Origin of the sequence: Streptomyces sp. NPDC048718, assembly GCF_043198875.1 — a bacterium.
Taxonomy (GTDB): domain Bacteria; phylum Actinomycetota; class Actinomycetes; order Streptomycetales; family Streptomycetaceae; genus Streptomyces.
In genome coordinates this window covers 55,487-113,157 of the sequence record NZ_JBICVG010000019.1, presented here as the reverse complement: position 1 = coordinate 113,157, position 57,671 = coordinate 55,487, and the positions used below count along the sequence as shown (strand labels likewise).

General features: G+C 69.1%; 43 protein-coding genes, 4 pseudogenes and 2 CRISPR repeat arrays (2 of these 49 running past the window's edge). Of the genes and pseudogenes, 22 read left to right on the top strand and 25 right to left on the bottom strand.

The genetic code is table 11. The features are described 5' to 3' along the window. The 3 genes in view from ACGFRB_RS29425 to ACGFRB_RS29415 are tightly spaced (at most 32 nt apart) and all read left to right on the top strand, a layout consistent with a single transcriptional unit that may run on beyond the window. Positions 1 to 1,998, top strand: the 3' portion of a protein-coding gene (locus ACGFRB_RS29425) for a hypothetical protein (RefSeq protein WP_393247339.1). Its footprint begins 156 nt before the window's first position; 1,998 of the gene's 2,154 nt are visible here — the last part of the coding sequence; its start codon lies beyond the left edge, outside the window; it ends in the stop codon at positions 1,996 to 1,998. Between the two features lie 32 nt (positions 1,999 to 2,030). Further along, positions 2,031 to 5,492, top strand: coding sequence for a hypothetical protein (locus tag ACGFRB_RS29420; protein ID WP_393247337.1), 3,462 nt, complete (start codon positions 2,031 to 2,033; stop codon positions 5,490 to 5,492). After that, a complete protein-coding gene (locus ACGFRB_RS29415) occupies positions 5,492 to 6,955 on the top strand; it encodes a hypothetical protein (protein ID WP_393247335.1) in 1,464 nt (487 codons plus the stop codon). The genes ACGFRB_RS29420 and ACGFRB_RS29415 overlap by 1 nt, the downstream gene beginning before the upstream one ends. 1,137 nt (positions 6,956 to 8,092) lie before the next feature. Here ACGFRB_RS29415 and ACGFRB_RS29410 read toward each other — a convergent pair. Genes ACGFRB_RS29410 through ACGFRB_RS29395 form a run of 4 tightly spaced genes read right to left on the bottom strand, consistent with a single transcriptional unit; the run spans position 8,093 to position 14,440 of the window. Beyond that, the gene (locus ACGFRB_RS29410; protein ID WP_363004698.1) at positions 8,093 to 8,578 is read right to left on the bottom strand and encodes a hypothetical protein; all 486 of its coding nucleotides are present in this window, start codon (positions 8,576 to 8,578) and stop codon (positions 8,093 to 8,095) included. Further along, entirely contained in the window at positions 8,566 to 13,362 is a 4,797-nt protein-coding gene (locus tag ACGFRB_RS29405) for a putative T7SS-secreted protein (RefSeq protein WP_393247333.1), read from the bottom strand. The genes ACGFRB_RS29410 and ACGFRB_RS29405 overlap by 13 nt, the downstream gene beginning before the upstream one ends. A gap of 2 nt (positions 13,363 to 13,364) precedes the next feature. Next, entirely contained in the window at positions 13,365 to 14,027 is a 663-nt protein-coding gene (locus ACGFRB_RS29400; RefSeq protein ID WP_393247332.1) for a hypothetical protein, read from the bottom strand. Continuing rightward, complete coding sequence (locus ACGFRB_RS29395; RefSeq protein ID WP_393247331.1) at positions 14,024 to 14,440, bottom strand: hypothetical protein; 417 nt, start codon at positions 14,438 to 14,440, stop codon at positions 14,024 to 14,026. Before ACGFRB_RS29395 ends, ACGFRB_RS29400 begins: the two co-directional genes overlap by 4 nt. Positions 14,441 to 14,591: 151 nt before the next feature. On the opposite strand from ACGFRB_RS29395, the pseudogene ACGFRB_RS29390 reads away from it, so the two are divergent. The 5 genes and pseudogenes from ACGFRB_RS29390 to ACGFRB_RS29370 form a co-directional block, all read left to right on the top strand. After that, positions 14,592 to 14,897, top strand: a pseudogene (locus tag ACGFRB_RS29390) (bifunctional DNA primase/polymerase); the annotation flags it as partial. A 477-nt stretch (positions 14,898 to 15,374) separates the two neighbouring features. Then, positions 15,375 to 15,518: a hypothetical protein gene (locus tag ACGFRB_RS29385; RefSeq protein WP_393247396.1), complete on the top strand. Its 144-nt coding sequence runs from the start codon at positions 15,375 to 15,377 to the stop codon at positions 15,516 to 15,518. A 4-nt stretch (positions 15,519 to 15,522) separates the two neighbouring features. Next, positions 15,523 to 16,860: a hypothetical protein gene (locus ACGFRB_RS29380; RefSeq protein ID WP_393247329.1), complete on the top strand. Its 1,338-nt coding sequence runs from the start codon at positions 15,523 to 15,525 to the stop codon at positions 16,858 to 16,860. Between the two features lie 98 nt (positions 16,861 to 16,958). Further along, the gene (locus tag ACGFRB_RS29375; RefSeq protein ID WP_393247327.1) at positions 16,959 to 17,201 is read left to right on the top strand and encodes a hypothetical protein; all 243 of its coding nucleotides are present in this window, start codon (positions 16,959 to 16,961) and stop codon (positions 17,199 to 17,201) included. Next, positions 17,126 to 17,955, top strand: a pseudogene (locus ACGFRB_RS29370) (IS5 family transposase). The gene ACGFRB_RS29375 and the pseudogene ACGFRB_RS29370 overlap by 76 nt, the downstream one beginning before the upstream one ends. On the opposite strand, the gene ACGFRB_RS29365 reads toward ACGFRB_RS29370, so the two are convergent. After that, positions 17,945 to 18,163, bottom strand: coding sequence for a hypothetical protein (locus ACGFRB_RS29365; protein WP_393247325.1), 219 nt, complete (start codon positions 18,161 to 18,163; stop codon positions 17,945 to 17,947). The pseudogene ACGFRB_RS29370 and the gene ACGFRB_RS29365 sit on opposite strands and share 11 nt — an antisense overlap. A 182-nt stretch (positions 18,164 to 18,345) precedes the next feature. Further along, complete coding sequence (locus tag ACGFRB_RS29360) at positions 18,346 to 19,047, bottom strand: TetR/AcrR family transcriptional regulator (RefSeq protein ID WP_393247323.1); 702 nt, start codon at positions 19,045 to 19,047, stop codon at positions 18,346 to 18,348. Positions 19,048 to 19,143: 96 nt separating this feature from the next. Between ACGFRB_RS29360 and ACGFRB_RS29355 the strand changes: the two genes are divergently transcribed. After that, positions 19,144 to 19,674 carry an RICIN domain-containing protein gene (locus ACGFRB_RS29355; protein ID WP_393247321.1) on the top strand — a complete coding sequence of 177 codons (531 nt, stop codon included), beginning with the start codon at positions 19,144 to 19,146 and terminating at the stop codon, positions 19,672 to 19,674. A gap of 498 nt (positions 19,675 to 20,172) precedes the next feature. On the opposite strand, the gene ACGFRB_RS29350 is transcribed toward ACGFRB_RS29355, so the two are convergent. The 4 genes from ACGFRB_RS29350 to ACGFRB_RS29335 form a co-directional block, all read right to left on the bottom strand. Further along, positions 20,173 to 20,415, bottom strand: a complete 243-nt coding sequence (locus ACGFRB_RS29350; protein WP_393247319.1) for a hypothetical protein — start codon at positions 20,413 to 20,415, stop codon at positions 20,173 to 20,175. Between the two features lie 289 nt (positions 20,416 to 20,704). Further along, the gene (locus tag ACGFRB_RS29345) at positions 20,705 to 21,607 is read right to left on the bottom strand and encodes a phosphotransferase family protein (RefSeq protein WP_393247317.1); all 903 of its coding nucleotides are present in this window, start codon (positions 21,605 to 21,607) and stop codon (positions 20,705 to 20,707) included. A 33-nt stretch (positions 21,608 to 21,640) separates the two neighbouring features. Further along, positions 21,641 to 22,510: an XRE family transcriptional regulator gene (locus ACGFRB_RS29340; protein WP_393247315.1), complete on the bottom strand. Its 870-nt coding sequence runs from the start codon at positions 22,508 to 22,510 to the stop codon at positions 21,641 to 21,643. A 4-nt stretch (positions 22,511 to 22,514) separates the two neighbouring features. Next, the gene (locus ACGFRB_RS29335; protein WP_393247313.1) at positions 22,515 to 22,838 is read right to left on the bottom strand and encodes a hypothetical protein; all 324 of its coding nucleotides are present in this window, start codon (positions 22,836 to 22,838) and stop codon (positions 22,515 to 22,517) included. On the opposite strand from ACGFRB_RS29335, the gene ACGFRB_RS29330 reads away from it, so the two are divergent. From ACGFRB_RS29330 to ACGFRB_RS29300, 7 genes and pseudogenes are all read left to right on the top strand, one after another. Beyond that, the gene (locus tag ACGFRB_RS29330; protein ID WP_393247311.1) at positions 22,837 to 23,121 is read left to right on the top strand and encodes a hypothetical protein; all 285 of its coding nucleotides are present in this window, start codon (positions 22,837 to 22,839) and stop codon (positions 23,119 to 23,121) included. The two genes, ACGFRB_RS29335 and ACGFRB_RS29330, sit on opposite strands and share 2 nt — an antisense overlap. After that, positions 23,118 to 23,843 (top strand): hypothetical protein, encoded by a 726-nt coding sequence (locus ACGFRB_RS29325; protein WP_393247309.1) that lies wholly within the window; start codon positions 23,118 to 23,120, stop codon positions 23,841 to 23,843. Before ACGFRB_RS29330 ends, ACGFRB_RS29325 begins: the two co-directional genes overlap by 4 nt. Positions 23,844 to 23,994: 151 nt before the next feature. Then, the gene (locus ACGFRB_RS29320; RefSeq protein WP_393247307.1) at positions 23,995 to 24,888 is read left to right on the top strand and encodes a hypothetical protein; all 894 of its coding nucleotides are present in this window, start codon (positions 23,995 to 23,997) and stop codon (positions 24,886 to 24,888) included. Between the two features lie 384 nt (positions 24,889 to 25,272). After that, the gene (locus tag ACGFRB_RS29315; RefSeq protein ID WP_393247305.1) at positions 25,273 to 25,533 is read left to right on the top strand and encodes a hypothetical protein; all 261 of its coding nucleotides are present in this window, start codon (positions 25,273 to 25,275) and stop codon (positions 25,531 to 25,533) included. A gap of 254 nt (positions 25,534 to 25,787) precedes the next feature. After that, positions 25,788 to 26,372, top strand: a complete 585-nt coding sequence (locus ACGFRB_RS29310) for a hypothetical protein (RefSeq protein WP_393247303.1) — start codon at positions 25,788 to 25,790, stop codon at positions 26,370 to 26,372. Between the two features lie 152 nt (positions 26,373 to 26,524). Then, positions 26,525 to 26,998: pseudogene (locus tag ACGFRB_RS29305) on the top strand (hypothetical protein); the annotation flags it as partial. 73 nt (positions 26,999 to 27,071) lie between these two features. Beyond that, on the top strand, positions 27,072 to 28,364 hold the full coding sequence (locus ACGFRB_RS29300; RefSeq protein ID WP_393247301.1) for a DUF317 domain-containing protein: 1,293 nt from the start codon (positions 27,072 to 27,074) through the stop codon (positions 28,362 to 28,364). A gap of 119 nt (positions 28,365 to 28,483) precedes the next feature. Here ACGFRB_RS29300 and ACGFRB_RS29295 read toward each other — a convergent pair whose 3' ends face one another. The 8 genes from ACGFRB_RS29295 to ACGFRB_RS29260 all read right to left on the bottom strand — a co-directional run bounded on the left by ACGFRB_RS29295 (position 28,484) and on the right by ACGFRB_RS29260 (position 40,366). Then, positions 28,484 to 28,738: a DUF6207 family protein gene (locus ACGFRB_RS29295; RefSeq protein WP_393247299.1), complete on the bottom strand. Its 255-nt coding sequence runs from the start codon at positions 28,736 to 28,738 to the stop codon at positions 28,484 to 28,486. A gap of 346 nt (positions 28,739 to 29,084) precedes the next feature. Continuing rightward, positions 29,085 to 29,984: a transporter gene (locus ACGFRB_RS29290; RefSeq protein WP_393247297.1), complete on the bottom strand. Its 900-nt coding sequence runs from the start codon at positions 29,982 to 29,984 to the stop codon at positions 29,085 to 29,087. Between the two features lie 403 nt (positions 29,985 to 30,387). Next, a complete protein-coding gene (cas3, locus tag ACGFRB_RS29285) occupies positions 30,388 to 33,171 on the bottom strand; it encodes a CRISPR-associated helicase Cas3' (RefSeq protein WP_393247295.1) in 2,784 nt (927 codons plus the stop codon). Positions 33,172 to 33,474: 303 nt separating this feature from the next. Next, positions 33,475 to 35,330: a CRISPR direct-repeat array (repeat unit 29 nt; unit sequence CGGTTCAGCTCCGCGCGGGCGGAGCGGAC). 40 nt (positions 35,331 to 35,370) lie between these two features. After that, positions 35,371 to 36,147, bottom strand: coding sequence for a type I-E CRISPR-associated protein Cas6/Cse3/CasE (cas6e, locus tag ACGFRB_RS29280; protein WP_393247293.1), 777 nt, complete (start codon positions 36,145 to 36,147; stop codon positions 35,371 to 35,373). Beyond that, positions 36,144 to 36,890, bottom strand: a complete 747-nt coding sequence (cas5e, locus tag ACGFRB_RS29275; RefSeq protein ID WP_393247292.1) for a type I-E CRISPR-associated protein Cas5/CasD — start codon at positions 36,888 to 36,890, stop codon at positions 36,144 to 36,146. Before cas5e ends, cas6e begins: the two co-directional genes overlap by 4 nt. After that, positions 36,887 to 38,182 (bottom strand): type I-E CRISPR-associated protein Cas7/Cse4/CasC, encoded by a 1,296-nt coding sequence (locus tag ACGFRB_RS29270; RefSeq protein WP_393247290.1) that lies wholly within the window; start codon positions 38,180 to 38,182, stop codon positions 36,887 to 36,889. Before ACGFRB_RS29270 ends, cas5e begins: the two co-directional genes overlap by 4 nt. Next, complete coding sequence (gene casB / locus ACGFRB_RS29265) at positions 38,179 to 38,787, bottom strand: type I-E CRISPR-associated protein Cse2/CasB (protein ID WP_393247288.1); 609 nt, start codon at positions 38,785 to 38,787, stop codon at positions 38,179 to 38,181. The genes ACGFRB_RS29270 and casB overlap by 4 nt, the downstream gene beginning before the upstream one ends. Before the next feature lie 16 nt (positions 38,788 to 38,803). Further along, a complete protein-coding gene (locus ACGFRB_RS29260; RefSeq protein WP_393247286.1) occupies positions 38,804 to 40,366 on the bottom strand; it encodes a type I-E CRISPR-associated protein Cse1/CasA in 1,563 nt (520 codons plus the stop codon). A gap of 310 nt (positions 40,367 to 40,676) precedes the next feature. Further along, positions 40,677 to 41,864: a CRISPR direct-repeat array (repeat unit 20 nt; unit sequence GCCCACGCGGAGCTGAACCG). Positions 41,865 to 42,496: 632 nt separating this feature from the next. Between ACGFRB_RS29260 and cas1e the strand changes: the two genes are divergently transcribed. The 6 genes from cas1e to ACGFRB_RS29230 all read left to right on the top strand — a co-directional run bounded on the left by cas1e (position 42,497) and on the right by ACGFRB_RS29230 (position 48,466). Further along, a complete protein-coding gene (gene cas1e, locus ACGFRB_RS29255) occupies positions 42,497 to 43,456 on the top strand; it encodes a type I-E CRISPR-associated endonuclease Cas1e (protein ID WP_393247394.1) in 960 nt (319 codons plus the stop codon). Next, a complete protein-coding gene (gene cas2e, locus ACGFRB_RS29250) occupies positions 43,456 to 43,773 on the top strand; it encodes a type I-E CRISPR-associated endoribonuclease Cas2e (protein ID WP_363009490.1) in 318 nt (105 codons plus the stop codon). Before cas1e ends, cas2e begins: the two co-directional genes overlap by 1 nt. An 824-nt stretch (positions 43,774 to 44,597) precedes the next feature. Beyond that, the gene (locus ACGFRB_RS29245; RefSeq protein WP_393247284.1) at positions 44,598 to 45,803 is read left to right on the top strand and encodes an IS110 family transposase; all 1,206 of its coding nucleotides are present in this window, start codon (positions 44,598 to 44,600) and stop codon (positions 45,801 to 45,803) included. 1,113 nt (positions 45,804 to 46,916) lie between these two features. Then, a complete protein-coding gene (locus tag ACGFRB_RS29240) occupies positions 46,917 to 47,231 on the top strand; it encodes a helix-turn-helix transcriptional regulator (protein WP_393247282.1) in 315 nt (104 codons plus the stop codon). 1 nt (position 47,232) lies between these two features. Beyond that, positions 47,233 to 48,054, top strand: a complete 822-nt coding sequence (locus ACGFRB_RS29235) for a hypothetical protein (protein WP_393247280.1) — start codon at positions 47,233 to 47,235, stop codon at positions 48,052 to 48,054. Then, positions 47,936 to 48,466, top strand: coding sequence for a tyrosine-type recombinase/integrase (locus ACGFRB_RS29230; protein ID WP_393247392.1), 531 nt, complete (start codon positions 47,936 to 47,938; stop codon positions 48,464 to 48,466). The genes ACGFRB_RS29235 and ACGFRB_RS29230 overlap by 119 nt, the downstream gene beginning before the upstream one ends. Before the next feature lie 786 nt (positions 48,467 to 49,252). Here ACGFRB_RS29230 and ACGFRB_RS29225 read toward each other — a convergent pair. The 7 genes and pseudogenes from ACGFRB_RS29225 to ACGFRB_RS29195 form a co-directional block, all read right to left on the bottom strand. Further along, on the bottom strand, positions 49,253 to 49,963 hold the full coding sequence (locus ACGFRB_RS29225) for a hypothetical protein (protein ID WP_393247278.1): 711 nt from the start codon (positions 49,961 to 49,963) through the stop codon (positions 49,253 to 49,255). Further along, positions 49,960 to 52,113: a hypothetical protein gene (locus tag ACGFRB_RS29220; RefSeq protein ID WP_393247277.1), complete on the bottom strand. Its 2,154-nt coding sequence runs from the start codon at positions 52,111 to 52,113 to the stop codon at positions 49,960 to 49,962. Before ACGFRB_RS29220 ends, ACGFRB_RS29225 begins: the two co-directional genes overlap by 4 nt. 47 nt (positions 52,114 to 52,160) lie before the next feature. Then, entirely contained in the window at positions 52,161 to 52,991 is an 831-nt protein-coding gene (locus ACGFRB_RS29215) for a hypothetical protein (protein ID WP_393247275.1), read from the bottom strand. A 105-nt stretch (positions 52,992 to 53,096) separates the two neighbouring features. Next, on the bottom strand, positions 53,097 to 53,756 hold the full coding sequence (locus tag ACGFRB_RS29210; RefSeq protein ID WP_393247273.1) for a Crp/Fnr family transcriptional regulator: 660 nt from the start codon (positions 53,754 to 53,756) through the stop codon (positions 53,097 to 53,099). Positions 53,757 to 53,796: 40 nt separating this feature from the next. Continuing rightward, a complete protein-coding gene (locus tag ACGFRB_RS29205; RefSeq protein ID WP_393247271.1) occupies positions 53,797 to 54,315 on the bottom strand; it encodes a hypothetical protein in 519 nt (172 codons plus the stop codon). Positions 54,316 to 55,119: 804 nt separating this feature from the next. Then, positions 55,120 to 56,123 (bottom strand): annotated as a pseudogene (locus tag ACGFRB_RS29200) (IS630 family transposase). A 162-nt stretch (positions 56,124 to 56,285) separates the two neighbouring features. Next, positions 56,286 to 57,671, bottom strand: the 3' portion of a protein-coding gene (locus ACGFRB_RS29195) for an asparagine synthase-related protein (RefSeq protein WP_393247269.1). The gene runs 189 nt beyond the window's last position; only the last 1,386 of its 1,575 coding nucleotides appear in the window; its start codon lies beyond the right edge, outside the window; its stop codon occupies positions 56,286 to 56,288.

The window sequence follows — 57,671 nt, the reverse complement described above, 5'->3', positions numbered from 1 at the left end:
CAGCGCTTCTCGGTGGCCGACTCCGAGGTGCACGCCCGCTACCCGGTGCCCGGCGCGAGCGGTACGTACAGCCAGATCCTGCCGCACATCACCCTCGACGCCCCTGCCCTGCCCTGGTCCCGGCTCCTCAGGGACCATCCGGAGGGCACCCCGTGGGTGACCCTGCTGCTGTTCCGCGAAGACGAACTGCCCCAAGACCCTCAGGCGGTCGGCAAGGTCACCGTCTCCACCGTCCGCAAGCTCCTCGACGGGCAGGCCGGTGACGGCAGGGCGCCCGAAATCGACGACAGCACCCTGCTCGACGGCGAGGCCGAAGCCGCCTGCCGCAGCATCCTCGTCCCCGCCGACGTGTTCACCCGGATCCGGCCCGCCGTCGACGAGCTGGCGCTGCTCGCACACATCCGCGAGGGCGGACCGCCGGACGCGGACCACGTCCTCGGGACCGACCCCGAGCCGCTCGCCGAGGACCTGAACGCCGTCGTGGTCGCGAGCCGCTTCCCCTCCCAGGCCGGTGGCCGGCACGTCGCGCACCTGGTCTCCCTCGAAGGGCACGAGGCATATCTGACGGCCGCCCCGCCCAGCGAGGGGCTGCGCCTGGTGTGCCTGCAGTCCTGGGCGTTCGAGACCCTGCCCGACTCCGGGATCGGGTTCGGTGATCTCGTACAGCACCTCGCCACCGACCCGGACCCGCTGCTGCGCGTCCCGCTCGCGTCCGGCGGCGCCGACGGCGACGCCCTGGAGCGGTTGCGCGGTGGTGCCACGGCGCTGCCGCAGCGACTCGACTCCGGCGAGCGCAGTTTCGGGTTCTACCGTGGTCCGTTCACCACCGAGCCCGCCCAGCCGCTGCCCGCACCCGCCGAGCCCCGGCTGGAGTCCGCCGGCGAGGCGCTGGTCTACCTGGAACAGTGGGGCGTCTACGACACCGGGTACGCGAGCGCGTTCAGCCTCGGTCGCGCCCTGGCCCTGGCTGACGCGCCCTTCCGCAACCGGCTGCTGGAGTTCCGCAAGGCCGCCCGCCGCTTCGCCCGCCGCCTGGCCAGGCATCCCGAACCGGCCGACGCCGGGCTGAGCGCCCTCGACGCCGGTCGCGCGCTCCATGCCAACGTGGCCCGGGCCGGCTTCGACCGGCTGCTGGAGGGCCGACTGGCGGCGGCGCTGGGGCGCGGCGGCGCCGAACTGGCCGCTGCCCCGCGCCGCCCGGCGACACCCGCCGGGACCGCTTCGGCCCGGCTGTCCGCGCTCGACCTGCGCGCCGGGCTCGCCCAGTCGCGCACCCGCGAGGTGCTGCGGGCTGCGACCGCCGAGCAGCTGGACCCGGTGCGGGAGTGGCTGGACCGACTGGCCGTGCTGGAGATGGTCCCGTTCGATCATCTGGTGCCCGATCCCCGGATGCTGCCGCCGGAGAGCATCCGCTTCTTCCACGTCGACGGCTCCTGGATCCGCGCGGCCGTGGACGGCGCGCTGAGTGTCGGCGTCGGCCACGCGCTGGACGCCGATCTGAACGCGCTGGCCTCCGGCATCCAGGATCCGCCCGCGTCCGGGGTACTGGTCCGCTCCGAACTGATCCCCCACTGGCCGCGCACGCTCTACACCGGATTCCGCGGCGAGGACACCGTCGATCCGGTACGGCGTGCCCAGTTCGGCAGCGACGTCCTGCTGCTGCTCTATCCGCAGGTGATCGACACCTTCGCGATCGCCGAGCCGCCGCAGGGCCTGCACTTCGGCATCGGCGATGTCGGCACCGTCGAACTGCGGCGTCTGAGCGGCGACATCGGGTACCCAATGGGCGAATTCCCCGACGACGACGGCGGGTTCGGGCGATTTCTGCGCTCCGAGACCAACGGCTCCGCCGGCTCCGACAGCACGGACGTGCTGGACATCGCCGGCAAGCTGCTGCCCGAACTGGCCGCGGCCCACCAGCTGCCGGCCCTGTCCCCGGCGCAGTTCGCCCTGCAGATGATCAAAGCGCCACAACTGCAGACCTTCGCCCGGCCCTGACCGGCCCGCATCCACTCCTGAAGGGGACACCCATGCCCAACGACAACCTCGTGGTGCCGGTCGAGGTCGCGGCGTTCGCGGTCAACGCGCAGACCCGCGACACCGACGGCAGCTACGTCATGCAGCGCTGGCAGGCCAACTTCGTCCCGCTCGTCGACGACAACGCCGCGGCCGAACCGCTGCCTTTCCACGGCACCGAGAACTGGCGCGGCGACCCCGACCGTCTCGGCGTCTACCTCCACTGGCAGCTTCCCGAGGCACTGGCCCAAGGCCACCAGGACCAACAGACAGGAGAGATCGGGGACTTCCCACTGGTGCCCAACCGCTGGCTGGTGGTGCGCCGAAGCAGCGGCGGTGTGCGCTCGTGGATCGTGCAGAGCGACTACCTCGACCCGCGCGAGGGCTCCGTCTCTTATCTGGACCCGCACGCTGAGACCGCCACCGCCACCAAGATCGGCCGCCGGGTCGATCTCGCCCCGGGAAGTCCCTGGCAGGAACCCGGCGACCGGCAGTTCCTCACCGCCATCGGCCCCGGACTGCTCACTTTCTCCGTCTTCCAGCCCTACAACAAGAACGTGTTCTCCCTCCACGACACCCTGGAGGACATCGATGGCGACGACCGGCTCAGCTACTGGGTCGCCGGCTGGTGCTCCGACCCGGATAGCGACATCCTCACCGCCGGCCCGAACGCCGACGAGCCGTTCGAGGACCTGCTGCGCCGCCTGGAGTGGAGCCTGGCCCCCGGATATGGCAGCCCCCGCCGCTCCCTGTTCACCGGCAGCGCTCTTGGCGTCGACTGGCGCCCGGGCGGCGGCGTCTACCCCTCCGCCAGCCCGCTCGCCCGCGACATCGCCGTCTCTCTCGGGCACAGCGCCGCCGAAGCCGCCGGCGTCCTGCACGAACAGTCCGCGGGCGGCGACGCGCTGACCGGCGAAGACGCCCGCCTTTACAGCGCCTTCGCGCTCGGTGTGCTGAACGAGTACGACCGGGCCGACGGCGAACTGTTCCCTGAACGCGCCGCCCACGGCTCCGGCTTCGGCCCGGTGCCCGGTGGCTTCGCCTGGCGCCTGCTCGACCACGAAGACGCCGGCGCGGGTACGGCCCGCTCCGCGGCCGACCGGGCCCGCGAGCACACCCTCGGCCAGGACGTGCTCGCCGAACTCAACCGGCACCAGCGCGAACTCGACTCCCTGGAACGAGACCTGGCCGACGCCCGGCAACGGCTCTTCGTCCTGTGGTCGCTGTCCCGGGAGCCGAAGCGACCCGGCTTCTTCGACTCCCGTATCGGCCGCGAACTCGACCCTGGCCACGCGGCCGGCACGGCAGGCCGGGTCGACGCGCTCGCCGCCGAAGTGACCGCCAAACGCGCCGGACTCCCCTGGGCCACCGAGCCCGAGGAACTCGTCGCCCTCGCCCGCGCCTACGCCACCCGAAAGGGCCTCGGCACGACGCAGGAGCTGCAGCGCCTGCCCCACGAGCCGTTCGACCAGCACACCGACCCGGTGTTGATGCTCCAGGGCGCCCGGCTCAGCGCCCCCATGACACGGGGCTCCCTGCTGCCCTGCCGGGTGGAGGAGCGCCTGGTCACCGCGATCGGCCCGCTCAACGCCCACACGGTGGCCGACGAAGCAGACCAGGTGAACACCACCGGCCTGCCCGGCCCCCTGCGTGCCCTGGTCACCGAGTTCCTCCTCATCGACCAGGCCCGCAGGACCGGCGTCCCGCTCAGCGACGCCACCGGCATGCTCCCCGAGTACGGAGCCGACCCGTGGGAGCAGCCCTGGCAGCCGCTCTATCTGATGTGGGAGGCCGAGTACACCGCCATCCCGTTCCTGGAGGGCGCCGAGGAGCGCTGGGCCTTCGACGGCAACCACTATCGCTGGCAAGGCGAAGGCAAGGACCGCCTGCCCCCCGCCGTGACGATCAGCGGACGCCAGATGCTCGCCCCCACCAGCGGCTACGACCAAGAAGGCCAACTGAACAGCCACGCTCACGGCCGCGCCGACCTGCCCGAGCCGCTGCTGCACGGCGTCCGCGAGCAACTGCGCGAACTGGACCAGCTCTCCCAGAACCTGGACAGCCTGAGCGCCACCGTCGGCCAGCGGACCACCGGCACCCAGCCGGCCCCCGCCGGAGAACTCGGTGAGCTGGTCGGCACCGGAGCCGGCCCCGCCCCCGATCCCGGCCCCCAGCCCATTTTCGAGTGGGACGACTGGGAGCCCTCCGACTTCCAGGAACTGCGCGCGGGCCAGCTGCTGTTCACCCGGCTCTCGGTCGTCGACCGGTTCGGCCGCGCGGTCAACCTCATCAATGATCCGCTCCACTTCGACCGGCTGCGCAAACCCGACTCGATGACCCCCCGGCACACCGTCGGCAACGTCCAGACCGACCGCTACGTCGAACTCGGCCCCCGCCTGCTGCAACCGGCCCGGCTGAACTTCGACTTCCTCGACGCCACCGCCGACCACGACGTCGACCTCACCGCCGGCACCAACCCCGTCTGCGCCTGGCTGCTCCACAACCGCCTCGACCGCTCCCTCGTCTGCTACGACCCCGCCGGCCACGCCCTCGGCGACCTGCGCACCGTGCTGTCCGCCGACGGGCACCACATCGTCACCTGGACCGCCCTGCCCCACTCCCCCGTCCAGCGGCTCGACGAGCTCGCCGCGCTCTCCCCACACGCGCACCGGTTCCTCGCGGCCGTCCAGCAGCGCGGCCCGGCCGTCCTGGACGCCGTACGCGCCCAGCTCGACGCCACCCTGGCCGTCATCGACCCCGACGGACCCGAGGACCAGAGCCTCGCCTTCCTGCTCGGACGTCCCCTCGCCCTGGTCCGCGCCCGCCTGGACCTCCAGCTGTGCGGCCCTGTCCGCAAGGACGTCACCTGGCAGCAGGTCCTCGACCCCCCGGAGCCACAGATGCCCGGCTACCAGTGGACCATCCGCCTCGGCGAGGCCCTCCAGACCGACGACGGCCTCATCGGCTACGTCCTCGACGACGACTACGACCACTTCGAGACCGTGCTCGAACCGCGCGGCGAACACGACGGCTATCTGCGTCCCATCGACCACGGCGAACGACTCAAGCTCGCCTTCGCCGACGACAGCAGCTCCGTGGTAACCCTGCTCATGGACCCACGCGCCGCCGTCCACGCGACCACCGACATCCTGCCCGTCGGCTCCGTCTTCGTCCCGCAGCGGTTCACCGACACCGCCCTCGCCGCCATGGCCGTCAACTTCCGCACCGGCCCCCTCCTGATCGCCACCACCGCCGACGGCGCCGCCACCCTCCCCCAGCCGGCCACCGCCACCGGCACCTGGTCCTGGACCGAACCGGCCGGCCCCGGCTGGACCGAGCAACCCATCACCGTCCCCGACCCGGCCTCCCTCCCCATCGGCGACCACCCCGAGATCCGCTCCGGCTTCCTCGTCCTTCGGGACGCCGCCCAGCAGACCCGTACCCGCCGATCCACCAACGCACAAGGAGCCCGCTGATGGCCACCATCGCGCAGTACACCGCCACCGAGGCACCCACCGACGGCAACGGGCCGTTCAACGCCCCACCGCTCTACTTCGAGCTGGACACCAACCCGGACCCGGTCCGGGTGTCCCCCACCACCGGCGACCCGGAACGCGCCGACTTCGTCCTCGTCGGCAGCCGGCGCAGTTCGACCGCAATCGACTGCCGCAAGATCACCATCACCATCCCGACCGGCACCAACTCACCGGACCTCACACCGGACTTGAACGGCATCGCCGCCGACATCAGCATCAAGGACTGGACACCGACCACCAACCCCCAGGCCAAGACGATCACCTTCACCCCCACCGCCGACCACGCCGTGATCGGCCGCGACGAGGGCATCACCGTCCAGCTCATGGGCATCCGGATCAACACCCAGGTCGGCAGCGCCCCGCTGCGCATCGATGTCGAATGGCGCGCGAGCGACACCGACGATCCGTGGAACAGCGACCCCACCGTGATCGACGTCGGCAAGTTCCCGCCCGACTTCTACCTGCGCAACTTCATCACCGAAGAACTCATCATCGACAACGGCGACTCCGTCAAACTCAATTGGGAGGCCGGCGGCGCCTCCTCCCTCAAGCTCCTCTACGACGTCGCCGAAATCAATGTCCTGGGCAAGCAGACGTACACCGTCCACAACGTCCGCAACAGCACCGTCTTCTACCTCCGAGCCACCGTCCAGGTCGGCAACAACACCGTCGAACGCATCCTCTCCACGACCGTCACTGTTCGCCGCCCCGACCTCGAAGTGCGCAACCTCGTCGTCACCGGCGACGTCACCGCCACGTCGGGGACGGTGCGGATCAAGGACCTGCGCGGACCGTACGGGGTCTCCCTCAAGATCAACAGCAACACCGTGTTCCCGACGGGCAACAATGTCACCGTCACCGACAACCTCACCACCGGCAGCCTGACCGCCACGTCGGGGATCGTACGGATCAAGGACCTGCGCGGACCGCTCCAGCAGCCCTTGAAGATCAACAGCCACACCCAATTCCTCACGGGCAACAACGTCACCATCACCAACGCGCTCACCGTCGGCGGCAACACCGCCGTCACCGGCAACCTCACCACCGGAGGCAACGCCACCATCACCGGCAAGTTGACGGGCAGCGGCGACGTCAGCTTCGAGAAGCAGACCGTGCGGATCAAGGATCTGCGCGGCCCGTACAACGTCCCGCTCCAGATCAACAGCCACACCCAGTTCCTGGCCGGCAACAACGTCACCATCACCGACAACCTCACCGTCGGGGGCAAGGCCGTCATCTGCGCGGGAGAAACCGTCCAGATCACCACCAGCTACTTCAGCGGCACCCGATACCTCAACGGCACAGGCAGGGAAACCCACAAGGACCACAACGGCACCAGCTGGCCCGTCACGATGTGGGCCGACGGCGACTCCGCGAGCAAGCTCCAGATCAAGAAGGCCTGACCTCGCGACACCAGGGCGCCGCGTGTCCGCGACCACAGGAAATCAGGTGAACACCCGCCTGTACGGTCGCAGGCCGACGCCCTGGGCAGTCATGCCTCCACCCTGCGGCCCCGTTCGGGGCCCACGCACACCAAGATCCGGACCTTGCCCAGGCCGGCACCCTCCTGGATGCCTCGGCAGAACGTTTCCCCTGGGCAGCTCGATTTCCGTGCTGCCCGCCAGCAGACCAGGAATCTGCTGAGTGCGCGGGTCCCTTCGCGGAAACAAGGGAAACACCCTGGTCACGACTCTTCGGCGGGCGTGGTGGTCGTGTGTGGTCGCACGCTGAGGGTGTCGGACCTTTCCAGCCTCGTGGAGGCGATCGCCATGCGTACCAGCACCGGCCGAGGCCGTATCTACCGCCGCTGTGGCTGCCGGGACACCCACCGAAGCTCGCCGCCGGCCGCGGCCAGACCACCCTCTACCGGTGCCTGGCCACCCTCTCCAGCACACTCGGCGACGCCGTCCGCCAGCACCGCCTCCCCCACAACCCCGCTTCTCCCCCGGTCCTGCGCCGACCGCCGTCGCCCGAGCGACGGATCTGGACCGCGGAGGAGGCCGCTCGCTTCCTCCGTAGGTCGGTCGACTAACCGGCCGGCGGCGTCGGAGCGGCCGCCGCCCGCGCCCGCACGGCGAACTGGTCGACGGTGTCGGCGCGTACGCCCGAATCGCTGAGATCCGCCAGCGCTCGCGGACCTCGGTCAGGGCGAGCGGCACCGTGCGCTTGGCGGGCGGGTCCGGTCGGCGGCCTGGCAGGCGAGCGCGTTGGGCCGGAGCGGCCTCCTCGGTGGGGCAATCGGCAGCAGACTGCGGCGTGACGCTGGCCGAACGCGAGAAGATCCGTGATCTGCGTACGGCGAGTCAGTCGTTGAGGGCAAGGACACTCCCCCAACCCCGCAAGATCAGCACCCTCAACGGCGACGGTCCTCGCAACTCCCGTAGATAGCGGGTGTTGCGAGGACCGTTGGAACCCAGCGCCGCCTGCAGGAAACCGGGGCCTTCGGGTATGTCAGGCCAACCGGGTGTCACTACGTTCCGTGATCGGTTTCTCGTGGCATCAAGGGTGCCTGCGTCTTCCGGCAGGACGTGGGCTTCAGATCAGGCGATTCCGGGGGCGGCCTCCATGGCAACCACGACCATCACCGGGAGGTCGGCGTCGTGCTGGATCACGCCGGCGGTCAGGGTCCGGCCGCCGAGGGTCCACTTCTTCAGCGCGATGAACTCGTCCTTGTCCTCTGCCGTCTGCTCGGCCTCGGTGAGATGACCAGCAAGAGGGGAGTGCTCGATCTCGGGGAGGAAGGCTGCCAGGGCCCGCTCTCCCTGCTCGTAGACGGCTTCCACGTCGTCGAAGTAACCCGACTCGTCGACATCACGGATCCAGACGGCGAACGAGACGTTAACCGTCCCGCTGCTGAACGTCTGGATCCAGGCCCCGACACCGTCCTTGTCCCATGAGGTCTCCACGCCGTCGCGGAGCTTGCCCTCGGGCGTCCACCCCTGGGCCGAGAACCGCGCTGCCGCACCTTCGGCGGTCAGCGGGGCGAGGGCCCTGAGTTCTTCCAACATCGTGATCACTGCAGCCATGGACTCATCCCACTCATGCCGTTGCCGGGCACGTGATACGCCCTCAGCTGCCCGCTGGCATAGGCCTCAGGGAAGGCCTTGGACAGCACTTCGTTCACATGCGCGGCGCCCCATTCATTGGACACCATATAGCGGACCCCCTTGCCGCCGAGGTCTTCGTTGAGGGCGAGCAGCTTGTCGGCCTGGGCAGTGATCCGGCTCTCGTCGTAGTACTTGAAGTCGGGATTGTAGGGGGATTTCTCCCATTCGGAGGCCCTGTCGCCGCCGGTCCATTTCGCTTCCGTGATCCAGCCGTCTCGGGGGCCGCCGTCGAGGTGTACCTCCCGGCCGTCCGGCAGGATCCACTGCTGCTCGTAGCTTTGGTCGGTGACGAGTCGCTGGTAGCGGTACGACGGGCGTTCGAGCAGTTTGTCCGTCAGCCAGCCCAGGCCTTTGAACTGGGAGTACGGCGAGAGGCCAAGGGGGTCGCAGATGGTGAAAGGGTTGTGTACGTAGGCGACTGGGTTTGGGGCGGGGCCGAGGCCGAGGGGGTCTGGGGAGGTGTAGCGGCCGGTTTCTGGGTCGTAGTGGCGGAAGAGGTTGTAGTGGAGGCCGGTCTCTGGGTCGTAGTACTGGCCGGGGAAGCGCAGCGGGGTGTAGGCCGTGTTCAAGCGGGCCCAGGCGGTGGTGCCCCAGAGGGTGCTTCTGGCGCGCCAGGCGATCTCGCCGGCTTCGTCGACCAGTTCGGTGGGGGTTCCCACGAGGTCGGTGGCTATGGCGAAGAACCGGCGGTCGATCTCCTCCTGGCGGCTGTCCGGGGTGAGGAGGCGTTCAGTCTGAGACAGGGGTATCAGGCCCCGGTGGTCCCAGGTGAGGGCGACCACGTGGGGGAGGCCGGGGGTGTGGATGGTCTGTTCGCACAGTGTTGTGCCGTCCCAGGAGAAGCGGACCTCCTCCGCGATCTCGTCTCCGTTGGTGGAGAGGCGCTGTTTCGCGGTGCGGCGGCCCAGGGGGTCGTAGCGGTAGCGCCAGCGGGTGCCGTCGGGGGTGACCACGGCGGCGAGGCGGTCCTCTGTGTCCCACTCGTAGCGCCAGGTTTCAGGCTTGCGTGACAGGCGGGTTTTCTGGCGCAGGGTCACGCGGCCGAGGGCGTCATGTTCGAAGCGGACGCGGCCGGCTGTGGTGAGGGAGGTTCCTGTGTAGGAGCGGGGTCCTGTGGCGTCGTGGCCGGGGTGGGATTGCGGCCAGGAGGCCGCCGTCTGGTTGCCGGCGGCGTCGTAGGCGTAGCGCTCGGTCCAGCCCTCGGCGTGGACCGCTTCGACCCGGCCGGACACGTCCAGGTCGAAGGTGCGGGAGCCCGACAGGCCGTCGGTCACGGAGGTGAGGTAGCCGTCGGCTCGGTGTGTGTAGTGACGGTGGTTGAGGGAGCGGTCTTCGGCTGTCAGGTGCTGGGCGCAAATCCTTCCGGCCTCGTCCCAGGCTGAGGTCAGGGTGAGGGAGTTACCGAAGGCGCGCTCGATTTCCCGGCCGGCTGCGTCGTGGGTGAAGGTGACCTCGTGGCCGCCGCTGGTCATCCGGGTGGCGCGGCCGGCGGCGTCGTAGCTGTACTCGGTGACTGCGCCGGTGGGGGTGATGCGTCGGGCTCGGCGGCCCAGGGTGTCGTAGGTGTAGTTCATGGCGCGGCCGTCGACGAGTTCGGTCTTGATACGGCCCCGGCGGTCGTATACGTAGACGATTTCGCTGTCCGGTCCGGCAAGGCGCAACAGGCGGCCGGCCCGGTCGTAGGTGTAGGTGGTCACCTTGCCCGCGACGTCTTTGCGGACTGTCTGGCCGAGTTGGTCGTAGGTGTAGGAGACGGTCCGGCCGAGGGTGTCGGACCGGGTGGTGAGCTGCCCGGCGGCGTCGTACCGGTAGGTGAGGGTGCGGCCGTCGAAGTCTGTCTCGGAGGCGAGTCGGCCGGCGGCGTCGTAGGTGTAGGTCCAGGTGCCCAGTGGGCCGGTGACCCGGGTCAGTCGCAGCTCCGCGTCGTGCTCGAACGTGTGGCGGGTGCCGTCGGGCCCGGTGCGGGTGGTGAGCAGGTCGAAGTGGGTGTAGTCGAACCGGGATGTGGCGCCGGCCGGGCCGGTGTGGCTGAGGGGGTTGCCTTCGCCGTCGTAGGTCCATGTCTCGGTGGTGCCGTCCGGGGTGGTACGGCGGGCGAGGTTTCCGTCTTCGTCCAGGTGGAACTGGGTGATGTTGCCCAGGGGGTCGATGGTGCGTGCGATCCGGCCCAGGGCGTCGCGTTCCAGGCGCGTGGTGCCGCCGGCCGGGTCGGTCACGGCCACGGGCAGGCCGGCGGCGTCGCAGCGCACGGTGGTGGTCGCGCCGAGGGCGTCGGTGACGGTGGTCAGTCTGCCCCGGTCGTCATAGGTGTACCGGGTGGTGGCGCCGGCCGGGTCGACGACGGCGACGCGGTTGCCGTGCTCGTCGAATTCTTGGAGCCAGCGGGCACCGTCCGGGCCGCGGAACTCCGTGGACGCTCCCGACCCGTCGCGCACAGTACTCAGTTCGCTTCCGTCGGGGCGGGTGACGGTGAGCAGGCGGCCGTTCTCGTCATGGGTGAAGGAGGTGGTGCGGCCCAGGGGATCGGTGCGGGTGAGAGTGTTGCCGCAGGCGTCGTAGGTGGAGCGGGTGGTGTGGCCGAGCGGGTCGGTGGTTGCTACCACCCGGCAATGGCGGTCGATCTGGTGCCGGGTGGTGTGTCCGTTGGCTGTGGTGAGGGTGGTGATGCGAAGACCGGTATCCGGATCCGGTTCCGTGTAGGTGAGGGTGATCTGAACGTGGCCGGCCTGGCCGCCTTCGGCGATGACTCGGTCGCGGTCATCGTAGGTGTAGTCGTAGCGGCTGTGGTTGGAGTCGATCCAGGCGGTGACGCGCCGGCGGTCGTCGTAGAGGAAGGTGGTGGTGGCGCCGGACGGTTTGACGGCGGCGACGAGGTTGCCGTCTTCGTAGTCGTAGCGCATCAGGGGAAGGTCCGTCCCGTCTCTTCCCGCTCCTGCCAGGGACAGGGATGTGATCCGGCCGTCGCTCACCGTCGTGGTGACTATGCGGCCTGCGGAGCAGGTCAAGGCAAGCGGGGTGCCGTCCTCGCCGCGTTCCACCGCCCACCAGTTGCCGTGGCGGTCCTCGACCCGGTCCAGCCAGGCTTCTCCGTCGCTGCCGGGTTCGCTGCCGGGCGGGGCGGTGAAGTGGCGGACGATGCCTGTGCCGGGATCGGCAAGGGTGTAGTCGCCGTTCGTCTCGCGGGCCAGCCGGGTGCGGGCGGTCCCGGACTCGGGCTCGGTGGGGGTGCCCGGGGCGGGGTGCGGGTAGGCGATCAGGAGACCGTCGGCAGTGACGTGGACGGCACCGACCGCGTCCACTTCCAGGCGCTCATCGACGGTGGAGGTCCACGAGGGGCCGAGGAAACGGCCTGCTGACAGGCCGGACTCGGTACGGCGGGTGAAGACCAGGGGCAGGGTTCCCGGCAGCATCAGGTCGGTCTGCGGCAGGAACATCCGGCCCGAGGCGAGGTCGACCGGGTCGGTGCCGGAGACGATGCGACGGCTGTCGGGGCGGATATGCGTGCCGTCGGGAGCGTCGTCGAGCAGCTTACGGAGCCGGGACGCTTTCGCCGCGTCCTCCGCGAGGCGGACTGCCTTGGCTACGGCTCCGCCACCACCGGTGGCCGCGGACAGGGCCGCGTCCGGCAGCAGCCGGCCGAACCCTTCTGCGGGGTCCTTCATGAAGTCGCTGACCATTTGTTTGCCGGTACCGACCGGGTCGTTCGCGGCGACCACCAGGCCGGCGGCGAGGCTGTTGAGATTGGTGGCGTATTCAGCGGGGTGGGTCAGGTTGTACGGGTCCAGCGGATTGACTCCCCGGACGAAGTTCACCAGGTCGGCGGCTCCTTTGATGACACCGCCGCCGACGTGGTCGTTGAGGATCTGCAGCTCCTGCAGACCGTCGCCCACCTGCTGTGCGTACGAGGGTTTCTTCGGGGCCATGTCGCGGGCGGCGCGGACCGCGCTGCGGGCGGTCTCCGCAGCGGTGTTCCGCTGGGTACGGGCCTGGGTGAGGAGCTCTTGCGCGTCCTTCATCAGCGTTTTGCCGGGGTCGTCGAAGGTCGGTGCGGGGCAGGGCGGCAGCGTGGCAGGGTCTCGTTTGTCCGGGGCCTGGGCGTTGTAGCGGTCGACGGCCTTGTTGTAGTCGTTGATCCGCTTGCGGTGCGCGTCGGCCGCGTCCTGGGAGGCTTTGACGCCTTCCTCCCACACTTCGATCGCCGTCTGCGCCTGGTTCTGCGCCCAGGTGACGGTGCCGGCGAACGCCTCCATCGCGGCGGCCGCCTTCTCGCACGCGTCCGCGCCGGTGAACCACTTCGGCGGTTGGGTACTCACCGCGGTGCGCAGCGCGTCGGCAGCCTCGCCCTTCAGTCGTGAGGAGTCGAGTCCTCTCAATCCGCCGCCGGTGCTGTCGAACGTCTTTTGGAAAGCACGGAGCTGACTTGCGGTAGAACGGATCTTGGCGGGGCTGCCGTAGATCAGCTTGGTCTTGTCCTCGGTCTGTCCCAGGTCCATCTCGCCGACCTCGGCGCCCATCCGGTTCGCCACCGAACGTGACTGTTCCCGCACCCAGTCGGCGCCGGACTCCCAGCCCACGTCGTCCAGCCGGTCCGCGGTCCAGTTGCCGGCGTCCTCGACCCGGTTGCCGACCCACTCGACACCGTCCTCAACCGCGTCCTCGACCGCGTCCGGCGTGATGTCCTTGATGAAGTCTCCGATACCCATCCTCAGCCATTCCCGTCTGCGCCCGGGTCGCCCTGCTGCGCCTGCTGGTCACGTTCCGCAGGGGACGGCCCGAACGTGTCGTCCAGGGCCTGGTTCCACTGGCCGTCGTCGAGGCCGAGTCCGGTCTTGACCTGTTCCGACATCTGTCCGCCCGTCCCCTCGGTGAGGATGGTGCGGCCGGTGTCCTTCCAGGTCTGCGGTATGTCCTGGCCGGCTTTCTGGAACGACTCGGGGCTCCAGTCGGGGTCCAGGTAGTCGGGAGTGAAGACGTCGCTCCAGCTCTGCTGAGCGATGTCCTTCTCGTCGGCGTGCGGGTTGCCGCCCATCAGGGCGTTGATGCCGACCTTGATCGAGCCCTCGACGTACTGGTCGTGCTCCCACTGGGTGCCGGCCGCCAGCCCGAGACGGTTCGCAAGCGCGCTCGCGTCGCTCACCAGGGCCCGTACGCCCCACTCCCACCGCTCGCAGAAATCCTCGAAGTCCGCTGACAGCCCGTGGTGCCCGGCTTCCATACCGGTCATGGCCAGGCCTGAGAATCCCTTGCCCATCACCGAGCCGGTGGCGCCGCCGAGTTCGCCGAGCTGATCGATGACCGCGCCCACACCCTGCGTGAACTTCGCCACCGCCGCCTGGTCGAAGGAGAGGTCCCCTCCGTCGCCGCTCACGGCTGTCCCCCCTTGTTTTGCGCGTCGTAACCGACGGCGGTGTGGGCCGGGACGATCCCGGAGACCGGCGGGAAGAACATCGAGCTGTCCCCCTCCGCGATGTCCACGGCAAGCCCGGCGGGTTCATCCAGGGAGGGCACGACCTCGTCCACGATCCGTGCCCCGAGCAAGGCGACGTAATCCATCGGACGGCTACCCGGGCCATGGTGGACAGCGAAGCGAGCCAGCGCCTCCTCGTCCGTGAAGGCGCAGATCCAGCGGATACCACCCGACCGGGCACTCCACAGGCCAGCCCCAGTCGAGGGGATCAGGAGAACCGCGCGCCGCATCTCCCCCACCAACGCCCGCGGATCGCCGGTTCCCGCCCGCTGCTCGGATATCCGCCGCGCAAGTGCCGTCCTCGGCTGTCTCATAGACCTTCCCCATCAGTCCTGTTCGGCTGATGGCACCGTAGAACATGACGAGCGGGCGCGAACGACGGTTCTCGGGCGTCCTCTCACGACGAGGGCCGGAAAGCCACGACGCGGCCCTGTACACCGCCACCGAGGAGAACCACTCGCCCGCGTGAACGCCCCACAGCGTCGTCGTCCTCGGCAATGGGGCCTTCCGTACGGCCGGGCGCCGAAGCCGGGCTGGCAGCGGCTCCCGACACAGGACGAGGCAACGCTGCCCGGCCTGCTCGCCGCCGGCCACAACGTGGGGATCGACTGCCGGGCGAGCCGGGTCGTCGCCCTGGATCTCGACGTCCACGCCGAAGGACCGGCGCGCAGCGGCATCGAGACGCTTCGGGCCCAGATGGAGATCCGGGGCCTGGTCGACTGGCCGAGGACCCTGACGGTCATGACCCCAAGCACGGGCCTGCACCTGTGCTTCCGCGTGTGGCGGGACTGGAAGCGTTCCGGTCAGTCCCGCAGCCGAACGGGGCGGGCAACTCGGAGCAGTAGGCGTTCACTTCACCAACTGGGGTGTGCGGGTGGCGGACTTGGAGCGTGCACGGGGGGTGCACGGGGATTCGCGGAACGTATCCGAACGGGGGTCAGTCCAGTGTCATGGGACGAGGAGTGGGCGCAGCTGAAGGCTGATGCTCTCGCGCGTCGGCAGCAGGATCAGATGCGGTTGAATCAGCTGCCCGCCGACAGGGGCGGGAGTTCTTCGTCCGGGCAGGACAGGGTCTTGGTGAACGCGGATTCCATCGACGGATCGTCGCATCTGTTGGTCGAGATCGCGGGCGTGTTGTATGAGGGGCGGATGGACGGGGAGAACGCGGCGATGGCTCGCGCGCCTCGGTCTCACCCGGAGGTATCGGTTGCGGTGGATACTTTCGCTCGTCACGCTCAGGACCAGTACATGGACGTGGTCGTACTGCTGACGGCGCTGTCCAGCAAGCTGAAGAGCGCGAACAGTACGTACACGGACTACGACGACGGCGCCCGGCAGAAGCTGGACGCCGTCTTGGTGGGCGGGCAGTACGTCGCCCCCCGGGAGCGGTGATCGCATGGCCTACCGTCAGGATGTCGCGTTTCTCGCCGATGCCAACCCCGCGCTCATCGAGCGTGGGGCGGCGGAGTTCACTCGGCTGCACCAGCTGATCAAGACGACCGACGACGGCTTTCGCAAGGCGGCCTCCGTGGACTGGCAGAGTCAGGCGCGTGACCTGTACGCCCGCCGTCTTCGCGAGGGGAAGGATCTCACCGACGCCTTGTCGGGCTCATTCCGCAAGGCGGGTGAGGCACTGACGACCTACGCGGGTGCGGTCGTCATCGCCAAGAACCACTACACGAGCGGAAAGGCGTCCGAGGACAAGCTCGCCGCGGTGATGGCCCGGGAGGCATCTGCCATCACCCCGACTGCCCGGTCCGCGGAGCCGCTGCGGCAGTGGGAGGATCTGCGGGCCACCACGGGCGTGCTGGACTGGCTGGCGGAGGTAGGCGTCGATGTCGATGCGATCCGTGAGGAAGCCGAGCTCTACTGCCACCAGGCCAAGAACCACTACGGCGACGCGCTCAGAGTCGAATCTCAGGCTCGCGCGACGTGTGTCTCCGAGGTCGGCGCGGCCTACCGCGATATCCCCGACTTCAAGAGCCCTGTCCCGGACCCGGGACAGTTCCTGAAGGGCTTGGGACCGCTGCAGGCCGAGGCCCGGCAGGCTGCCGGCAACCCTTACGCCCAGTTGCCGGGCACGGGACCGAAGGTCGACACGATTCCGAGCATGGGTAGCTCCGTCGTGGTCACCGAGCCGTTGATGCGGATCCAGACACGCCTCGACGGCCTGCCGGAGGCGCAGGGGAACAACTACTGGTTCTGGTCCAACTCGGACGAGGGCAGGCGGGAGTTCATCTCCGCAAACAAGGAGCTGATCAGGGCTGCCGCGCACGATGCCGGGCTGCCGCCGGAGGTGGTCGCCGGCATCGCCTGGCAGGAGGTCGAGGGCGACCCGGGCGCGCTGGACGACGCGGCGTACCAGGGGCGGAAGGTGTTGCCTGGCTCGACGGATCCCGACCTGACGTCGATGGGGCCTTTGGCCATCCAGGTCCGCCGCGCGGCCGAGGTACTCGGGTACGACCCCGCCCACCTCACCGACATGCAGCGGTCCGTGGTCGTGGACGCGATCAGGGACCCCGGCAAAAACCTGTTCATCGCCTCGGAGTACCTCGCCCAGCTGAAGGCGGAGAGCGGCTTCGCCGATGTTCCGCCGGAGCAGATGACGCGCGCGCAGATGCGGGAACTCGCCGCCCGGTACAACGGCGGGCCCTACTACGAAAGCGCGGATGCCCAGGCATACGGTAGGGGCTTCGACCGGAAGCTGGATCATGCGACGGAGGCCCTGGAGTGAACCCGAGCGCTGGATCACCCGCCGGAACCCGAGGGCGTCACCCCCGGGCGGGCAGGCTGGGCACCGGCGTTTCCGCCATCATTGTCACGTTGGGCACGGTGGTGACGGGCTATATCGTGCTCACTTCCTACATGGTCAACCCCGACGGCTCATGGGACCACCAGGCCGTCACCAACTCCAACGTCGCCGCGGGCCTCGGCCTGTTCTTCTCTGCGGTCATGGCCCTCGTCACGTGGATCACCTCCAAGGCCGGGTGGCTCCGCACATGGTGGCACGCCATCCCCACGGTCCTCGCGGTCGCCGCGCTCCTGCGACTTACCCTGCTCGCCCCCGAGCTCTGACTCACAGGCCGTCGGCACCCCGGATCAACCGCACTCGAGCAGGTGACCGCGAGGTTCTGGCCGCGATCATCTTCGTGGCGACCTCGGGTCGCACCCGGCGGCAACGCCGCCGGTGTTCGGCCCGGCCTGGCACACGGTCTACCGGCGATTCGCCCAGTGGAGCCGGGACCGGGTCTGGGCCCGGCTCCATCGCGTGATCCTCGACGGGCTCGGAGCGCGAGGCGAGCTGGACTGGTCGCGGTGCGCGATCGACTCGGTCAGTCCGAGGGCAGCAAAAAGGGGGGGCCTTTGACGGGAGCGAATCCGACCGACCGCGGCAAACTCGGATCGAAGATCCACCTGATCACCGACCGGAACGGACTGCCGCTGTCCCTGGGCATCTCCGGTGCGAACACGCACGACAGTCAGGGTTCGGAGCCGCATGTCCGGGGCATCCCGCCCATCCGTTCCCGCCCGCGGCCCTCGGCGCCGGAAGCCGGCGAAACTGCACGGCGACAAGGGATACGACTACGACCACCTGTGCCGGCGGCTCCGCGAGCACGGCATCCGCCACCGCATCGCGCGCAAGGGCATCGAGTCCTCACAACGGTTGGGCCGTCACCGCTGGGTGGTGGAGAGAACCGTGTCCTGGCCGGCCGGCTGCCGTCGTCTCCACCGACGTCATGAACGCAAGGCCGAACACTTCCTCGCCTTCGTCGGCATAGCCGCGACCCTCATCGCATACCGCCGCCTGAACATCCTGTTCATGGCCTGAGCCGGTCCTGCTGCACGTCGAAGCAGACCAGCCCCATGGACTCCGCCACGTCCGCCGCATAGGCCGACGTCTCCTCAGCCATGCTGAATCGCATGCCGAAGTAGATCAGCGGACCACGGGCGTCGCCGATCAACGGCCCGGTCGACCAAGGAGAGGTGTCCTCCTCGCCCTCGGTGAGGTCGCACCACCGCTCAAGCAGCGCTGCCACATACCCCGCGATGCGGTCGGACGAAGGTTCTTCCACCTCGCTGTCGATGTAGCGGTCGTACAGCCGCTGAAGACCCGGCCGGCAGTCTCGTCATCCGCCGGCCTCTCGCCTTCCCAGACAGCCAGGTCGTAGCTCACGACCGGAGCCTCTCATGCCACTCTGACAGCCATAAGAAACGACGTCTAAGTGAGTCCTGACCGTACGGATCGCGCCGCCTGGTCCGGGGTGTCTCCAGCGGCGACCGCGAAGTCCTGCAACATTCCAACGAGCAGGTCGTTGGGCTCATAGCCGCCCATTATGTATCCAGTGCGGATGAGTTGGGCGAGTCCGTGCATCTGCGCGAAGAGCTGCCGTACGAGGAGGCCGGCGTCGATGTCGGCGCGGAACCGTCCCGCAGCGGCGCACCGCCGGATCGCGTCGAACGGGAAGCGGAGCACTCGTGTGCCCATCTGCCGGTCCTCGTCGCCGAGTTCGAACCCGGCGAGGGTGGAGCCGCCGAAGAGCACTGCGTATACCTCGGGTTCGGCTTGGGCGAACTCTTGGTAGGCGCGGCAGAGTGCGGCGAGCTCGAGGACGGGGTCGGCGTCGGGGCCGATGGCGGGGTGGACCTGCTCGACCCGTGCCTGGAATCGGTCGAATCCTTCCTGCATGACTTCCCGTACGAGCCCCGGCATGGAGCCGAAGTGGGTGTAGACGGCCATCGTCGAGGCGCCGACGGCCTTGACAAGCCGCCGTGAGCTGAGCGCGGCAGGCCCTTCTTCGACGAGCGTGCGGGCGGCTTCGTCGAGGAGGCGGCGGCGGATTCCGGAGGAGGCGGCGGGGTCGCGAGGGGTGGCTGATTTCAGTCGCTCCCCTGGGGTGGATTCCGGGTTGTGGGTTGACATGGGCAGCATCATAACGCTGTTATTGGCAATAACAGCGTTATACGACGAGCACGGCATCGGCTGCACTTTGGTACGGCCGACCGGAAAGGACGAGGCATGTCCGCGTTACGCAACTCACTCCTGGGCGGTCTCGCAGCACTTGCCCTCGGCTCCGCCATGATGGGCGCGGATACCGCGACCGCCGCGGCCGCGCACAACGCACCGCTCGCAGCCAAGGCCACTGCGTTTGAAATCCGTAACACCCACAATCTCAAGTGCCTGGAGATCGCGAACTCCTCGAAGAGCAATGGAGCCCGCGCCCAGCAGTGGACATGCAAGGAACAAGCCGGGGCCGCGTGGACCCTGCGACACGTTAAGGGCATCTACTACATCGTCAACGCCCGTAGTGGTAAGTGCCTGGAGATCGCGAACTCCTCGAAGAGCAATGGAGCCCGCGCCCAGCAGTGGACATGCAAGGGGCAAGCCGGAGCGAAGTGGCGTCTCGTTTTGGATCGCCACGGCAACTGGCAAATCGTCAACAACCACAGTGGCAAGTGCCTGGAGATCGCGAACTCCTCGAAGAGCAATGGAGCCCGCGCCCAGCAGTGGACATGCAAGGAACAGGCCGGATCGCAGTGGATTTGGTAGGTCGCTCTCACTGCGGCAGACCAGCGCTGGGGCGCAGCGCAGCGGTGGAGTGCACCGACCTCTGAGCGGGGCCCGCTTGGGAGCCGACGGAGCTGTGCTACGAGCCGGTAGGCGAGTAGCACAGCTCCGGGATGCTGGTATACACGCTGAACGCCCACAGCGAGGATCAGACCGCCCACGTCACGGCGCCCGCCTCGGAATCGACATGGAAGTGGTGCAGCGGCCACGAGTGAAGGGCTTCCAGCCGCTGCCCAAGCGGTAGGCGATCGAGCGGACTTTCGACTGGCTGACGCAGCTCCACTCCCCAGGGGTATTTCGAACGCAGGACGAGCCGGGGGCCGCGCTAGTGGGTCTAGATCTCGTCGAGTGTGGTCTCTCCCAACGCTGGACGTAGAGCGCGGCCAGTTCGTGGGCGGGTGCCTCCGCCGGGCCAAGAAGGGTGGTGACCAGACGGTAGACCGTGGCCTCACCGGTGCGGGCCCCGGTGTACCCGACGACCTACACGGAGACCGGGTTGCGGCGGCTCTTGCGGTCCGGTTCGGCGTGGATCGTGCTGAGGTAGGAGCCGTCGGCGAGGACCTGTACGACCGGGAGGGCCGCGCTCTTTCGCATACGCCACAGCAGGTCCGCGCCGCCCGCCCGGGCCGAGCAGCGACTGGTGAGCGCGGCAGAGTGCGAGGTGGCCGGGGTGATCCGGCGCGCGGAGGCGACGCCGGAGCACCTGGTGCGCGTGATCGGCACGGTCGCGAAGGGCGCAGGGCATCTGCCCTCCGAGTCGGCGATGAACCGCACACGGTTGTTGATCGCGCCCGGCTGCAGCCGGGCGCCTCGCTCGCCTCGCTTGGTCGCCCGGTCGCGCGGTGCAAGGCTCCCTTTCGGGGTGAGGGGCATGAAGACCGGCTGTTGGTCGCGTCCGGGAACGTACGGCGGGCAGGGAAAGAGCCCGGTGCGTCGGTAGAGGGCCAGAGCGGCGACATTGCGCCAGCCGGTTTCGAGGATAATCCGCTGGACAGTCGGGAGAGGAAAGTGGCTAGAGGATGTTCCAGAGGAGTTGTCCGTCCCGCTTTCTGAGCCCGTCGACTCGCCGCTGGATCTCCCTCAACGAGTCGGGGGCGTGTCGTACTTTTCGGGCATTCGTTGCAATCATGCGCAGCTCTCGGATATCACGCAACACTGCATAATTGAAACTCTCTCTGATGTCCCATCCGTAGGCATCCGCGAAGTCCCGATAGTGGGCTTGCCCGTATCCGAATCGGCGGCAGTGGACCTCGATGGTGACAAGGTCCCATTCCGGCCGGCCGCAGGCGATCGTGTCCCAGTCGCACAGAACTGCGGACCCTTCGGGGGTGTGCAACGCGTTTCGGTGCTGGGGGTCGCCCTGGATCAGCCCGGCGGTCAGCTCGAATCGGACTTCCCGCAGTTGCTCCTCAAGCCGATCCGCTTCGTCCTCCATGTATCGGATTGCCGTAATGGGAAGGCAAGTGGTCGCAGCCAGTGAGCGGCGGATCGCGCGGATGTTGTCGTGCGGGGCAACCTCGATCGGGGGTGGGGGCAGAGAGTGGAGCATCTTGAGAGGCCCGGCCAGTTGTCCGGCTGCCACCGCGCGCTCGGGTTGTGGGAGGTAGGTCCAGAAGGTGACGGCGTGTCCGTCGATGACCAGAGGCTGATCACATGGGTGGAGGGGAACGGTGGGAAATCCTTCGTCAATGAGCCATCGTACGAGGGTGACGGTGCGCTCGACGTTCTTGACGTCTGTGCCTTTGCGGGCGATCTTGACCACCACCTGCTCCTCCTCGAGAAGGAGAACGGCGTTGGTGTGCCCGCGGAGAAGACGCGCGTCACGGCTGTCGAGGCCTGCCTTCGCGCAGGCCTCTTCGAGGATGCGGCGCATCTCGAACTCGTCGAACCCTCCGGGGGCCGGCGTGAGTGTCATGCGGCACAGGCTTCCCGACAAAGCCCCGTCTTGTCACATCCGGCCAGGGGGTAGCTCGATGATCTCAAGAAGCTTGCGGGCCGCTCGACTTGACCGTATGGCCGGCGGGAGGACTTGAACTACCTCGCGCGCCCTTTCCTCGACGATGGGTGTGCGGTGTGCCGGGTCCATGCGGCTGAACGTAGTACCTGCCAGTTGACATGCTTCGTCTGGGCTCCGGTCCCGCGCGTAGCAGATGGCCGCTTCGAGTCGGAGGAGGGCGGGGTCGATTCCCGCCTTGTCCGGGTAGAGCGCGAGCGCCTGCTCCTGGGCCTGGCGTGCCTCGCGTGTATGTCCGAGAGCGGTCAGCGTCCCGCTCTTGTAGAGCAGGTAGCGGCGCTCCGGAAAGGCGAAGGCGTTATCTCCCGAGTCCCCGCCGAACTGTTCGAAGACATTCGCCGCGTAGCGCAGCGCGGCATCAGCCTCGCTCTCGGCACCAAGCTTGGCCAAGGCCCGAGCCTCTGCGGCTGCGGCGAGGGCGTGCGTGGCGGTGGCCCGAGATCTGCCGCTGATGCCCCTGGCCTCCCGGCATAGGTTCACCGCGCTGGTGATCGGGCCGCAGTAGAAGGGCAGCATTGCCGCCTGGGCCCGGGCTCGGGCTCGGAGCTCCGCGTTTCCGCTGTCGTCCGCAGCGGCGCGTGCCGTGGCGTACCACGATCGTGAGCGCGGGAGGTCGCCGAGTTTCATCAGCGCGTCGGCGGTGAGGGTGGAGAGCATCGCCGTCAGCTCGGAGAGCCGGATCTGGATGGCGGCCGGTTGTCGGTGCGCGGCCAGCCCTTCGGCCTCGGCAAGAAGGTCGAGGAGGCGGCTGAGCATCGGCGCGGGCGGGGTGAAGATGTAATCCCGGCTGGCCCACAGGACCATTTCGTCAATGTCGTGCGGGCAGGGCGGCTGCCTCACGGGCGAGCTGTTCGATCAGCTGCCGCACGGTCGCGAGCGGGCTGTTCTGCTCGGCCGCCAGCCGGGTCAGGATTCCGGCCAGCGCACTGGCCGCCGGCGGTGCGAATGGCGAGGCGAGCGGCGGCGACGGGGCGGCGAAACCGGCCTGCTTCTCCCCCGCCGGCGGACGATGGGTGTAGAGAAGGAGATCACTCTCGATCCGGCGGGCCTCGCCCTCCAGGACCTGCGCGAGCCGGCCCGGCGTGCTCGCCCAGGCGCCGTCCGAACGGATGAGGTTGCCGATCAGGTCCATGCGGGCCCAGGGCGCCGTCGTCCTGCACGCGGCCGAGCACGGCCCGCCCCGGGAACTACGCGAGGCCGGCGCCGTACGGCTCACGACCGTCGACGCACTGCGGAAGCGGGGACTGATCACCCTCACCGCGCATCCGGACGGCCCCGAAAAATCCTCCGTCGCCCTCAGTTCCGCAGGGCGGCACGCGCTGCTGGCCGCCGTCTCTGCGCGACCGAACGCCGCCACCACGACGCCCGCGCCCGCCGGACGGCGTGCTGAGCGGGCAGGGGGCCGGCGCCGATGACCACCGACCACAATGCCGGCACCGTCAATCCGCAGGAGACGGACACGTCGCTTCCCGCGCATCTCCTTGCCCTGGCACCTGAGTTCACCGCGTTCCAGGACGACCTGTATCACCTGGGCGCCAAGAAGCTGTACTCGCCTGACGTCGCAGCGGCGTTCGCTACGAGGGCCGCTGCCCTGACCTGGTACATCCAGGACATCCACAACAGCATCAGGGACGCGGGGTTGTTCGGCAGCCCGGTCGTCCTCGATGTCCGCTGCCGTCTGTCGCTGCTTGCCAGCCAGGCCGCCACGGCCGCCGAGTATCTCCGGACCGTCGAGACCGTACTCCAGCTGCTTCCGCCCGAGGAGACGGCAGAGGTGTCTCGCGACCCTGATCGCGCCCGGGATGTCCTTCGAAGAGCAGGGCACCACATCTACAACGCGGGCCAAGTGACCCAGCTCGGCGCCGCCGACAGTGTCAGGGCCGCTGCCGACCTGGCCGGGGAACTGCGGGCTCAAGGCCGCAGCAAGGCCGTGCAGCCGATGTCACCCGCCCAGTATGCGGCGATGCACGGCATCGCGTGCGGCTACGTCACGGTCGACGCCTGGAGCGAGGAGGTCGGCTGGATGCGGCGCGAGCGGCTGTCCATGGGCACGGTCCGATCCCTGGAAGCACGCGGCTGGGTCAGCCGCGAGGCCCTGGTCCGCAACCCGGGTTCCCGTACGGCGCTCTGCACCTGACCGAAACGGGCCGGGTCGCGCTCGCCTCCCGCCTCGACCGCGTCCCCGCCGCGAAGCGGCCGGCGGCTCCCGCCGGCCGCCACGGACTCGGCACCCCTCTCACTCGCTCCGCGAGCGGACCGCTCGGCGCTACGGGAGGAGGCCGGCACCGATGACGCCCGCTACCACCACGAACGACGTCCGCACACCGCTTGCCGTCCATCTCCTTGACCTGGCCCAGCAGTTCACCCGACACCAGGACGGCTTCAGCCGCGTACCCCTCTACAGGGCGTCGCCCGGGAAGCTGGGTCCGCACCTGTACCAGCAGCTCGCGCAGGCGACCGAACTGGCCAAACAGGCCCAGCGTATGCGCGAGGTCGTCGAAGCCCACCACGCGGCGGGACTGGTGTACGACATGTACGCCGCCAGCCGCGTCACCCAGCTCGCCTTCCTGGCGATGAACGCGGACGACGTTCTCGTCGCAGCGCTCGACCAGCTCGAAGCCGCCCGCCCCGGAGACCGTGCCGAGGAGGAAGCCCTTCTCCGGGAAGTGGCCGTGCCCGTCCTGCGCGCCCAGGAGCTGACCCGGCATGCCGCCCGCGACGCCGTCGACGCAGCGGCCGATTTCGCCCGCAGCGCCTCCACACGCCGAGGCTTCACTGCGTATACGCGGGACGGCCAGGATGCCCGTGAGGTCCGCCTGAGCAGCACCCAGCACGCCGCCCTGATCTCCATCGCCCGCGGACAGGTGACCGTCTCCAGGGACGCCGGCGAGGTGTTCGGCAAGATCCCCCGCCTGTCCATCAGCACCCTGCGCTCCCTTCACAGCCGCGACTTGACGGAGTACCACCCCGACGACCGGCCGTCAGGCCGAGCTCAGCGCGTCGCCCTCTCCCTGAAGGGACGCATCGCCCTCGCCACCGCGTTCGGCGCCCCGGCCGGTACCTCTGCGAGTGCCCACCCCGCTGCGACTGTCGTGAAGGCTGCGGCGTCCAGGCTCACCGCTTCCTTCCCCTCACTTCCCGGCGCCCCGGCCCGGACGCCCGCGCGAAAGCCCCTCTCGTGAACGCCGCCATCCCCGACCTGGCGCCCGCTCCGCATACCCCGGTCTCTCCCCCGGGCGACGTCGTGGCGCCGCGAGCCGCCTGGCCGAGGGACCGCCGGACCGATCGCTACAACTGGGAGCTGGCCCGCGGTCCGATCACTGCTTTCGGCGAGGCCAAGTCGCTGTCCGTCTGGGCCAAGGACCCGCGGTGCGCGGTCACCCGCGAGATGTTTGCGGACCCGGCTCACCCTGGGCTGGGAACCTGCGGACGCGATCACGCGCGAGCGACACGAGAAGCCGGCGCTGCAACACACCTACCAGGGGCGTACTTTGACCCTTCGCGGGTGGGCGGAGCAGTCGGGTATCAGGTACCACACCCTGTACAGGCGGCTCACCAAGTCGGGGATGTCGTTCGAGGAGGCCCTGCTCAAGGGGCCCGACGGTCCCGACTTCGCCCTGCCCGTCCGGGCATTCGGCGAGACCAAGCCGCTCTCTCACTGGGCCGTCGACCCCCGGGCCAACTGCAGGGTCACCACCATGCGGCGCCGGATAGCCCAAGGGTGGGACGCCGAACAGGCCATCAGCGAGGAGCCGCAGAGCCGCTCGACGCTCGGCACCGGTGTTCCCCACCGCGCTTTCGGACGCAGCATGGGCTTGGAGGACTGAGCCCGCCACACGCAGATCCCCGCCGGCACCCTGCGCGCCCTGGGCTGGAGCCCTCACGCCGAGCCCAGCACGGCGCACGACCTGATCGCGATCTCGCCCGCGAAGCTCCGCCCCGGCGACCAGATCCTCGGCGTCACCACCGACGGCGACACCGAGCCCGTCCTCACCGTCCGGCGTCCCCCGGCACACGTCTCCGCCTCCTCGCCGACATCACCCCCGCCCACTGCCCCCACCCCGCGCCCGAGGAAATAGACGTGACCGACATCAACCAGGCCCTGCCGCTGTACGACATAGCCAACCAGATCGACCGCCTCCGGTTCCAAATGCGCGCCCTGCCCGCATCAATTCCAAGCGTGAGCGCCGCCTTCGCTCCAATACACACCTTGACCGGAATCATCACCAAGGTCAGCGACGAGGTGAGCCGCCGCCTCGCCGGCCACATTTCCAGCAACGAGGCGAAGGCCATCGATGCTTTCGGTGACGCCTTCATTCAATTGGGCGAAGCCGTGACCGAACTCGGCTGCCTGCATGCCGAGGTGGCATTCTTCAATTTCACCACATACCCCACTCACAGAGGAAGCTCACCGGACTTGGAGCGCCTTACCAGAAAGCCCGAAGAGGTCATTTCCGGGTGCCGCGAAGCGGCTGACGCAATCCTCGAAACGGCGGCAGGCGAACTGCGGGCAGCGGCCGTCAAGCTGGCACCGCCGCCCGCCCGCGCACGAGCCACCACCCCGTCACCCCACGCCACCGACTCCGAACCAAGGCTTTCCACGCCCACCAGCCCGCCTCCCCCGGGAGGTCCCGGCGTGACGCCACGCGCGGTGAAGAGCCGCTGAGCCACCTGCCCCTTCACCCGCTGGCCCGGCCGCCTCCGGCACCCCCACCGTTGCACTGATCACGCGCCCTCATCTTCAAGGAAATCGCCATCCCCACCGCCTCCCCTACCTCCACCCAGCCGGTCTTCCGTGCTCTTTCTCTCGGAGCGGGAATTCAGTCCAGCGCTCTCCTCGCCCTGTCCGCCGAAGGTGTTCTCCCGAAGGTCGATTACGCGATCTTCGCCGACACCGGGTGGGAAGCCCAGGCTGTCTACGATCACCTCGACCGTCTCGAACGCGAGATAGCCGGCCCGGCCGGTATACCCGTTTTCCGTGTTTCCTCCGGGAATATTCGGGACGACGCCCTCAATCCCGATCACCGCTTCGCTTCCATGCCTCTCTACATTCTCAACAGGGACGGCCGTCCCGGGATGACCCGGCGACAGTTCACCGGGGAATACAAGATGAATCCCATCAAGAGGAAGGCCCGGGACCTTCTCGGATACCCGTACCCCGCGCGCGTCCCGAAGGGCATATTCGCCGAGCAGTGGATCGGCATATCCACCGACGAATTCCATCGCGCCAAGGACGCGGGCGTGCAGTACATGCGCAACCGGCATCCGCTGATCCACATGGGCTGGTCCCGCCCCGGCCGCATCACCCCACCATCCTCTTCAGCCCGGTCCATCGTCTGCCAGGCCCTCTGACCGAAAGCCCCTGATGCCGCACGCCGCCGCCAATGCCCACGTCCGCTTCGCGCTCCACCCCGACCACTACCCCGCCGTCGTCGCCACCATCACCGGTCCGACCGCCGATGCCGCCCGCTCCCACCTCTACGAAGCCGGCTTCCGCCCCACCGGGCCGACGACGATGGTGCTGGCCCGCATCGACAGTGAAGAGCCCTACTACACCTCCCATGCCAAAGTGACGCTGGGCAACTACGGGTTCACCACCGAGATCACCCCCGCCCTCCAGGAGGAAATCGACAAAGCGTGGACCTGGAACGACGACGTTCAACGCTGGACCACACGCTCCGATGCCCGTCAGCTCGGCGCCGAAGCCCAAAACATCCACGACACGATCGCCGACGGCCGCCTGGTCATCCACCTGCATGCCGGCAGCGGGGCGTCGACCTCAGCCGTCGGCACCTACACCGACGATCAGAGCCACAGCGTCCACATCCTTGGTGAGAACCACTTCCGGCACATCGATTCCATGCATCGCAACATGGGCGACGCCATAGCCGAGTTCCGCCGGTTGCACTCGGGCGACGTCCGCCCTGGACCCGCGCCGCTTACCGACTTCGAACAGACACTCCGACATCTCCTCACCACCCCGGTGGACGACGAGCACGGCAAGGAACACGCTGCGGCGTCTGCGGCTGCGCCGCCGGCGGCGGGCCCCGGCGAGCACAGGAAGTTCGTGCAGGGCCTGCTCAGGTCCGGCTCCCGTTGGGAGGAGTACCGAAACTGGGACGGCAAGAAGACCCTCGCGGCCCTCGGCGATCCGACCGCGCGAGTCGAATTCGACCACGAAGCCCGTCACCGCACTGACATCGCCTGGACCGTCGCGCAGTACGACGGCCACGTCGGTGAACGGCTCTGGGCCGCCACCTTCACCCCCCACACCCCGGTCGCCCTCATCGACGCGACCCTTCGAGAACTGGCCGCCTCGCCCTTCGGCGGCCCCGCCGACCCGACCGAGAATCTCCGCAGGGCCGGATGGCACGCGGAGAACCGTCTCGGCCACTCCACCTGGACATCCCCCGACCGCACCATCACCCTCGCCCGCAGCCCCGACACCACGGACCGGTGGACCTTGTACGGCGGAGACAGCCCCGACCAGGCGGTGTGGGCCATCCGCCTCTCCGCAGGCGTCAGCGACAAGGTCCTCGCCCGGCTCGCCGGCACCGCGGTCGGTCTCGTCCCCTCGACGCCTGCCCCTGCCCCCGCTCCCCGCCCGACTCCCCTCCCCCTGCTTCCCGCAACCACCCCGCGGCCCCGCACCCTGTGAGGCCCTGCCCGCCCCCGGGCATGACGGCCACCTCCGGTCGGTACGCCTCGCACCGGTCCAGGCAGTCTCGCGAGGGTGCCCACCGAAGTCGTCGACGCTGGGCGGCCTCGGCGGGCGAATCACCGCTCGCACCCGAAGTGGGCATACACCCGGGCCCGGACTCCGGGCTCGCCAGGAACGCGTCGTACCGGCATGATGCCGGAGGTCTTCCACCTCTGCTGGAGGGCATCCATCACGGCGTGGAGGGTGTCTTCGCCGGCGGCCGTGATGTCCAGGACGACGAGGCCGGGCGCCGCGATGTGCTGCTCGTCAATGCGCATGCCCTGACCGACGATCGCGGGCGGCCACCAGTTCGCCTGCGGGCGGGGAAGCATCCATTCGGGGAACCGTGTACGCCCTCTGGCCCGGCAGCGCTCGCGCGGATACCGGGCCCGTCGTAGACAAGAGAGCGCAGCCGATTCGAGGACAGGACCGAACAGGCAGCCCCACATCGGGAGCCGTGTCACCCCCGAGCCGGGACACGGCTCCCGCTCGGACAGGGCCGAGGACACGGTGGTACACCAACCTCCGACCGAGCCGCCGCTCGGAGTAACCGGGCGCAATATAGGCGGCGATCTCCGGTTTCCGAAACCGGGGATCGCGCGGACCATGGAGGGCACACCGCCTCCCCCCCCCTGTCCCTTCGGCGAAAGGCCCGCCCACTCACATCAAGACCACGGTCTACGCCGCCGCGTACGACAGCCGGAAGAGCTCGACGGCGCGCTCCACATCCTTCTCCGAGCGCAACTGGACCTCCAGGTCGCCCGTGCCGTGATGGCCCAGCCCTGTCACGTCCCGGGTGAAGCCCGGCACGAGCTCCACCGTGGCCGGCGCGGCCTTGAGGTACACGAGGAGCTTGTCCTGCCTCGGCACGACGCAGGCGAAGTTCCGCAGTCTCTGGTAGGCGTCGTACTGCTTGCGCTCGACCTTCGTCACGCCCTCGCCCAGCCCCAGCAGCGTCTCGTCGACGAAGGCCGCCAGCTCCGCCATCGCGTCGGTTCGCCGACGAGGAGGGGCTCCCCGGCCTCCGCGGGTGTGCTCCCGGCGCGCCGGGCTGCCCTGGGCAGCCACCGACGCGACCGTCTCCAGCGCGATGTGGTGACGACCGAGCAGGGTGTAGCGCACGAGGTCGATGGACCGGCGGTGCTCACGCACCGCGTGCAGGTCGTACCGCGTGAAGCCACCGGCGACGCAGATCAGCCGGGGCGCGCTCCACAGGACGCACGCAGCTGCCTCCGCGCCGAGCCGCTCGCGGACCACGGCCTCGAACTCCTCGCGGTGGTCCATCAGCCAGGCCACGTAGAACAGGCCCTGCGACAGGACGCCGGGATCCGTCGCCCGCTTGTACTCGACGATCACTGGGGCGCCATTCTCATCAAGCCCGAGCGAGTCGATGCGCCCTCCGTGCACGGGCCCCGTGCTGTACTCGGTGGCCAGGAAACGGACGCCGAGCATCGTCTCCATCGCGCTCTCTATGAGCGCCTGCACGTCGGCTTCCGCCTCAGCCAGTCGCGGCGTGACCTCGGTCACGCCGTTCTTCGTATCGAACAGTTTCAGTTCCAGCCCCTCCCCACTCGGCATTGCCGCAGCAGAAACACCAAGGGGGTCGGATGTATTTCCAGGACCGTCACCACTTCATGCGGAGTACGGCTAAAGACCCAAGAGTGCAAATTTGGGACAAAGTCGCACCGTAGGGCATGCGGGGGCCGTCAGCGTGACGCCTCGTCAAATGCGTCGCTGACCCGCGGACACGCCAAATTGCGTGACGGCCTCCGGAGCCGTAACGGGACAGCGCCACGACACCACCGCAACGGTCGGCACCACCATCTTCGCGATCCTCGGCCGTCTGAAGGACGCTCATCACAACTCGGGCCCGTCGGGGCAGCAGCTTGCAGCTCTTCGAGAGCGCCGCAAGGCCCTGGGGTCAACCAATGTCTGAGGCCTCTACCAAGTTCGGATCGGCTCGCCCCCGGTTCCGCGCCGGTCAGCGTCTGGAGAGTCCGGCGGTCAGATTGAGCGTGACGGTCTGCCCACCCCTACTGGTGTATCCGGCGGTTGTCCGCCTGTGGGGCAGGAGGGCGATGTTGCGGAGTGCGGGTGTCTTCGCCCAGCCTTCCGGGGTGTTGGTGGCCGGATCTTGGGTAAGGCCGCCGGGCTGGCCTGTGGAAATCCATTTCTGGGGGATGGGGATGGTGCGGCGCATGAGCCGGCGGATCGTCTTGCGGTCGTCCGGCTTGACCCGGCGTGGGAGTCGGGTGCGTGGGGTGTGCTTGGTGGGGTGGAGCCAGTGGTGGCCGTTGGCGTCGGTCCAGACGGGCAGGACGCGGATGCTGGGGTCGCCGAGGCGGGTGGTGAGGAGTTCGCTCGTGTGGGTCGAGTTCGTCAGGGGGTGGAGGTTGGTTCCTGTGCGGTGTTGGCCGATGGCGACGAGGTCGGCGAGTGCTTGCTGGGCGTACTCCTCGGATTGGCGGCGGGTGTCGTCTGCCGAGGTGTAGGTGTCGCTGTAGACGGCGTCGACGTGGTGCTGTAGTTCCTCGGGGATCGCGAGGGGTTCGGTCAGGGTGGCGAGGTGTTCGTGGGTGCGGCGCAGGAGGCTGGCGTCGTAGACCTCGCCCCAGTAGAGGGGAGTTGTCGGCTGACCGTTCCCGGTGACAGGGGTCAGCACGTGCAGAACGGCGTCCTGGGCGTATGGGGGGCGGGAGCGGCCTTGGTGGCGGTGGCCGCGGCCGGCGCGCTGCGCGAGGAGCGCGAAGGGGGCGAGGTCGCTGATAATGAGGTCGAAGTCGACGTCGAGGGACTGCTCAGCGACTTGGGTGGTGATGACGACGAGGGGCCGGCCGGGGCGTTTTCCGTTGGGGGCGGTCCAGCGTCCGTCGGGGTGCCGGCGGGCGGGGAGGGTGGGTCCCGTCCAGCGTTCGAGGCGGTGGGTGACGCCGTGGCGTTGGTGGACGGGCATGCGGGCGTGGAGGATCCGAACGAGGGTGGCGCTGTCGGCGTATGCGCTGGCGAGGGCGGCTTCGGTGGCCTGGGCGTCGGCGACGGTGTTGCAGACGATCAGTGCCGCACCGAGGGCCTCGGGGTGGGTGTGGAGTGACTGGAGGAGGTCGAGGATCCGGTCGGTGCGCTCGGTGGTGTCTGTTGCGGAGGTGGTGGGTGTGTAGGTGTGGGTGTGAATGTTCAGGTGGTGTGCGCGGGGGGACGGGAAGGGGCCGCGGGTCGTGGTGGTGCCGGTGGCGTGGTCGGTGTACGTCCAGCCGGGGTATGTGGGGGTGAGCGTGTCGAGGTCGGGGTGGCCTGCGCCGCGCCGGTAGGCGTTGAGGAGGCTGCTCGCGATGGTGCTGGTCAGGGTCGCGGACAGGACGACGACGGGTACGCCGAGGTGGCCCAGCCATTCCAGCAGCGTCGTGGTCAGGGCGTGGCCGTGTGCGTCGTAGGCGTGTGCCTCATCGATGATGACAGTCTTCCCGGACAGGCCCAGCCATCTCATCGTGGCGTACTTGTGGGGCAGTACGGCCCGGACGGCCTGGTCCCAGGTCCCCACCGCTATCCCGGTGAGCAGGCCGCGGTGCGGGCCGCGGAGCCAGTCGGCGACCAGGGCGGGGTTGTCCAGGCTGGGAGTGAGGTCCTCGGGTGTGTACTCGGCGTCGAGCCAGGCCAGGGAGTGCAGGCGTGCCACGGGCGTCTTGCCCCGGCAGTTGTGGCCGGCGTGCCGGACGAGACGGCGGTGCATCGAGTCGGTCGTGGCCATCGTCGGCAGCAGCATCGCCAGGCCGCTCGTGCCCGCCGACCGTCCCAGGACCCGCTCCGCGAACAGGGCGATCTCCGTCTTCCCGTCCCCTGGGGCGGCCGTCACCAGCAGCATCCCGGGACCATCGACCAATGCCGGGAGTTCGCGCTCGATACTGGACTGCAGCGGGTACGGCTCGACTCCGGCCAGATCCGGGAACATCGCGCCGAACGTCTTCGCCTGCCTCCACGACGGCGGGAGGAGCTGCGCACGAGCGAGGACACGGGTCCCGGCGCGGCGCGCCATGCCCAGATGCCCGAACCAGTCTCCGGCCGTCCAGCGGGACTTGCGGTGCTGGCGCTGGCGCGCCTTGAGCCACCAGGACTGTGACGCCAGCCAGTCCGCCAGCGACACCAGCCCCGTGGTGACCGCGGCAATCGGCGCCGCCGCCCGGCGAGCCGGCCACACCGGTACCCCGAACAGCTCCCCCACCAGCCTAACCATCGCCTCGCGCTGCTCGTCCCAGCCTTCCTCACCGAGCCCGGGTGCCACGGTGATCGGGCAGGTGAGTGTTCCGTTCTGGTGAGAGAGCGGCTCTCCGTAGCGGCCGTGATGACCGCCGAGGATCTGCCCGAGCTGCTCGGCGACGAGCCGGGCGGGCCGGCCGTCCAGCGGCAGGCCGTGGACGCGGTGCAGCAGTTCGGGAAGCGCCAGGTGCACTCCGTGATCGTGGTAGGGCGTCAGCTCCTCGGTAGCGGGGAAACCCGCCGTCCCGGACAGCGCGTCCGCGACGGGGACCTGGCGCTGAAATACTGGGGTGGCCTTCGCGAGATCGTGGAGGAACGCGAGCCAGACCAGCAGCAGTCGCGTCTCCTGCTCGGTCAGACCCCAGCCCACTGCGAGCATCCGCCGTTGCCGGCCCGTCAGGTACCGCTGCCACAGCACCTCCATCATCACGGCCGTATCGACGCCGTGACAGCCCAGCGGATACGGCCTGAGCAGTCCCCTCTCCTTACCCCACAGGCGGGGATCGAGCCGCATCACCGGAATCCTCCTCAACGACGACCTCCGTACGACGCCTCGACAGGCAGAGCCGCCGTCCGCTGGTACAGATCCAACTCCACAGGGATGGAACAGACGCTCACACGAGCCCGGGCATCTCATTCCGGCTCGGCGCAGCTCCGCGCGGGCGGAGCGCTGGAGCGGATACGGTCCGCATCACCGCGCAACACGGTGCAGCTCCACAAAGGCGGAGCAGACACTGAACACCACTCGATCCAACGACCTACCGTACAGCTCCGCACGGACAGAGCAGAGCAGATGTCTGCTCACGGCCTGATCTCGGCCGCTGGCTCCGCGCGGGCGGAGCGGACACCAACCGCCCCTAAGGAGACCGCTCTTGGTGCGGTTCAGCGCGTGGGCGGAGCGGACTGGGCATCCTCGACCCAGGTGACGGGGATGACCGGTTCAGCTCCGCGCGGGCGGAGCGGACGCCTGGCCACCCGACACCAGACCAGCATCACCCGGTTCAGCTCCGCGCGGGCGGAGCGGACTCGAACCGGGCCGGCTCGATGGGCGTCGACGTCGGTTCAGCTCCGCGCGGGCGGAGCGGACCCCGGCCGACTCGACCACCGGGCGGCGGACCGGCGGTTCAGCTCCGCGCGGGCGGAGCGGACCTCAGGGGTGGCTGGCCCCGGCGGAGGTGCGAACGGTTCAGCTCCGCGCGGGCGGAGCGGACCAGCAGGTAGACGCCGTCCCCGAGGGTCACGGCGGTTCAGCTCCGCGCGGGCGGAGCGGACGGCCGGCGCAGCAGGGCGGGGTCGCTCACCGGCGGTTCAGCTCCGCGCGGGCGGAGCGGACGGAGCCGTCGCCGGCGCCGGTGGCGATGACGACGGTTCAGCTCCGCGCGGGCGGAGCGGACCATACCGCGGGGGCTGGTCAGCCTCGGAGGAGCGGTTCAGCTCCGCGCGGGCGGAGCGGACTCCGAGGAGTGCTCGCCCCTCGTACCTCCCGGCGGTTCAGCTCCGCGCGGGCGGAGCGGACGGGTGGAGGCGGGGCCGGGAGCCAGATGCTGCCGGTTCAGCTCCGCGCGGGCGGAGCGGACCTGCGCCGCCTGCTGCCGCGCCGCCTCCATCACGGTTCAGCTCCGCGCGGGCGGAGCGGACGTCACCCTCATCGGCCTCGTCGTCATGCTGATCGGTTCAGCTCCGCGCGGGCGGAGCGGACAGCGGGTTTCGGCGGCACGGCGAATGGTTCGACGGTTCAGCTCCGCGCGGGCGGAGCGGACGACGGCGCCGGCCACCACCAGGAGGTCGTCGACGGTTCAGCTCCGCGCGGGCGGAGCGGACCCCGCAGTACGACGGTCGCGTCCAGGCCGTCGCGGTTCAGCTCCGCGCGGGCGGAGCGGACAGGGAGGATCACCGCATGAAGCCCAAAATGACCGGTTCAGCTCCGCGCGGGCGGAGCGGACACCAACACCGAGGATTTCAGCGGGGCCTTCACCGGTTCAGCTCCGCGCGGGCGGAGCGGACTGCGGTGCGGCCCTGTGCGTGACGGCCTGCACCGGTTCAGCTCCGCGCGGGCGGAGCGGACTGCGAGGCGTCTCACTTGTGCGAGGCATGCGACGGTTCAGCTCCGCGCGGGCGGAGCGGACGCAGAAGATCGTGGCACCAGACCTTGGCTGGGCGGTTCAGCTCCGCGCGGGCGGAGCGGACGATGCGCGGGTCGCTCGGCTCGGGCAGCACCTCGGTTCAGCTCCGCGCGGGCGGAGCGGACGCTGGCAGAGGAAACCGGCGGCGCGCCCGACGGTTCAGCTCCGCGCGGGCGGAGCGGACGTTCAGCACTACCGGGGTGTCCCGCCGATCACCGGTTCAGCTCCGCGCGGGCGGAGCGGACTCCTCCTTGCGCTGGGCCTTGGTGCGGGTGGCCGGTTCAGCTCCGCGCGGGCGGAGCGGACGACACCAGCCGGACGCTGCACGGTGTGCACGTCGGTTCAGCTCCGCGCGGGCGGAGCGGACCGCGTGACCTGGAAGCCCTGAGTCAGTTCCAACGGTTCAGCTCCGCGCGGGCGGAGCGGACACCCACCCGCTCGGCTCCCCGCGCCTCGGCCCCGGTTCAGCTCCGCGCGGGCGGAGCGGACGTGGCCCACCGCTCCAAGTCGCCCACCGGCTTCGGTTCAGCTCCGCGCGGGCGGAGCGGACCCTTCGCGACCTGGCGTTTTCTGGGCGATTTGCATTTTCTTTACCTGCCTTGCGGGGTGAGGGAGAGGAGACCCAGACCGTACGCCTGGCCTTTGCCGATGCCGTTGGTGACGGCGGCTCGGGTGGCTTCGGGGTCGGTGATGGTGGCGATGCCCTCGAATGCGGTGGCGCGCAGGGTGATGGGTTTGGTGTTGCTGGTGGTGGCGTTGATGCGGGGAAGGGGGATGTCGGTGATGAGTTCGGGGCGGAGACCGTTGGTGGTGGCGGTCCGTGTCCACCAGGCGATGATGCTCTCTTTGGTGGCGGGGAGGGTGACGCCGCGGCGCTTGGCGGCCTGCCGGGCGGCGAGTTCCAGGAACGCTTCGCGGATGCGGGTGGCTTCCGCGTAGGTTTTGCCGTCTTTGACGGCGGACTCGGCGCGACGGTCGGCTTCCTCCCGGATTGCGGCGGGGTCGCGGAGGCAGGTGGTGGGGTTGGCGTGGATGCGGTACTGGACGGTGCGGCCTTCGGTGAGCCACTCGAGGACGGGGGTGGCGTCGCGTTGTTCGGCGGTGAGGGCGTAGCCGTCGGGGAGCCGGTCGAGGTGGAAGGGGACGGTGGCCTGGAGGAGGAGGGTCGCGCCGGCCGGGTCGCGGTCGACGCGGTGGAGGAGGCGTGCGTCGTGGCGGGCGGTGGGGTTTCCGTCTTCGCGGTCGATGAGATTCATGGTGGTGCGGTGCATCTCGGCCGGGTTGACGAGGTCGCGGTGGGCGGCGCGGGAGGCGGGGTTGAGGCGGATCCGGGCGAGGGTCAGCCGGGTGGTGGTGAGAGTGGTCACAGGTGGTCCTCCTTGGCCGGGGTGGGGATGCCGAGGTGGTCGGCGAGCGCGTTCAGCCAGGCGGTTCCGAGACCGCCGTTGGGTGCCGGGATGGTGCGCTGCTGTTCCCAGATGGGCCGGGTGGTCCATGCCCGGTGGTGGCCGGGGACGGGCTGGTCGTGGAACTGGCTGCTGCTGGGGGCGGCGAGGGTGGGTGCGCTGTCGTGGACGTAGGTGACAGGGCCGGTGTGGTGGGTGGGGCGGTGGAGGGGGATGTGGTCGAGGTCTTCGAGGGCGTGGTCGCTGCGGGTGAGGAGGAGGGGGGTGTCCGGGGGGCAGGAGCGGCGCCCGAGGTAGGGGGCCCAGACCGGGTGGGTGAGTGCTTGTGCGGTGAGGTCGAGGACGGGAGTGGGGCCGGTGACGGCGAGGGTGAACGCGGCGTCGCTGAGGTAGTAGCGGGTGGAGACGATCGGGGCGTCGCGCGTCTTACCTTCGGCGGTCGTGAGTCCGAACACGGGGTCGTGGTTGCCACCGATGGTGTGGAAGTCGGCGAGGATCGTGCCAGGTCTGTCGACGCGGACGGTGTAGGAGAGCTGGGCGAGGTCGGTGTTGTCGGCGTCGCGTTCCCGGCCGAGGCAGCAGGCGATCATTCCGGTGAGCGCGGATCGGGTGGGCTGCCGGTAGGTGGGGCGGAGGTTGGCCTGGGCGGGTCCGCCGTATGACTGGAACGGCCCGGACAGGTGCATGATCAGGCCGTCGCTCATCCGGTGATGGCCTTGTCGATGGTGGCCAGGGTGGTGCTCACGAACTCGTCGAAGTTGTCGGCCCGGTCACCGAGGTGGGTGAACTCCTGGTCCGCGAGCGTGACGTGGGCGTGGCCGGCGATCCCCTTCACGCCGAGGAATCGGTGGTGCGCGCCGGCGTGGGTGTCGAGGCGGGTCACGCTGGCGGTGAGGTAGCCGCCGGTCGCGGTGGCGGGCACGGGCTCCTCGAACGCGCCGGCGAGGTTGACGGGCCGGTCGGTGCGCACGGCGGCGTAGAGGAGGTGGGGGACGGTGTGGGGGGCGGTGGCGGATACCTTGCCGGCGTTGCGGTGGGCGACGATGGAGCGCAGGAACGCTTCGACGACGTCGCGGGCGGTGGTGCGGTCGCCGTCGAGGTTGCCGATCAGTTTGGTGATGTTGAGGGTGGAGTAGCGGTAGAGGGTGGTGCTGTTGTAGCGCTGCTCGCCGAGGTGGCCGGCGCCGGAGGCTTCGCCGAGTTCCTTGAGAATCTCATCGACCGCGGTGAAGCTGTCCAGTTGGGTGGACACCGCATGCGTGGAGAAGGCGTGCGCGGTCTGGATGGCCGACTCGACGGTGGAGCCGGGCTCGTTGGCGAGCATCCGGCCGTAGGCGGCGATGACGGCGTTGCGGGTCCGCAGCAGGGACAGGGTGTCGTCCTTGGTGAGGAACCCGCCCTTCTTGTCGGTGATCTTCTTGGCCTGGGCGGTCAGGACCTGCGTGCGGTTGGTGTCCTCCTCCGGCTCGTCGTCCTCAGCGGGCGCCGCCTCCGCATCGCCGTCCTTCGTCTTGGCCTTCGACTTCTTCTGCGCGGCCTTGGCGAGGTCGGCGTGGGCCTGAGCGATGAACGGGGCGAACTCGGCGCGGTGCCGGTCGGCCAGGTCGGCGAGTTCGGTGACCGCACCCTCAGGGAGGAACAGCAGCACGTTCGTGCCGCCGTTGTCGGCGATGCCCACTCCCTTCACCTGACAGGACAGCAACAGCATCTGCACGGCGGTCAGTGCCTCGGCCTCGTCCCAGCCCCGCTGGACCAGCTGCGCCGTCGCCGACAGCGTGGCACCGCGGCTGCGGAACGCCTTCACGCCGAGGATCTCCTGGACGGTGCCGCGCTGGTGGTACTTCTCGTGCTGCGAGGACTCACGGCCACGCAGCACGCCGCCGATCACGGCGCTTTTCGGAGCCCCGTTCCGCCCGCGATTCGCTGACGCATACGGCGTTGCCTGGATCTGCGCCAGGTCCAGGTAGACGGCACGGGGAAGGCTGATGCTGGTCACTTGACGGTCTCCTCGCTGTCGGTGCTGTGAAAACTGCGGGCCCAGCCGAGACGGACCTGCGCGGGCTGGTGAGGCCAGCGCAGCAGGTCTTTCAGGAGCAGGGGCCAGATGATGCGAACCTTCGCGGACCGCAGCCGTTCCACCACGGCCGGGATCTCCCGCTGGAGGGTGGTCTGGTCGAGCTCGGCCAGGTAGCCGAGGGTGCCGGTCGCGCTGTCGCGGGTCATGACGCCGCGGTGGCACGCGGTCGCGAACGACCAGCCGAGGTTGTGCCACGGCTTGAACGGGGCTTCGGGCGCCGTCCCGGTCGTCTCGAAGGTGCGCGGGTTGGGTGCGTCGTGGGTGGCGTAGAGGGCCGCGACGAGCAGCTTGGGAAGCTCCGCGTTGGCGGTCGCGGGCGGCTGGTAGCCGGCGGCCATGAGGTGGGTGTAGAGCGGCCAGCGGGATTCGCCGGCATCACCCGTGGGGTGTTCCAGGTCGGCCAGGACGATGTTCAGGCCCCGTCGCAGATCGGACCGTCCGGCGGGAGTGGAGCAGGCCCTGCGGACGACGTGCATGAACGAGTCGCCGCGCCCCCGGCTGGTCTCGGGCGTGGTGGTGGTCATGAGATTCCTCCGTGGTTCAGCGGCGGGGCGACTTGGGCGGGGGGATACGGCCGTCGCGGAGCTCGAGCCCGATGCGCAGCCACTTGCGGTGCTCGGCCACGGGCAGGAACCCGGCGAAACTGGTCGCGATGTCGGCGGTCACCTCGTCGTAGACGGCCCGCGTCATCGCGGCCAGCCCGGCGGCCGGGTCCGTGACCGTGCGCACCGCGTTCCAGAAGAGGTCGTCGGCCCGGTCCCAGAACACGGTCTGCGCCTGCTCCTCCCACGGGCTTGTCTTCGCGCCCGGGTCGATCTTTCGCCACGCCGACCGCAGTTGGCTCAGCAGGTGCTGCTCCGCGTGTTCGCAGTCCTGCCGTCCGACCGCGACGATCCGGGCCCGTCGCGGTTCCATGGCCGGGAGGCAGGCCGCCAGGGTCTCCGGGGTGGTGGCCGTGTAGGCGATCGAGTCGCCCATCTCGCGCTTGTCCTGGTCGTAGCCGACAGCGCGGACCCTCACCGGGCCGACGGCCTTCAGCTGGTCAAGGGAAAGCTGGGTGTACACGTCGATCCACGCGGGCCGGTGAACACCCTCCGGCGCCTTCACCGACGGGTCGGTCGCTGCGATCAGCGCGTCGAAATCCCGCAGCAGGCCACGCCGATGACTGCCCCGCACCGGACCGCCCTTCTCCCGGTCGAGGACGAACGGGTCGCGGACCGCGGGAAGATCGGTAAGGGTTCCCCACGCCACCCAGCACTGTGACACCTGGCCGTCGGTGACGTTCACGAGGATGTGGTGTGCGGCACGGGCGGTCAGCAGACCGATCGGGCCGGCCGGAACGAGGGGGGCCATTGGGTCGGCCGGCCCGTCCGCTTCCCACGGCGCGGTGTCCGGTCCGGGGCCGGACGGCCAGGCCCAGGGCGGCGGGCAGGACAGCAGCGCCGACAGGAACAGGTCGCGGCACTCGGGGAAGTAGGACACCAGGCTCCGGTACGGGCCGGCCTTCATTCTCTTGGTGTTCTTCCCGCCGTGGTCACGCAGCGCGCCAGTCCCGCAGGGCCCGTACCCGCGCCACAACATGATCCCCTCGAACGCGGTGTCCAGGTCCATCGGAGCGTCCTGCGGGGTGTGGTCCCACCACACGGCGTTGTTCCCCGCCGCCCGGTCGAAGTGCAGCTTCCCGGAAGCGGCCGGCTTGCTGCACTCTGCGGCCAGCGCGGGATGTTGCAGGAACGGCCGCACCGGATCGGCAAGATCGAACACGTACTTGTCGAAGTAGGCGTCCACCGCGTCCCGTTCGAGGCGCCCCGATCCGAGGAGCCTGTCGAGTCGGTCCTCCCACTCCTCCCGGTTGCCGCGGTCCAGGCCGCCGATCCGGGCAACGCAGGCGGCCACGAGACGGCGGATTACCGCCTCCGCCGCGGGATTGACCGGCAGGTAGGCGTCCAGCAGATGCAGCCCCGCCACCATCACCGGAAGCGGCACCATCGCCCACGCGCCGGGCGCCGCCCCGGGCAGCAACTCAACGATCTCGTCGGTGTGGGCATCGGACCGCACCCGGACACGGACGCGGGGAAACCGCGTATCGGCGACCTCAACCATGCCCTTCCCTTCATAACTGAAACGGCATCAAAAACACAGCCCAGCAGGGTAGTTAGAGCACATAGCCCCGCGAGACCTCGGAGACTAGAGCGCCGTGCGGCAATGGTCCAAACCGTGGCCAAAGCCCTACACGATCAACCCACACGGCCGCCGATTCAGCCCACACTAGAAGGAGGGTCTGACAATCCCCCGTGCCACCGACTGCGCCCCCGGGCAACACCCACCGAGCACCGGGTAAGGTCGGAACACGGCCTCCGCCGAACCAGGCAAAGAACCTGCAAAGCCCGGAAAAACCACCAGGTCACGAAGGGTCCGCTCTGCCCACGCGGAGCTGAACCGGTCGCCGCGCTGCTCGACACCCGGCGCCGGGCGTCCGCTCTGCCCACGCGGAGCTGAACCGCATGGACGGATTAACGCCTGACTAGGGCGTGCGTCCGCTCTGCCCACGCGGAGCTGAACCGGTGACCGCGCCTGCGGTGGTGGCGTAGATGCCGTCCGCTCTGCCCACGCGGAGCTGAACCCCTCGGCTGCGCCGGTTCCACGAGCTCGTGGAAGTCCGCTCTGCCCACGCGGAGCTGAACCCTCCGCGTGCGCGTCCTCGGCGTCCTGGGTGACGTCCGCTCTGCCCACGCGGAGCTGAACCTCCTGCGCACCGCCGACGTCCCGGCCGAGGTGAGTCCGCTCTGCCCACGCGGAGCTGAACCGGGGGAGGAGACCTGGGTGCCGGCCGACACCACGTCCGCTCTGCCCACGCGGAGCTGAACCGGTCGTCAACGAGGGCATGCTGCCGCCCGTCGGGTCCGCTCTGCCCACGCGGAGCTGAACCGCTGACGCCGTCGACCCCGACCTCCGGCCGGGAGTCCGCTCTGCCCACGCGGAGCTGAACCGCGGGGGTGTGCCCGCGTCGGAGGAGGTACGGCGTCCGCTCTGCCCACGCGGAGCTGAACCGCTCATCGGTCTCCACAAGATCCCCGGGCCGGTGTCCGCTCTGCCCACGCGGAGCTGAACCGGAACGCTCGGCCGTGGTCTACGAGCAGACCATGTCCGCTCCGCCCACGCGGAGCTGAACCGGGGATTCGGGCCTGTACCCGGGGGATGCCGTCGTCCGCTCCGCCCACGCGGAGCTGAACCGCTGTTGCAGGTGGCGCAGGGTCGTGCTGCGACGTCCGCTCCGCCCACGCGGAGCTGAACCGATGATCTGGCCCAGCATGTTGGGCATCTCGGCGTCCGCTCCGCCCACGCGGAGCTGAACCGCAGGGCACCGGGCCGGCCAAGCTCGTCGCTCCGTCCGCTCCGCCCGCGCGGAGCTGAACCGTCCTGCTGGCTGAGGGTGTGGCTGGCCTTGCCGTCCGCTCCGCCCGCGCGGAGCTGAACCGATCGCGGGCGAGGACCAGGCCGCCGACTCCACGTCCGCTCCGCCCGCGCGGAGCTGAACCGACCCGCACCGACGACGCGTGGCGGGCCCACGAGTCCGCTCCGCCCACGCGGAGCTGAACCGGCGACGGCGGAGGTGACATTCACGGCGTTGCCGTCCGCTCTGCTCACGCGGTCGTACTTCCGGACGTCAACATGGACGACGACGCTCAGGGTGCCTACTCCTCCGGCAGCACGCTTCTCACGTGGACCACCCGGCTCACCCCCATCCGACTCCCACCCCCTTATACGACCAAGCGGAAATCAAGACCCTCGTCCCATGTTCACCGCATTGAGCGAATGGAGCCCGGTGCGCTGCCCTATCGTCACCAACCCCACCTACCGTGAACGCCTGCCATGGGAGTCGGAGAGAATCCCTGCCGTTTCGTGCCCCTGCCCGGCCCGGAGGCCGACCAGTGGTGGCGCTGCAGGGCGACCCATGCCGGCCTGTGACTCCATGTCCTCGATCCCACCACTTTCACGGCAGCACGCCGCCCTACAAACAGGAGAAATGAGGAATGCGGCACAGCCTCGTCCGCGATCGCGGCACCACCACTGCGACCGACCCCCATGCCCTCCGCCAGGCCATCCTGACTGATACCGGACGCGACAAGCCCTACGACGCCGTCATGCTCAACCTGGCCCCGCGACAACGGCATGAGCGCACAGAGGCGGGGAGGCGACGCCCGGCAGCGGCTCGCCTCCCCCACCCTCGCGATGCTGCCCAGGATCGCTGACTCGCTATCGTTCCTCTACCTCGACATGGTCCGAGTCGTACAGGACGACACCGGCGTCTGCGCTCAGATTCAGGTCGATGCCGAGCGCACCGACCTCGTCTACATCCCCACCGCGGCCCTCTCCTGTCTCCTCCTCGGTCCGGGTGTCTCCATCACCACCCCCGCTCTGAACACCCTCGCGCGTCACGGCACCAGCGTCGTGAGCGTCGGAGCAGGAGGCGTGCGCGCCTACGCCGGCATCCTCCCCGCCTCTCTCACCACCCACTGGCTCGAACAACAGGTCACCCGCTGGTCCGACCCGGAACAACGCCTCGATGTCGCCAAGCGCATGTACGGCATGCGCTTCAAGGGCGCCGAGCTCCCGAACACCGTCACCCTCGAGCAGTTACGCGGTTTCGAAGGCCAGCGCATGAAAGCCTTCTACAAGATCCTCGCCCAGCAGCACGGCATCGGCCGCTTCCGCCGCAACTACCACCCCGATCAATGGGAGGCGCAGGACCCCGTCAACCTGGCCCTGTCCGCGGCCAACACCTGCCTCTACGGCATCACCCACGCCGCCCTTATCGCCCTCGGTCTCTCCCCGGCCCTCGGCTTCGTCCACGCCGGAACGCAGCATGCCTTCGTATACGACGTCGCCGACCTCTATAAGGCAGAGACCACCCTGCCGCTGGCCTTCGCCCTCCACAATTCCGACCATCCCGAGCAGGAGGCACGCCGTCGCTTCCGCGAGGACCTCCGCCTCCTGAAACTCCTGCCCAGTATCGTCCGCGACGTTCAGACTCTCCTCACACCCCGGCCCCGCCATGCGACGACTGACGGCAACACCCCTGCAGACGGCGAAAGCCCCCAGGAAAAGCACGATGTCCAGATGGTCCACCTCTGGGATCCCAAGGTCGGCGTCCTGCCGGCCGGCGTCAATTACGCCCGAGGGGACGGCTGATGCCTTCCATGGTCGTCATCGCCACCACTGCGGTCCCTGACCGCCTCCGAGGGGCCTTGAGCCGCTGGACCAGTGAAGTCGTCACCGGCATCTTCGTCGGCAGCGTCTCCGCCCAAGTGCGCGATCAGCTCTGGCAAGCCGTCAGTGAAACCGTGGGCGATGGGGCTGCTGTCCTCATCCATCCCTCGCCCACCGAACAGGGCTACTCGATCCGCACGGCCGGAACACGTCGCCGCGTACCCGAAGACTTCGACGGGCTCACTCTGATTCGGATGAGAGCCGCACCAAAGGTGAAGAACCCGCCCAGCTCTTCCTGAGATACAGAAACGACGACGGCGCCGTCCAGGCCAACGTCCTCTCCGCCGACGCCAGGGATGTGATCCCGTCGCTGCGAACCTGTTCACTTCTTCCTCGTCAGCCTGAAGCTGTTCCGAAGTGTTGGATCGTGATGTGTTCCGCAGGGCTGAAGCAGGACCCTCTGGTCTGATCCAGAAGTGTGAGTGTCGGCGCCCCATCGCGCCGACAGCAGGGGTCGCCTTATCTACTCCATGCAGGAGCACCCGGACCAACGGTGACGCGCCGGGGCGAATCCCGGATCGCCGGGCGGTCCGGGCGCAACGACCGGAGCCCGGTAGGGCGGCGGGGAGCGGCGGGAGTAGAACAGCTGCACGCTCCGGCCCGGCCGAAACCCGTGCGAAGGTGTTGCACCCGGGTGTCGGTTGGAGCGGATGCCACCTTCCACCAGCTCTCGCACCACCGTGAGGCCGTACGGCCCCGTTCACGAGTGGCGCGTGGGCCGACCAGTCGGTCACGCCCCGAGCTATCGATCCCCCAGGCCCGAGTGGGAAGACCGGTATACGACGACCGGTGTGCACTGCTCCCCGTTATGTTTTTTGTGGTCCTGCAAGAGGACCGCTGGCCTCCGGGCCCGGCATGACTGTGTCCCCCTGTCCGAGATGACCTGGGGGGGTGGTGTTCACCGGGCTCGGGGGTGTTCGTCGGAGACGCTGATGAGAGGTCCGGCCACCGTCCGGTCCGGCGCAACGCCGGGCGGTTCGCGGGCGGCAGGTCTGCATAACGTGGATGCGCGAGCACGACACCCGAGCCGAGGCCGGCACCGTCAACATCTGGAAAGGGCACGATGTTCGAGATCGAAGACGTGGGCGTGTTCCTCGGCCTGGACGTCGGCAAGTCTGCTCATCACGGCCACGGGCTGACTCCGGCAGGCAAGAAGGTCTTCGACAAGCCGCTGCCCAACAGCGAGCCGAAGCTGCGGGCCGTCTTCGACAAGCTGGCCGCGAAGTTCGGAACCGTCCTGGTCATCGTGGACCAACCCGCCTCGATCGGCGCCCTGCCACTGACCGTCGCCCGCGATGCCGGCTGCCGCGTCGCCTACCTGCCCGGCCTGGCAATGCGGCGGATCGCCGACCTCTACCCCGGCGAGGCCAAGACCGACGCCCGCGACGCGGCCGTGATCGCGGACGCGGCCCGCACCATGCCCCACACCCTGCGCACGCTGGAACTCACCGACGAGATCACCGCCGAACTCACCGTCCTGACCGGCTTCGACCAGGACCTCGCCGCCGAGGCCACCCGCACCTCCAACCGGATACGCGGCCTGCTCACCCAGTTCCACCCCTCCCTCGAACGCGTCCTCGGACCCCGCCTGGACCACCAGGCCATCACCTGGCTGCTGGAGCGATACGGCTCCCCGGCCGCCCTGCGCAAGGCCGGCCGCCGCAGACTCGTCGAGCTGATCCGCCCGAAAGCCCCACGCATGGCCCAGCGGCTGATCGACGACGTCTTCGACGCGCTCGACGAGCAGACCGTCACCGTCCCGGGCACCGCCACCCTGGACATCGTCATCCCTTCCCTGGCCGCATCCCTGGCCGCCGTCCACACCCAGCGACGGGCGATGGAAGCCCAGATCAACACGCTTCTGGAGGCCCACCCTCTTTCCCCGGTCCTGACGTCGATGCCCGGCGTCGGCGTCAGGACCGCCGCCGTCCTGCTGGTCACCGTCGGCGACGGCACCAGCTTCCCCACCGCCGCCCACCTCGCCTCCCACGCCGGCCTCGCCCCCGCCACGAAACAATCGGGCACCTCGATCCACGGCGAACACGCCCCCAGAGGCGGAAACCGCCAGCTCAAACGGGCGATGTTCCTGTCCGCCTTCGCCTGCATGAACGCCGACACGGCCTCCCGCGCCTACTACGACAAGCAACGCGCCCGCGGCAAAACCCACACCCAAGCACTCCTCCGCCTCGCCCGCCAACGCATCAGCGTCCTGTTCGCCATGCTCCGCGACGGCACCTTCTACGAACCCCGAACACCATCCCTGGCTTGACGAAAGACATAGAAGCGCCCCTCCAGCGCCCCAGGCCCGGACCGGGGTTGAGGCAGCGACGCAAAGTGATGGAAAGACTCAGCCGAAAGACACCCCGGATTACATCCGGAGCGACCTCCATCGATTCCCGGAACAGCGCCTCTCTCGACCGTGCTGGTTCGGTGCTGGTTCTCGCCCTCCGAGATCCGGGAAAGCACAGGCCCTTTAGGCATTTTCACGGCAGAGGCTGGATCGCCATCTCGCCCCGCGTCGCTGCGGCATTCCACCGCCGAAAACGATTGGCGCCCCGAACCCGCAGCAAACCAGGTGTTCCGTTCACCGGGCTGGTCTTCTGCTAACCCGACGGCCACCCATTCGGACCGCACCTGGTGCCCGCCCGGCTCCACCGGCGATTTTCGCGCCGCAGGCCGCGCGGGCCCGTGCACCGGGGCGCTGGCCCGAGCCCGCGAATACACAGTCGCCTTCGCCCCTTCACCCCGCCCCGCTCGTCGCCCTCGTCGACCGGATCGGCGATAGACCGCTCGGACACGCTCCCCGCACGGCTCACCTGCAGCGCCTCCATCAAACGCACCCGCCGGCATCGAACCCATTGGCAGGACCCGAGAGCGTCCCCACGACCCGGTTGCAAGCTGGACCCGCGGCGTGGGCACGAACACCACCCAAAATCAAAAACTACCCAGTCCCTGCAATTTCCAGGGCAGGGAAGAAGACGAAAGCGTGCAATATAGACTATGGTTCCCGGTTTCCGAAACCGGCGGTTCGCAGGGATGATCAGAACGCCACCAACCTTTCCTCGCCTGCCACTTGAAAGGGCCCTCCGGAACTGATGCAACATCAGAAATAATTCCAACTCAAGCCACCTTGTCGATCTCGGCGCGGGAGTGCACACGACCTTGGGGATTCTCCTCGGTCCTACCGGGTGCCCTCACTCCCACCTCTGGGTTGAGTCACCCGCAGGGTGCTGACCTGGCCCGGACTCTCTTCGCTGAGCACGGCAAGGTCCGTGCGGACCAAGAAAGTTGTTCTCCGTGCGCGAATCCCACAGTCCTTCACTGGACTTTTCCGCGTTCTCCTTTACGGTCGTCGTTCCCACCCCACCTCCACCAAAGGAGCGTGAACGACCTGGCCCTCGTACTCACTCGCGCCATCGGCACAACGTGCCACCCCAAGGACCTCATGTCAGTACAAAATCACGCATCGGACGATCGCCTCGCTTCCGGCGATCACATATCCGGAGATTGGCTCGCGACCGGCGAACTCGCGCGTCTCTTGAAAATCGATCCTTCGACCCTCCGCCGCCGGCGCACAGCCCGACCTCCGCAGGGCCCTGCGTTCGTCTCGGTGTCCGGTCGGGTCACCTTGTACAACGCCACCGACGTCGACCGCTGGCCGCGTACGCGCCGTGTCGATCCCGGACAGGCGGTCTGACGTGGCCGCAACGTCCTCCTCCAGCGCCGAGGCGATACCGATCGGTGTCCGTCTCAAGACCGATGTCGAGTATCGCCCCAACCGCCCCTCCCCCTACCGAGCGCGGGTGCGATGGCGGGACTCGGAGAAGAAGACCCGCAAGTCTCTCTCCGCCGCCAAAGAAAGCGAGGACGAAGCCCAAGAGTGGCTCGCCGGCCTCGTCGAGGCCGCCGAGGCCGGCATCACCCCGACGCTCGCCACCATGCCGCTGTCCGACTACGGGAACGCGAACATGGAACTCGCCCTGCGGGGGCTTGAACTGAAAACGCGTGACCCCTACCTCGCCGGGTGGAAGCTCCGCGTGGTGCCCGCGCTCGGACACCTGCCGGTTCGGATGATCACCAACGGCGCGGTCGACCGCACCGTGCAGAACTGGATCGCCGACGAGCAGAGCCGGTCGACGGTCAAGAACACCATCGCGGTCCTCGTCCGCGTCATGGAGCAAGCGGTCCGCGACAACGTCATCAAGATCAACCCGGCTCGCGTGACCGGCCGGCAGAAGCTCTACAAGCAGGCCGAGGACGAACTCCGCAACCCCCGCGCACTGGCCCTACCCGACTGGGGGGGCGCTCAACCAGCTCGCCGACGCCCTCGTCGCCGCATCCCACGGCGAGTTCCAAGGCTGAGGCAGCGTCGTCCCGTTCGCCGCGTGCACCGCGGCACGCATCGGCGAAGTCTCCGGCTGCCGAGTCGGGGACATCGACACCGCAAACTGGATCTGGACCGTCCGGCGGCAGACCACCCCGACCCCCGGCGGCCTGGTCGACAAAGGAACCAAGGGTAAACGCGCCCGCCAGGTACCCATCATCGAAGAGATCCGGCCGCTCGTCGCACAGCGCGTCCTGGCCGCGGGCCCCGACCCCGACGCCCGTCTGTTCACAGGGCCGCGCGGCGGTCGTATCTCCACCGCGGTCCTCCGTGACGCCACCCACTGGGACGACGTCGTCAACAAGCTCGGCTATGAACATCTGCGTCGGCACGATCTGCGGCACACCGGACTCACCTGGTTCGCCGACGTCGGCGTCCCCGTACACGTCCTACGCAAGATCGCCGGCCACGGTTCCCTGACCACCACCCAGCGCTACCCGCACCCCGACGTCCGTCAGATCACCGCCGCCGGCGCGGCACTGACCGCGCACCTCAGCGTGCTCCGCGCCCCCCGGACCCTTCCGAGCCCGATCGCCGTCGCCCGCTGACACGGTCAAGACGGGGTTGGTCCCCTAGTGGTCCCCGAAAACGATCAAGGGGCTGTTCCAGATTGCTCTGAAACAGCCCCTGACCCGCGACTCTTTCGAGTCGGGACGACAGGATTTGAACCTGCGACCCCTTGACCCCCAGGAGTGAGGGTCAAGTGCATTTTCCGGATATAGCAGACTTAATCCGGGTGCATAACGTGCGCATGACGGCCCGTCGTGCACCACCGCGCATGCCGTGTGGTCCCCAACTGGTCCCCAGATTCACCGCGCTGGCGACCAGGATCCTGATGTGTGGCAGGGCCGAGTCCGTTGTCTTCCATCGGGCAACGGCCCCGTCGTGAAAGGCTGACGGACTGCCCACGCGCCACCGGTGCAGGCACTGCAGGCGGCGCCGCGCCCATCGGCGGCGGCAACAGCGACGGCAACACGAGGCCGTATCAACCACAGCGGGCCGTACAGAACGCGTGAGCCTGTCGAGGCGCACGAGGGAACTCCTTGCCACCGTGGACCCTGCTCTGGACTCCGTGATCGTCATGGGATACGCCGCGTCGCTGCGACGCTGACCGGAGGATCCACCTCGCCAGGATCACGGACCGCCTTCACCTGCCGCGCAAGGCGGGGGCCGGTGATGGCCGTGCAGGCGGTACACCATCTCGTCCGGAGACGTGATCATGCGTGCCTCGCGCCACGCGGTGTCGTAGGAGAGCGCCCCCCTCCCCCGCCACCACAGGCGAAACGCCCGCACGCTGGTGAACGGCGCCAGCAAGGCCCGCCAGAGCAGAGAATTCACCGGGAGGCCACCCGCTCAGACCCACCGGGCACCATGAGGGGGCTCGGCGGACCGTCCTCGGTGGGTAGAGACGCCGACCTGCCGGTGAAAGCCCGCAGGGCATCGAGCAGGGCGACCATCGCCCGCTGCTGCCGATCGGCGTCGTTGAAGCCGCGACCGACGTCCTCCCACTGTTCGAGCAAGGGCTGCCACCAGCTCCCACAGGCTCTGATGGACCGCGCGAGGCGTTGGAGTTCGGCGACGTGCTCGTCCGCCAGCGTGCCGGGCCGCTGTTCGAGCCGGTCGAGTACCAACAGGTCGGGATGGTCGTACAGTTGGGCCTTGAGGAACCGCAGGCGCCGGACCCGGTCCTCGTCGGCCCGGCTCTGGGCGACGGCCTGACGGCTTTCCGCGGACAACCGCAGCGTGACGCGCGCATGCAGAATCCGATAGGCCCCACCCGTGGTCCCGTGCAGATCACGCAGAACAGCGTTGACGGCGTCCTGCGCAGCATGCGGATCGGCCGCCTCGCAGCGTCCGGCGGCTTCAGTCGCCACCTCGTGGACCCGGAAGCGGACCAGGTCCTCGAGATTGGAGCCCGTACGCCACGCCGGCCGCCAGCCGATGACGAAGGCCGCGTCGAAGGGAACTCCAGCCGTGGCACTCGGCAGGAGGCGCTGGTGGGGACAGTCGCTGATGCGCTCCGCACGCTGCCATGGCCATCTCACGCGGACTCCGTTCCGAGCCCGAACACCGAGCGGAGCCGCGGGTCGACGAGGTGCTGGTGGAAGTCCTCCGCCACGTCGATCCCCTCGACGGTGACGGGTGCGTCGGCCAGGGCTCGCATGAACGCCCAGTAAGCCTGGAACATGCCGTTGCCCCGGAGGATGTGGACGAGCCGGTCGCGCAACCGCTCGTACCCGACGGCGTCGGTCGCGTACGAGCCGATCCACTTCGTCAGCCTGGGGATGACCTCCTGCGCGGTGGCGGCGTCGCCGAGGAGGTCCCGCAACGCGCGGTCGACGTCGATGACGGCCGCTTCCTCGGACATGAGCCACGGCACCTTCGTATTTTCCTTCTCCATCAACGCGAGGAAGGCGAGGCTGCCGGACCTGACGGAGACCTTGGATGCCTGCCAAGCGGCGACTTCGGCAACGAGCATCGCAGTGCGTGGCGGCCGCGAGACCAGCTCCTTCAGGACCGAGAGGACACCGAGCCGCGTCGCGGGATCGTCGCTCTTCCGGGTGATCCGGCGCAGCCGGACCAAGGCCATCTTGGCCGCGGACGGGCCCGAGGTCTCGTCCAGGAGCACACTGCGGCAGGTGACGACCACCGTGTCCGCGTATTCCTGCTGTCCGGCCCACCGGTACAGCGTGGCCCAGGCAGCGCGACCGACGTGCTCGTCCCGCACGGCGCGCAGCAGCACGGCGCCGAGCAGCTCGGGGTTGTCGGCACAGGCAACGCTTCCCAGCGTGTCCAGATGTTCAGCAGTACCGTGTCGCAGAACGAGACCAGCCAGGGCATCGACCACCGGCTGGGCCGACACGGAGCCGTCGCCGGGCTGCGTGAGCCAGACGAGCAAGGGCCCGCGCATCACCTCGTAGTTGTCCCACACATAGGTCAGAACGGCCCGCCCGTAGGCAGGCTGGTCGAAGACCACCGAGTCGTGCGTGTTCACACGCGCGCCCACGTCATGGATGCGGCGACGCAGGCCTCGCCCGGCAAAGACGGACGGGACAAGCGCTTCAGCGGGCTTGTCGCCAACCGGCACCGCAAGCAGGCTCCGCAGGCTGCCCGCCGTGGCCGCCACCTCCGTCATGGGTGCGGATTGGCGGACGGCCAGAGCCAGCAGCAGACAGCGGTCCTCCAGGGTGAGGGAGGAGGTTCGCCCGTCGTACGTGGCGGTCGTTTCACCGAACAGTTCGTCCAGCTTCTGTCTCCAGTCCGACAGCGCGGCCGCCAGGCGTTCCGCGAAGCCGGCGGGCCGCTCCTGTCCACCCGTGCGCACCGCGGCGACCGACAGATGGGACTGCCCCCCGTGATACTCCTCCCACACCGCCATGGAGGTGAGCGCGGCCCGGACCGCCTCGACCGCGTTGAGCCCGCGCAGGGAGACGACCGCCGCGTCGAGGGACCGGACATGGGACACCAGTTGCGGATGTCCGTGGTACTCGAGGTGCTCCTCGACCACGAGCTCCGCCTCCGGCGGCTCGTCGATGTGTACGACCCTGACGTCGCCACGCGGACTGAGGTAGTGGTCGGGCCAGAGCTCCTTCGCCACAGTCATCACCAGGAACGAACGCGCCGGTGCGAGGTCCTCGGCATGGCGGGTGAGTGAGTCGAGGAAGTCGGCCGAGAGCAGATCCGTACACGTGTCCTTCAGGTCGACCTGGTAGGCGTGCCGGTGGCCCACCGGAAGCCGGCCCCGGCTGGGGGCGCTCCAGTCGGCGTCCAGCTTGATCAGCGCGGTGTCCGCTTCGGTGTGGCGCGCCAGCAGCTGGAGAGCGAAGGTCGTGGACCCGAACGAGCGCGGTGCCACGACCAGCAGGATGCGCGGTTGCAGAAAGCCCGTCTCCCCGTGGACGACCTGATCCCAGGCTTCCTTCCACCGCCCCGAGAGGACGAAGGGCTGCTCGATGATCTGCTGCCGATCCCGCTCCACCCCCTCGAGCACATCCCGTTTGCGCAACTCCTGCAGCACGTTAAGTTCGCCGACGTGCGCGGCGGCCACGCCGACCTGCTGGATGTGGAAGTCGCCGGGCCGGGGAGCGGGGAGGGAAGCGGGAGAAGTGAGGTCCCGAGGGGTGCCGCCGGATTCCGGAGTCTCGGGCCCGGCGGATTCGGTGGGTTCAGGCGAGGTGAAGGCGTTCTCTGCCATGGATTCGTTCCACTTCTGGAAGGGGGAGGGAGGACGGTGCGTGCCCGTCAGCGCCGACGCTGGTCGAGATTGAGGGTGTCGAGCGCGCCGATGACCGTCGTCTGCTCCATGACCCCGAGGAAGTTCAGGACGGGACCGCTGCCGCCCGCCTCCGCAGACGAGCTGTTCGCGGCCCCGCCCGCTGGAGCAAGGGCCGGAGCGGACGGAGGCCGGGGACCGGCCGCGTCCGTGATGGAAGGTCCCAGCAGTACGGGGGACACCCCGGGGACGAGAAGCCGGCAGGGCTCCTCGAATCCCGGCTTGCGGTCCACGCGAGCCATGGCCTGCAGGAAGTGGCGCTCGTCGAGATCGGGCGTGCGGCCGTCCCTCACCGTGCGGCGAAAGGCGATCTCCGAGATCACGGCCGCCAGGTAGACGCCGTGAGCCTCAGCCGCTTCCAGCGCTTCCCGCACCGCCTCGCTGTCGACCAGCCGGCACGCTTCGACGACGGCCCGATTGCGACGATCCGGGAGGGACACCGGCCCGACGTGGACGCTGGCCCGCAGACGGATCTCGGGCGCGCTGTGCAGACGCGACTTCTTGTCGTACCGGCTCAGGGCCGCGTTGAGGTGTCCGAGCAGCGGATCGACCAATCGGGTCGTGTCCCGGGCCGGCAGGACGAAGATGGCACCGTCACCGGTGTCGTCGAACGCACCGTCGACCCGCCGCGGCATGTCCAGCCCGCTCTGGTCGAAGACGGTGTCGAGGATGCTGTCCAGATCGAAGCGCGCCGGTGCCATCCGCGCGTCGGGGATCCGGCTGTATCCCTTCATGTCGACGACCAGCAGAGCGTGCTCCGGTGGCACGTCGACGGGGTCCGGCTGCGCAGGAGACCTCATGGGAACACCAGTCCTTCCGCCACGACCTTCGCGGCTGGCGCACCATGCTGGTCGGGCCGGAGGCGGCTTGGTGCCCACTACTGGGCACCGAGCCGGTGCGCTCCGTCACCCCCGGCCGAGCGGGTCGGCCTTGATCCGGGCGATGTCCCTGATGAGCAGGCCGCCTCCGGCCTCCGTCTCCAGCCATCCGTGATCGCGCCACGCCTTGATCGCCGTTCCGACGGCGTTCCGTGACGCCCCGATCAGCTGGGAGAGCTCCACCTGCGTCAGGCGCACATGGACGTGTCCGGCCGTAGAGGAAGCTGACTGGACCAGCCGCCCCAGGGCCGACGCGAGTCGCGCGGGCACCGGCGCGGTCGCGAGTTCGAGCCGTACTGCCTCCGCCTCACGCACACGAGCGATGGCGTGGCGCAGTATCGACGCCGTCAGACGGTGCTCGTCGACGAAACCGAGGAACTCGGGAGCGGGGATGACGCGGACCTGGCACGCCTCCGCCGCGATGACGGACGCCGTGCGCGGCTGGGCGTCCAGTACGGCCAGCTCCCCCAGCAGTTCACCCGCCCCCCGGACGGCCAGCAGGGTCCTCTCACCGTTCTCACCGGTCAGGGTCACGATCGTGGAGCCGGACTCCAACAGGAGGACATGCGTCCCTGGATCCCCTTGCCGCAGAAGAACACTCCTGGCAGGCCGTGACCGCAACGGAGCCAGACCACGCAGCTTCGCCCACAAGACCTTGTCGAACACGACGGCGTGCGGCTGATACATAGCACCCCCGATGTGAGGCAGCGTCAGAGGCGGGATGGTCTCAAGAGACGAAGCAGCTGATCAACACACCAATTCCGGCCACCCCCAAAGTGACGACCGTCAAGTCCACGGCCACCTTGATGATTCGGAACTTGCGGTGCGCGAGAGCGGCCAGCCGCGCCACGTTCCAGGCGTCCGCCCGGTACAGCCCTCCGGCGGCCTGCCACTCCGCGACGGCCACGACCGCTTCAGGAACCTCATCAGGACACGGTCCATCCATCCCCGTCAGCGCCGTGCCTCCCGGCAGTACGGGGCGCAGGGCCAGGAGCGCCGCGACGAGCGCGCTGGCCGCCCCTGCGCACATCACCGCCAGGGTCGTCCTCACCACCCAGCCGGCTTCCGCGGCCACCGGCAGCGCCGCGACCACGACGGCCAGGAGGGCCACGTCCAGACCGCACAGCACGGTCGCCTTGGTGTCGGCCCGCTGCACCTCCACGAACAGCTCAGCCGCCCTCGTGCGGATCCTGCCCACCACCTCGCAGGACAGAGCGCCTTCGGCGCGCACTACCGATCCGGGCACCTCACCCGCCACCTTTCCACCACAACAGGACCAGCCCTGTCACGAGACCTCCAAGGTGCCAGGAACGCGGATGCGGCAGGTGCCCAGCAGAGGGCACGACGGCAGGCAACTGCGCCACACTCGAGCCCTGAGCCCGCTGCGGCCTGATCGACGTCTCGGCCATGGGCTTCTCCGGCCACACGGCCGGGTGAGCGGTTCGGTAGCGGCACCCCGCTGCTGCTGTGCGGCGCGCCAGCCAGGTGGTCCCCACACGACGGCCAGAGATACGAGGCCAGAACCGACGAGATCGCCACCCGGCTGTCAACTACTGGCCAGGGGCCCGTCTGGCGAGGGCCTCCAGCCAGCTTCTCACTCGCCTGGACTGCTCGTGGACCTCGGAGGACCCCGCCTGGAGCCTTCCCGCGCCCCCGAGGCGCAAGCGCGCGCTCATCACCGCCGCCGTCACCGCAATCGCCGTCGCCGCCACCTCGGGTGGCATCGTCGCCTTCTACAACAGTGACGAGCGTGCGGACGTGGGCCTCGCGTCCGGCCACGCCTCCCCTTCGACACCCTCCAGTGAGATATCCGCCCCGATCAGCACTTCTGGCACCACGTCTGCTGGCACGCCAACGGAAATCCCATCCGCCTACACACGAGCCGGCGACGAAACACAACCACACCCGGACTAGTGGAGTGCGAGCACCATCGAGACGAACGAGGACCCCATCGCACTGAACGACGGCATCAGCCTCGGCTTCGACCCCGTCGAAAACGCCGCCTGCGTCTGGACCGACGACCCCGACAGCCACGCCTCCCAGTCCAACCTCAGAGGCACGCAAGAAGCGCAACACCGTCGAGCGGGCGATCAACCAGCTGAAGCAGTCCCGGGCGGTCGCCACTCGCTACGACAAACGCGGCTATGTCTTCCTCGGCACCGCGGCGGCCGTCGCCATCCGGCTCCGAACATGACCTATGCGACCCAGCAGTAGACGCCCTGGCCCTGACGACCAGGTTCAGCCAGGCCGCGCTGGTCGGCGTGAAGTGCAGGTGGAACCGGGGATGCCCCAGCAGCCACCGTTTGATGTCGGGTGTCTTGTGGGTCGCGTAGTTGTCCAGGATCAGATGAATCTGCAGATCAGCCGAGACTTCTTTGTCCAGCTTGGCCAGGAACCTCTTGAACTCCGCCGCCCGGTGGCGGCGGTGCGGGGAGCCGATGACCTTGCCGGTGGCGACCTCGAGGGCGGCGAAGAGGGTGGTGGGCCCGCGCTCACGTAGTCGTGACTGCGGCGTTCGGGCACCCCGGGCAGCACCGGCTGGGACCGGTCCAGGGCCTGGATCTGCGACTTCTCGTCCACGCACAGCACCAGGGCCCGCTCCGGCGGATCGAGATACAGGCCGACCACGTCACGGACCTTGTCGATGAACAGCGGGTCCTTCAACAGCTTGAACGTCTCCGCCCGGTGCGGCTGGAGGGCGAACGCCCGCCAGATCCGGGAGATCGCCGACTGCGACATCCCCGTCGCCGCGGCCATCGACCGTGTCGACCAGTGGGTGGCGTTCTTCGGCGTCTCCTCCAGCGTCTTGACGATGACGCGTTCGACATCCGCGTCGGTGATCTTCCGCAGGACACCGGGTCGTGGTTCGTCGCACAGGCCGTCGAGCCGGCGTTCCAGGAAGCGCCGCCGCCAGGCTCGGACGGTGTCCGTGGTGATGCCCAGACGCCGGGCGACCTCGGCGATCGCGTGTCCGTCCGCGCTCTCCAGGACGATCCGTGACCGCAGTGCCAGCGACTGGGCACTCGAACGACGACGCACCCACGACTACAACATCGCCCGCTCGGCATCGGACAGGACCACCGGCGGGATCTTCGGTCCAGGACGACTCACACCAGACCAACGACGAATCTCCGACTCAGGACACTAGTAGCACTTCGTTACATCGGGTGATCTCGCCTGGTGGCGGGCATCCACCGTGCGGTGCGGATCGGTTCGTCAAGCTACGAGTCCCGCACCGGGGAGAGCGTTCGGTGGTGCCATGGGACGCAGTGCCCGTAGTTCCTGCAACCACAGTTCATGGGACAGCAACGCCAGTACGGCGCGTGTGCCTTCCGGGGTGGGGGTGCGATGCTGGGTGGTCACGAGGGCGGCCACGGCCCGTCGGTCGAGACGACCGTCCTGGGTGAGGGCCCCGGGGGCGAGGACGTCGTGGGCGAGAGCCGTCAGCGGGCTGTCCCGCGTGAGGAGCGGGACGGGAGCGGGAGGCGCCGGCGACAGCCGTTCCTCGTCCGAGCCACGCCGAGGCACCCGTACCTGCACGCCCCAGGCCGCACCGAGATGGTCCAGGCGGCGGAGGTCGTCGTCAGCAGGTGGCAGGTCCGAGGCGGCGTGTGCACGCACGTAGTGGCGGTACTCCGGGGTGTAGAGGGACTCGCGGAGGCGGGTGGGCACGCCGACACGCGGTTCCTGTGGCGTGCCGCGCTCGGCCAGGGCGACGTCGAAGTCCGCTCGGCGGGCGGCGCGCAGGAGCAGGTAGGTCTCGACTGCGGCCGGATCGGCGTCCGGCCCTCCGAGGTGCCAGATGGTCCGCGGCAACAGGTCCGCGAGGGCACCAGCGTCGATGACCACCTGATGGCGGACGATACGGGCCCGCCGATCCGCTCCTCGGCCGGGTGATGCCGGTGAACGGCGTCCTGTCCTGCGTACGAGTTGGAAGGTGTGCAGGGGAGGGCGGTCGAGTTCCGCCAGGTAGCCTGCGGCCGTCGTCGCCAGATGTCCGGTGGCCCCTTCCTGGCTGTCGATCACGCACACCGCGCCGTCTGCCGGCAGCACGCGCCGCACCTCCTGCCGGAGAGCGGTCGCCCCTTCCTTCCCCTCCGTCTCCTTCCGCACGCACCACCCACCGGTCCCCGTCGCCACCGCGACGGCACCGTGCGACAAGGCGCCGACGCCTTGGAGAGGCGTCCTTCCTCCTGGCGGTGACCCCACGGACAGACACTCGTCGAGAACGAGCTCCCGTGGTTCCGTAGGCACGCGGGAGAAGGCCAGGAGACCGGGCAGTTCCGAGGCGAAGTGGACGGCGCCGTCGGAGGCCCTATGGTGATACAGAGTCTTCGCCCCCTGCCCGTCGGTGGCGAGGACGAGTCGGCCCGCACCCCGCGTGTCGACGACGGCCACGGAGAACATGCCGTCCAGGTGGGCCGCGAAGTCCGGTCCGTAGGTGGCGTAGAGAGCCGGCAGCAGTGCGCCGGAACCGGCCTCCGGCACAGCGTAGCCACGGTCACGCAGCCGACGGCGCAGTTCCCGGTGGTTGTAGATCTCGCCGTCCAGGACCGCCACGACACCGGGCACGGACGGAAGTCGATAGGGACGGAAGTCGGC

Coding starts and splice junctions, on each gene's coding strand:
- ACGFRB_RS29420 (WP_393247337.1), top strand. CDS start 2,031: ATGCCCAACGACAACCTCGTGGTGCCGGTCGAGGTCGCGGCGTTCGCG.
- ACGFRB_RS29415 (WP_393247335.1), top strand. CDS start 5,492: ATGGCCACCATCGCGCAGTACACCGCCACCGAGGCACCCACCGACGGC.
- ACGFRB_RS29410 (WP_363004698.1), bottom strand. CDS start 8,578: ATGGCTGCAGTGATCACGATGTTGGAAGAACTCAGGGCCCTCGCCCCG.
- ACGFRB_RS29405 (WP_393247333.1), bottom strand. CDS start 13,362: ATGGGTATCGGAGACTTCATCAAGGACATCACGCCGGACGCGGTCGAG.
- ACGFRB_RS29395 (WP_393247331.1), bottom strand. CDS start 14,440: ATGAGACAGCCGAGGACGGCACTTGCGCGGCGGATATCCGAGCAGCGG.
- ACGFRB_RS29385 (WP_393247396.1), top strand. CDS start 15,375: ATGGACGTGGTCGTACTGCTGACGGCGCTGTCCAGCAAGCTGAAGAGC.
- ACGFRB_RS29380 (WP_393247329.1), top strand. CDS start 15,523: ATGGCCTACCGTCAGGATGTCGCGTTTCTCGCCGATGCCAACCCCGCG.
- ACGFRB_RS29360 (WP_393247323.1), bottom strand. CDS start 19,047: ATGTCAACCCACAACCCGGAATCCACCCCAGGGGAGCGACTGAAATCA.
- ACGFRB_RS29355 (WP_393247321.1), top strand. CDS start 19,144: ATGTCCGCGTTACGCAACTCACTCCTGGGCGGTCTCGCAGCACTTGCC.
- ACGFRB_RS29345 (WP_393247317.1), bottom strand. CDS start 21,607: ATGACACTCACGCCGGCCCCCGGAGGGTTCGACGAGTTCGAGATGCGC.
- ACGFRB_RS29340 (WP_393247315.1), bottom strand. CDS start 22,510: ATGGTCCTGTGGGCCAGCCGGGATTACATCTTCACCCCGCCCGCGCCG.
- ACGFRB_RS29330 (WP_393247311.1), top strand. CDS start 22,837: ATGCGGGCCCAGGGCGCCGTCGTCCTGCACGCGGCCGAGCACGGCCCG.
- ACGFRB_RS29335 (WP_393247313.1), bottom strand. CDS start 22,838: ATGGACCTGATCGGCAACCTCATCCGTTCGGACGGCGCCTGGGCGAGC.
- ACGFRB_RS29325 (WP_393247309.1), top strand. CDS start 23,118: ATGACCACCGACCACAATGCCGGCACCGTCAATCCGCAGGAGACGGAC.
- ACGFRB_RS29320 (WP_393247307.1), top strand. CDS start 23,995: ATGACGCCCGCTACCACCACGAACGACGTCCGCACACCGCTTGCCGTC.
- ACGFRB_RS29315 (WP_393247305.1), top strand. CDS start 25,273: ATGTCGTTCGAGGAGGCCCTGCTCAAGGGGCCCGACGGTCCCGACTTC.
- ACGFRB_RS29300 (WP_393247301.1), top strand. CDS start 27,072: ATGCCGCACGCCGCCGCCAATGCCCACGTCCGCTTCGCGCTCCACCCC.
- ACGFRB_RS29295 (WP_393247299.1), bottom strand. CDS start 28,738: ATGCTTCCCCGCCCGCAGGCGAACTGGTGGCCGCCCGCGATCGTCGGT.
- ACGFRB_RS29290 (WP_393247297.1), bottom strand. CDS start 29,984: ATGCCGAGTGGGGAGGGGCTGGAACTGAAACTGTTCGATACGAAGAAC.
- cas3 (WP_393247295.1), bottom strand. CDS start 33,171: ATGCGGCTCGATCCCCGCCTGTGGGGTAAGGAGAGGGGACTGCTCAGG.
- cas5e (WP_393247292.1), bottom strand. CDS start 36,890: ATGAGCGACGGCCTGATCATGCACCTGTCCGGGCCGTTCCAGTCATAC.
- casB (WP_393247288.1), bottom strand. CDS start 38,787: ATGACCACCACCACGCCCGAGACCAGCCGGGGGCGCGGCGACTCGTTC.
- ACGFRB_RS29260 (WP_393247286.1), bottom strand. CDS start 40,366: ATGGTTGAGGTCGCCGATACGCGGTTTCCCCGCGTCCGTGTCCGGGTG.
- cas1e (WP_393247394.1), top strand. CDS start 42,497: ATGCTGCCCAGGATCGCTGACTCGCTATCGTTCCTCTACCTCGACATG.
- cas2e (WP_363009490.1), top strand. CDS start 43,456: ATGCCTTCCATGGTCGTCATCGCCACCACTGCGGTCCCTGACCGCCTC.
- ACGFRB_RS29245 (WP_393247284.1), top strand. CDS start 44,598: ATGTTCGAGATCGAAGACGTGGGCGTGTTCCTCGGCCTGGACGTCGGC.
- ACGFRB_RS29220 (WP_393247277.1), bottom strand. CDS start 52,113: ATGGCAGAGAACGCCTTCACCTCGCCTGAACCCACCGAATCCGCCGGG.
- ACGFRB_RS29215 (WP_393247275.1), bottom strand. CDS start 52,991: ATGAGGTCTCCTGCGCAGCCGGACCCCGTCGACGTGCCACCGGAGCAC.
- ACGFRB_RS29210 (WP_393247273.1), bottom strand. CDS start 53,756: ATGTATCAGCCGCACGCCGTCGTGTTCGACAAGGTCTTGTGGGCGAAG.